This window comes from Mesorhizobium sp. LNJC394B00, assembly GCF_000502555.1.
Taxonomy (GTDB): domain Bacteria; phylum Pseudomonadota; class Alphaproteobacteria; order Rhizobiales; family Rhizobiaceae; genus Mesorhizobium.
Map to the genome: position 1 here is coordinate 1 of NZ_AYWH01000002.1, position 55,294 is coordinate 55,294.

The following is a 55,294-nucleotide window of genomic DNA, read 5'->3' on the forward strand; positions in this document are numbered from 1 at the left end:
CCGGCGACCCAGGCGCCGGCAAGACATTGTTCTTCCGCGCCATTGCCGGCCTTTGGCCCTGGGGCAGCGGGCGGATCGGCTTGCCGGCCGGAGAAACGCCGATTTTCGTGCCGCGTGTTCCGTATTTTCCTGCCGGCACGTTACGCGAAGTGCTGCATCCAAATGGCTCGGCGCCGGCTGGCGATGCTGATTTTGGGGCGGTGCTGGCCGAGGTCGGCCTCGAGCGGCTGTCATCCTCGCTCGACCGTTCCGCACGTTGGGAGCGTGAACTCAACGATGACGAACAGCGGTCGCTGGCCTTCGCCAGGCTGGCCTTGCGGCAGCCGAAATGGGTGATCATCGACGAAGCGATGGACGCGTTCGATGGTCCTTCGCTGCGAAGGGTACTGTCCATGCTGGAGAAACGCCTGCCGGAAACCGCGATCCTCAACATCGGGCGCGGACTGCACAATGGTCATTTCTTTCCACGCGCATTGAACATCGTGAAGGATACGGGTGCTGCGCCACTGAAACCCGCCCGAGTCAGGACCGGCGCCATCGACCCGCCGCCGAAAGCGGCCGTGCGGCGAAAGAAGTAGAAGGGGCTTTATTTCGCCGCGATCGCGGCGAAGAATCACGGGTCGAAACGTCCGTGGTGCGGCCATGCTCGATGCGCTCAGCCTGCTTGCCTGCCTTGCCTGCACCACGCCCGTGGCTGCCCCGGCCGTTGCCGTGGATGTCGAACTGGTGCTGGCGGTCGACATCTCACAGTCGATGGACGAGAGGGAGTTCGCGCTGCAGCGCGCGGGCTATGTCGAGGCGCTCAGGCATCCCGATTTCATCAAGGCCGTGCGCTCGGGAACCACCGGGCGCATCGCGCTTGCCTATTTCGAATGGGCGGGCGTCGTGCGCGAGGATGGCGTCATCGCCTGGCAGGTGATCGACAGCGCAGAGAGCGCCAACGCCTTCGCCGACAGAATAGAAGCGCGGCCGTTCCGCAGCTTTCGCGGCACCTCGATTTCGGGCGCGCTTGCCTTCGGCGCCGGGCTGTTCGAGGGCACGGGGTTCGATGCGCCACGCAGCGTCATCGACATTTCCGGCGACGGTCCCAACAACACCGGGCTGCCCGTCGCCACGACACGCGATGCGGCGGTGGCCAAGGGCATCGTCATCAACGGCCTGCCGATCCTGATCAGCCCGTCGCCGACCTTCAGCCATCTCGACCAGTATTATGACGACTGCGTCACCGGTGGGCCCGGCTCCTTCGTGTTGCCGATCTATGCGGCCTCGGAATTCGCCACCGCCATACGCCGCAAGTTGATCCTGGAGGTGAGCGGCATCGCCGATGCGACCGTGGTCCCGATCGATGCCGCCGCACCCATGGACTGCCTGCAGGGCGAACGCGACCGGCGGCTATATTCCGACCCATATCTGCCGGAACTCGACAAATGAGGTTTGAGGCAGTTCGGAGGGGAAAGCCGCTGCGCGGCTTGTCGGCAAACTTCAGGCCGGCCGTGCACCGTATTTGTCGCGAAATTCGGCATAGAGATCGCGGCGCCAGCGCCGGCCGCCGACATAGCCACGCAACAGCTGCGGCAGCGAATAGCCAAGCGCCTTCGACGACCGGTTGGCCATATAGCCGGAGAACGCCTGCGAAACCCTGCCCTTGAGTGCATCGGCGATGAGCTGCCGGGCGATCATGTAAGGCGGAATGTAGGGGTAGCGGTCGGCGATATAGGGGTGCTTGTCGATCAAGCTCGCATAGGCTTCGACATAGCCGTCCCGGCGACCGGAGATCGAATTCTCCGAGTTGTACTTTTTCCAGTCGATCACTTCGGACAGCTGCGCGCCGCTGCGACGGGCAAAGCGCAGCAACAATTCGCGATCCTGCATGCGCGTGACGTCACTATCGTAGCCGCCGATGGCCAGCAGCGACTCGCGCCGGGCGGTGATTGCCGACCCGGCAATGAAGATGGTCTGCGCGACAAGGGCCCGCTCCAGCGAGTCGCGGCTCAGCAGCGCCTCGCGGTTGACGCAGTTGGTGCGGCGATTGCCCTTCAGCGACACGAAGGAACTGATCAGCACTTCGAGCGAGGGATTGTTGTCGAACTGCTCCAGCGTCCGCGCCAGGCGATCCGGCAAATAGACGTCGTCGGAATCGAGGAATGTCACCACCGGCGCCTGCGCCCGCTCGATGCCGGCATTGCGGGCGGCATTGGCGCCGCGCCATTTTGAGCCAACATAGATCAGCCGTGGATCGCGGATTTCGGCAAGTGCGGCTGCCGTACCGTCGGTCGAGCCGTCATCGACGACAATGTGTTCGAACCGGGGAAAATTCTGCGCCAGCACGCTCTCCACGGCGCGCACGACCTTGCTGCGGCGATTGTGCGTCGGTGTGATCACCGAGATCAGCGGAGCGAGGTCGGTTGCCTTGGACATGTTGCTTCGATTGTGCCCCGAAATGCCTGGAGGCCGGAGGTTTTGATGGTCGCCGTCCAAGCCTTACCCCGGGATGGCATTCGATTCGACGCTACAAAAAACCAGCGGCAATGTCATCACAAACTGTTGAGCCAGGACGCCGGTAAGCCGGCCGATTACCCCAGACGTAATCGACCGATGGCCATCATGTCTGCAGATTGCGCCAACGAAGCCGGTCGTCGGGCTTCGATCTCACAGGGAGTTCAGCCATGGCCGCCTACGCCGTCGCCCATATGCGTCAAGTCACAATGGGCCCGCAGATTGTCGAGTATCTGCAGAGGATCGACGCCACATTGGAGCCGTTCGGCGGCCGCTTCCTTGTCCACGGCGGCGACATGGACGTGGTCGAAAACGAATGGCCCGGGCATCTGATCGTCATCGAGTTTCCGGACAGGGCGCATGCGTGGGGCTGGTACGATTCATCAGCCTATCGCGAGATTCTGGCCTTGCGCACCGACAACTCCCACGCCGATGTGATCATCGCCGATGGCGTTCAGCACCCGCACAAGGCGACGGACGTGCTGGAATAGGGGCAAACTACCGCTTCAGCAAGAACACCGCTTGCTGGCCGAAGAAATTCCAGAACCACCATGGCATCGACAGGCCGATCTTCTGGCCGTTGCCGTCGAGCGCGGTGGCTTTCTCGACCGAAGCGCCGAGTTCCTCGACCAGATTGACGAAGTCGCGGATGGTGCAGAAATGGATGTTGGGCGTGTCGTACCAGGAATAGGGCAGGTCCGCGGTCACCGGCATCCGGCCATTGACGAACAGCGACAGCCGCACCCGCCAGTGGCCGAAATTGGGGAAGGAGACGATGGCGCGGTTGCCGATTCGCAGCAGCTCGTCGAGCACCAGCTTCGGGTTGCGGGTCGCCTGCAGCGTCTGAGACAGGACGACGAAGTCAAAACCCTTGTCCGGATAGAATTCGAGGTCGGTGTCGGCATCGCCCTGGATGACCGAGAGGCCGCGCGAAACGCATTCATTGACGCCGCGCTGTGACAGCTCCAGCCCGCGGCCGTCGACCTGCTTGGTCTCCTGCAGGAGTTCGAGCAGCAGGCCGTCGCCGGAGCCGACATCGAGCACCCGCGACTGCGGGGGTATCAGGTTGGCCACGACTTCGAGGTCGACGCGCTGGCTGCCATTGACGCTCATGAGGCGAGCCCCCTTGCGCGGGCCGCCGAGCCGATGAAGCCCTTGATGGCGGCAAACAGTTCGGGTTCGTCGAGCAGGAAGGCATCATGGCCGCGGTCGGTGTCGATCTCGACGAAGGAGACCGATGCGCCGGCGGCGTTGAGCGCATGCACGATCGAGCGGCTCTCCTCGGTCGGGAACAGCCAGTCCGAGGTGAAGGACACCAGGCAGAAGCGGGTCTTGGTCCCGGCAAAGGCATCTGCCAACCGGCCGCCATGATCGGCGGCGAGGTCGAAATAATCCATCGAACGGGTCATGTAGAGGTAGGAGTTGGCGTCGAAGCGGTCGACGAATGTCATGCCCTGGTGGCGCAGATAGCTTTCGATCTGGAAATCTGCGTCGAAACCGAAGGTCAGCGCTTCGCGGTCCTGCAGATTGCGGCCGAATTTCCGATGCAGGGCGGCTTCCGACAGATAGGTGATGTGGGCGGCCATGCGCGCCACGGCGAGCCCCTTTTCCGGGCGCTTGCCGTGCTCGAAATATTTGCCGCCATGCCAGTCCGGATCAGCCATGACAGCCTGGCGGCCGACCTCGTGGAAGGCGATGTTCTGCGAGGAATGGCGTGCGCCTGTGGCGATCGGCAGGGCCGAGAAGACGCGCTCGGAATAGCATGACGCCCATTCCAGCACCTGCATGCCGCCCATCGAGCCGCCGAGCACGCAAAACAGCTTTTCGATGCCGAAATGGTCGACCAGCATCAGTTGCGCCCGCACCATGTCGCGGATGGTGATGATTGGCAGGTCGAGGCCGTAGGGCTTGCCGGTGGCGGGATTGGTCGAGGCCGGACCGGTGGAGCCGAGGCAGCCGCCGATGACGTTGGAGCAAATGACGAAGAAGCGGTTGGTGTCGATGATCTTGCCGGGACCGATCAGCACTTCCCACCAGCCGGGCTTGCCGGTCACCGGATTGGTGCTGGCGACATGCTGGTCGCCGGTCAGCGCGTGGCAGACCAGGATGGCGTTGGTGCGGGCATCGTTGAGGGCGCCATATGTCTGGTAGGCGATCTGGAACGGCGACAAAAGCGTGCCGGCGTCGAGCTTCAGCGGCTTGTCAGGGCCAAAACGCAACACAGGGCTCGACGGGTTGTCGGCCTCGTTGTTGGTTTTTGTAGCGCGGAGCGCGGCCATGTGACTCTCCTTGCCCGCCGTCAGGCAATAAAAAACCGGCAATGCGATCGCAAAGCCGGTTACGTCACGCAAACGGCCCTTTAGCGAGTTGTTTAACGTGGCTGCAAGCCGACCGGCCAAATCACCACGGAACTGTTGCGTTCTTCTAGAACTCGTGCGGCCCGGCGTCAACGGCCAGCTATTGCCCGCCTCTCGACATTCGCGGCTACGGCTTGTATTTCCGCTGCGGCCTCCGGACGGAGGCATTCTCGATGGATTTGCGACATGGACAAGACAGCGGACAAGGCACGACCGACGCCCCGCGCGGGCATCATGGACATCGACGCCTATGTGCCGGGCAAGAGCACAGCACCGGCCGGCGTCGCCAAGGTCCATAAACTATCGTCGAACGAGAACCCGCTCGGCCCGTCGCCGAAGGCGATCGAGGCCGCGCGTGAAGTGGCTGCCAAGCTCGATGTCTATCCCGATGGCACCGCCCGCCGGCTGCGCGAGGCGATCGCCGAGGTGCATGGCCTCAACCCGGCAAACATCATCTGCTCCAACGGTTCTGACGAGATACTTGGCCTGCTGGCGCAGACCTATCTTGCGCCAGGCGATGAGGCGATTTTTACCGAACATGCCTTCATGGTCTACAAGATCTACATTCAGTCGGCGGGGGCCAAGCCGGTTGCTGTGAAGGAAACCGAGGAGCGCGCCGACGTCGACGCGATCCTGGCCGCGGTGACGCCGCGGACCAAAATCATCTTCCTCGCCAATCCCAACAATCCGACCGGAACCTATCTGCCGTTCCAGGAGGTCCGCCGCCTGCATTCCGCTCTCCCGGGCAACGTGCTTCTGGTGCTCGACGCGGCCTATGCCGAATATGTCAGGCGCAATGACTATGAGGCCGGCATCGAGCTGGCGGGCAGCGCACAGAATGTGGTCATGACCCGCACCTTCTCCAAGCTCGGCCTTGGCGGCGCGCGCATCGGCTGGATGTATGGCCCACTGCACATCGTCGATGCCATCAACCGCATCCGCGGCCCTTTCAACGTTAACGCAACAGCGATCGAGGCCGGCATTGCCGCCATCCGCGACCGCGCCCATGTCGAGCGCAGTTCGTTGCACAACGAGACCTGGCTTACCTGGCTGAATGAAGAGCTGACGAAGCTTGGGCTGCGCGTGACGCCCAGCGTCGGCAATTTCGTCCTCATCCACTTTCCCGACGACAAGAGGCATTCGGCTGAGGCGGCGGACGACTACCTCACCCAGCGCGGCTATATATTGCGGCGCGTTACCGGCTATGGCTTTCCCAATGCGCTTCGCATGAGCGTCGGCACCGAAGAAGCCAATCGGGGCGTCATCGATGCCCTCACGACATTCCTGAAAAGCTGAAACAATGACAGCACCGATGTTTGAAAAGATCGCGCTGGTCGGCATCGGCCTGATCGGCTCGTCGCTGGCCCGCATCATCCGCCGCGAGGGCCTGGCCCGCCATGTCGCCATCGCGACGCGCAGCCCGACCACGCTGGCACGGGCGAAGGAGCTCGGTCTTGGCGAGAGCTACACCACCGACGCCAGGGAAGCGGTCCGCGACGCCGACCTGATCATCGTCTCGGTGCCGGTGGGATCGTCGGGCGAGGTGGCGCAAGAGATCGCAGCGGCGCTGAAAAAAGGCGCCATCCTCACCGATGTCGGTTCGACCAAGGCCTCCGTCATTGCGCAAATGCAGCCCTATGTGCCGGACGGCGTGCACTTCATTCCGGGACACCCGCTGGCGGGTACGGAGAAATCGGGCCCGGATGCGGGTTTCGCCGAGCTGTTCGAAAACCGCTGGTGCATCTTCACGCCGCTGCCGGGAACCGATCCGGCCGCGCTGGAAAAGCTGTCGGAATTCTGGCGGCGCTGCGGCTCCAACATCGACACGATGGACCCGCAGCATCATGACATGACGCTGGCCATCGTTTCGCATCTTCCGCACATCATTGCCTACAACATCGTCGGCACGGCCGACGATCTGGAATCGGTGACCAAGTCGGAAGTGATCAAATATTCGGCTTCCGGTTTCCGCGACTTCACCCGTCTGGCCGCCTCCGACCCGACCATGTGGCGCGACGTGTGCCTGCACAACAAGGATGCCATCCTGGAAATGCTGGCGCGCTTTTCGGAGGACCTCGCCTCGCTGCAGCGGGCGATCCGCTGGGGCGACGGCGACAAGCTGTTCGACCTGTTCACCCGCACCCGGGCCGTTCGCCGTTCGATCATCGAGGCCGGCCAGGATATCGACGTGCCGGATTTCGGCCGGCAGGCGGTCGAGCACCCGGTGAAAAGTTAAATCTGTTTCAGACGGGCCAGGTCGCCGCGACCATGGCCATTGTCTCGGCCCGGTCCGGCGCGCCCAGCCGGCCGCCGAAGCGCTGGCATTTGAGCGCGGCCGCCGCGCTGGCAAAGCGCAAGGCCTGCTCGATAGGCATGGCTTCGGCAAGCCCGACGGCAAAGGCACCGTGAAACACGTCGCCGGCGGCAAGCGTGTCGACCGCCTTGATCTTCGGCGCCGCGATGTGGCGCACGCATCCGGCGGACCGGTCATGCCACCAGCTTCCCACGGCGCCGCCGGTAACCGCGACAAAGGCGTCTGTGCGGCTGGCGAGGTCGGCGCAGGCGGTTTCGGGATTCAGCGCGTGGCCGCAGACAATGCGTGCAGCCGTCTCCGAAGCGACGATGTGCGACGCCAGCGGCAACAGACGCTCCAGCACCTCCAGCGGCGCCGTGTCGGCGTCGAGGATTGCCGGGCAACCGGCGTCGCGCGCGGCGGTCAAGGCAAGAGCAGCGGCGCCCGGCCAGCGCACATCGACCAGCACGGCATCGAAGCCGGAAAGATCGGCGACAGGCACCGCCTCGGGGTCGGCCTGCGCCTTTGGGTCGTAGAAGGGCACGATGATGCGCTCGCCATGAGCGTCGACCAGGATCGCGGCCAGCGCCGAGCGGGCGCCTTCGACGCGGCGGACAAAGTCGCAATCGACGCCCTCGGCCTCGATGCCGGCCAGCAATTGGTCGCCGACGGCATCGTCACCTGCACTTGCCCACAGGAACACCTCGGCGCCGAGACGGCGGGCGGCGCAGGCAGCACTTGTCGCCATGCCCGAGGCGATCTGGATGCCGTCCGAGGCGATGAACTTGCCCTGATGCGTGGGCAGGGTTTCGACGCGCAGGATGGTATCCAGCGTCAGCGCGCCAACGCTCAGCAGTTTCACCGGTCGGTTCATGCGTCGGCTTGCTCGAGCATGATCTCTCCCCAAAAGCCGTTGCCGCTCTTTGCGATCATGCTCTGTCTCTTTGTTTTAACGCAATTCCGGACGGAAAACTGCTCACACTTTTCCTGGAATTGCTCTAATCGAGCGGCTTGATCTTGCCCAGCGGAATGAAGCCGAGCGAGACCTTGCCCTTCACCACCTTGAGCGGCATCGACGGTTCGTTGCCGAGCAGCGCCAGACCGGCAAAGCCTTGCTCGATCTGGCTCTTCTGCTCGGGGATTGCGGTGGCGAGGATTGCCGCCACGGCTTTGGGATCCTGCAGCTTGATCGTCAGGTCGGCATTGACCTGGCCGTTGGCGTCGACCGACACCGGGCCGGAGACGGTGATGCGCGCGGTTCCCGACGACAGATCGAGCTTGTGGATGCCGACCGCCTGGCCGCGCAGGCTCCTGGCCTGCGTCTTCATCAGCGCGACGCCGTTCTTCAGCGTCGCGTCGCCGCTGCCGTCGAGCGGCGGCAGCACGCGCCCGCCGATCGCGTCGGCGTCGATCTCAAGATCGGTGAAGCTTCCGGTATAGCCAAGGTCCTGACCGTCCGGCCGCAACTCGCCCGCCGCCGTTCCGGCGCTGAACAGTGAAACCGGGTCGGTGTCGTCGGCCGGATCGGTCTGGCCGGACAAGCTCTCGGCCTGCAGCGAAATGCTGCGTGGCAAGGGCCAGGAGAGCTTGGCATTGGCCTGCAGATTGTCCCAATCGATCCATAGCGGCGCCATCCCCGGCACCGAGGTGCGCAGCGGCCCACGCAACTCGGCGGCAGGCGACAAAGGCCGGATGAGCTCTGCAACGAAGTTGAAGCTGCCTGCCGAGGCGGCAACGTTCCTGGCGTCGTCCTCGTAAGCCAGATTGTCACAGGAGATGGCAAAACTCAGGGGGTAGCCGCTGACGGTGAGGTTGGCGCAGCCGGCCTCGATGCCTTTGTCCTTGAGCGAGGCCACCGCTTTGTCGGCTTCGCTGCTGACGCGACCGGCGACATAGAACCAGACCGCGCTGTAGACGCCGAACAGCATAACGACCAAGGCAGCGAGCCACATCAGCCGGCGGCGAAACTTCGACGGACGCTCGTCACTTGACGTCATGCTGCGGCTTTCATTAACGCGGGCGTGTTGCGGGTGGACTGTGGCTTACGCAACAAGCAAAAAGAACAGAAGAGCACCGATTCCGATGCGGCGGCGTCACTCTCGTGCAATCAGGCTTGGCGATATGGGCGATTTTTGGGTTTTTGGCTACGGCTCGCTGATCTGGCGACCGGGATTCGCCCATGTCGAGACACGGCGCGCGCGGCTTTACGGCTACCGCCGGTCGCTGTGCGTCTATTCCTTCGTGCATCGCGGCACGCGCCAGCGGCCGGGCCTGGTGCTAGGCCTCGACCGTGGCGGCTCCTGCATCGGGCTGGCCTTTCGCGTGCCCGGCGAGCTGCGCGATGAGGTGCTGACCTATCTGCGCGAGCGCGAATTGGTGACCAGCGTCTACCTCGAGCGTGTGCTCGATATCAGCCTCGACGGGAATGGGGCGGCCGCGGGAGAGAGAGTGAAAGCGGTCGCCTATATCGTCGACCGCCAGCATGAGCAGTATGCCGGCGGGCTCGACCCCGCGCATGCGGCAGGTGTTATCCGTGGCGCCGTCGGCCAGTCCGGAAACAACGAGGACTATGTGCTCAACACGCTGCAGCATCTCGCGGCGCTGGGTATCAGCGACCACTGGCTGGAAGAGGTGGCGAAGCGGATCGCCTCGTGAGCCAGTAGACCACGGCGAGCCTGCAGGCGAAGCTCTCGCGCCTTTGTGAAGCGCTGGCCCGCTGGAAAAATTGGCTGAGGCCTTTGACCTCGGCGCGGCGAGACCTAGCTTAGCTGCGGCCCGAAGCATTCGGGTCGCCCGCCGCCAGCCCCACGGAGCCCCGTCTTGCAAAAACGCCGTCTCGGTCAAACCGACCTTTCCATCGCGCCGCTGGTCCTGGGCGGCAATGTCTTCGGCTGGACCGCGGACGAGAAGACCTCCTTCGACCTGCTCGACCGGTTCGGCGACGCCGGCCTCAACGCTATCGATACCGCCGATGCCTATTCGCGCTGGGTGCCCGGCCACGCGGGCGGCGAGTCCGAGACCATCATCGGCAAATGGATGAAAAGCCGCGGCAACCGTGACAAGATCATCGTCATCACCAAAGTCGGCTCGGATATGGGACAAGGCAAGAAGGATCTGTCCGCTGCCCATATCGAAAGGGCAGTCGAGGCGTCGCTCAAGCGACTGCAGACCGATGTGATCGACCTTTATCTCTCGCATTGGCCGGACCCGACAACCCCTTATGAGGAGACGCTCGGCGCCTACCAGAAGCTGCTCGCTGCCGGCAAGGTCCGCCATATCGGCGCCTCGAATCTTGACGCCGGCCAGCTGCGCGCCGCGCTCGATGTTGCCAGCCTGCGCGGGCTGCCGCGCTACAGCGTGCTGCAGCCGGAATACAATCTCTACGACCGCTCATCCTTCGACGGGCCGCTGCATGATCTGTGCGTGGCCGAGGATATCGGCGTCATCACCTATTTCAGTCTCGCCAAGGGGTTTTTGAGCGGCAAATACCGTAGCGAGGCCGATCTCGGCAAAAGTGAACGCGGCGGCGGCGTGAAGGCTTATCTCAATGCGCGCGGCATGCGCATTCTGGCCGCACTCGACACTGTGGCGGCGCGCCATTCGGCCAAGCAGGCGGAAGTAGCACTCGCCTGGGTGATGGCGCAGCCCGGCATCACCGCGCCGATCGCCAGCGCCACGACGCTGGATCAGGTCGACAGCCTGGTGCGCGCCGCATCGCTGAAGCTCAGCGCGGAGGATCTCGTGGCGCTGGACAAGGCCAGCGCCTAGCCGCGCAGGTTCGGCACGATCGTTCAAGACGACGGCTGTCCGCCTTGCCACACTGTTCTCCATTATTGTGGAGAAGAGGCAGCATGGCCGCAGACATTCTTTCGCAGGCGCAGCCCTGGCAGCAATTGCTGGCGCTGGTGCTGGCGGCAACCGTCGTCATGGGCAGTCCTGGCCCGGCGACGATCAGCGTCACGGCGATAGGGGCCGCCTTCGGCCTGCGCAATTCGCTTCACTACACATCGGGGATGATTTTAGGCACGGTCGCGGTGCTGCTGGTAGTGGCCACCGGCATCAAGGCTATCCTCACCTCGATGCCGGGCGTAGCGCCAGTGCTGGCGGTCGCTTCCGCCGCCTATATTCTCTACCTCGCCTACAGAATAGCGACAGCGCCGCCGCTGGCCGCGCGTGACAGCAGCGCGGTTCTGCCGACCTTCCTCGGCGGCTTACTGCTCGCCGTTGCCAACCCGAAAGCCTATGTGGCGATTGCTGCGGTCCTTGCTGGCTCCGCGACCGCAGCCGGCGCCGATGCTCTCGGCATCCCGGCCAGGCTGGCGGTTCTCACCCTGATGATCGTAGCCATCCATGTGCTGTGGCTGCTGGCCGGCGCGGCCTTCGCCCGCACCCTGCGCCAGCCGCTGGCGTCGCGGATCATCAATCTGGCCTTCGCGGCGACGCTGGTGCTGACCACGGCGCTGGCGGCGTGGCCTTGAGCCGGCCCGCAGAAGAGATCAAGCTTTGGTCTTTTTTGTTTTGGCGCAATTCAGGACGGAAAAAACCGCTCACACTTTTCCTGGGATTGCTTTGGCGGCCGCGGCGAGTTCGGCCAGCCGCTTGACCGCCGTCGGCGGCATTTGCGGCGGGTTAGGAGCCTGCGATGCCTCGATCAGCAGCTGGTCGCAGGCGGCTTCCGTATCGCCGATCAGCCGGTCCATGAATTCGTCCTTGCCGAGCCCGGGCGGAATCGGCGGCAGGAAGCGGGCCTTGATGGTGCCGGGAAAGCGCAAGAATTTGCGGCGAGGCCAGTAGAGGCCGGCGACATGGGCGACCGGCACCACCGGGACGCCAAGCTGCGTATAGAGCTCGACAATGCCGTATTTGTAAGCCGGCTCGTCGCCCGGCGCTCGGCGCGTGCCTTCGGGGTAGATAATCAACTGGCGCGGATTGCGCCCCATCTCCTGCTTTGTCGAGGCAACGACCTGCTTCAGCGCCTTGGAGCGGCTGCCGCGGTGAACCGGGATCATGCGCATCTTGAGGATGTACCAGCCGAAGAAGGGGATCCAGGTCAGCTCGCGCTTGAGGATGTAAAGCGGGTCGTGGAGGAACGGAAAGAACGCGATCGCGTCCCAAAACGACTGGTGTTTCGGCGCCAGGATGAAAGAGCCCTCCGGCAGGTTCTCGACGCCGGTGATGTCGCTCCTGGTGCCGGCGATCTTGTCGTAGAGCCACAGGCTGGTGCGCGACCAGAATTTCGGCACGAACCAGGCGCGATGGCGTGGCGAGAGGAAGTAGTAAGGGGTCCAGAGGACCATCTGGACGATCAGATTGACATAGAAGACGAAGTTGAACGCCAGCGAGCGGATATAGAGCATGCGGGGAAGGGCCCGTTGAGGAGGTGTGCGTTGGTTACACCAAGCGCGGGCAAAAAGGAAACGCCGCATGGCCTGACATAGGCCGGCTCGCCACTGACTCAAGCCAGTCTCAACTCACCACGTCGCCTGCAATAGCCGCTGCTTCAGCCGCGGAGGGGCGAAATCGAGGAACGCCCTGAGTTTCACCGCCAGCAGGCCTTGGCCGGCATGGACGAGGCTCACCGGCCACGGCTGCGGCTCGAAGGGTCGCAAGACCGGGACGAGCACGCCGGAACGTACTGCGTCCGCGATCTGGTAGGAGAGCACCCGCGTCATCCCGGCGCCTGCAATCGCGGCATCGATTGCAGCTTCCGCCGTGTTGACGCGCAGCCGTGAGTGGATCGGCACGATCAGTTCGCCCTTGTCGCCGGCAAAGCTCCAGCTGGCGAGCGCTGCAGGCCCTTCGAAACTGATGCATTCATGCGCGGCCAGATCGTCCGGCGTCCGCGGCATGCCATGCGCGGCGATATAGGCGGGGCTGGCGCACACGACGCGACGGATCGCGCCGACGCGGATGGCAATGAGGCTCGAAGGCGCAAGCTCGCCGATGCGGATGGCAAGGTCGAGATGTTCCTCCGCCAGTTGGGTTATCCGGTCAGCCAGCGTCAGGCGAATGTTGACTTGAGGATAAGCCGCCAGGAATTCGGTGACGACAGGCAGCACGTGCAGGCGACCAAAGACGACCGGCGCGGTGATAAACAGGTCGCCGGTCGGCGTGCTGTATTCGCCGGCAGCGGTGCGTTCGGCTTCGCCGACCTCGCCGAGGATGCGGCGGCAGGCGGCGAGATAGGCCTGGCCGGCATCGGTCAGCGTGAGCTGCCGGGTCGAACGGTTCAGCAGGCGCGCCTGAAGGTGCTTTTCGAGGTCGGAAACCTTGCGGCTGACCGTTGCCAGTGGAATGCCGAAATGGCGGCCGGCAGCGGAAAGGCTTCCCGCTTCCACCGCGGCGACGAATAGCGACATGGCTTCGAGACGATCCATACTTTCTTCCGGAAATTGGAAGGATAGCTTGCAACTATGCCATCTACATCCAAAACATGGAAGGATCTACCTCTTCGCGTACAATGGCCGTGTTTCGGCCTCGCGGAGGCTTCCATGAATGCTCATACTTTCACCAGCGATGTCGCCTTCACGCCGACTGTCAAGGCGATCCAGACCCGCAAAGGTTCGCGCAAGGGCTATGCCAGCGCCGAGGAGCGCGGCGGATGGCGCGCCCATATCACGCCCGACCTCGCCGACTTCATCGCGGGGCAGACCAGCGTCTTCCTGTCGACGGCAAATGGCGAGGGTCAGCCCTATATCCAGCATCGCGGCGGGCCAGCCGGCTTCCTCAAGGTTCTGGACGAGAAGACCATCGGCTTTGCCGATTTCTCCGGGAACAGGCAGTTCATCACGCAGGGGAATCTCGCCGACAACAACCAGGCATTCCTGTTCCTGATCGACTATGCGCATCGCCAGCGCGTCAAGATCTGGGGCACGGCGCGCGTCGTCGAGGACGATGCCGAGCTTCTGGCAAGGCTGATGCCGCAGGACTACAAGGCGCGCCCCGAGCAGGTCATCTTGTTCACCGTCTCGGCCTGGGATGCCAATTGCCCGCAACACATTCCGCAGCGATTCGAGGCCGCCGATGTCGCGGCCGCACTCGCCGAACGCGACAAGCGGATTGAAAGCCTCGAACAGGAGATTGCGCGGCTGCGTGGCGCGGAAGACGGCACGGCCAAGGGGTAATCGAGCGCCGTCAGAGTCGTCTGTTTGGACGCAATTCCCAAGGGAAAGCGTACGTGCTTTTCCCGGGAAAACCGCTACACACTTTTCCTGGAATTGCTTTAGTCCTTGGCGGTCGAAACCTCGGCCAGTGCGACGCTGTCGGCAGTCTGGCGGACCGAGACGACGCCACGCGCAAGCGCCAGCAGGTATTTGCTGTATTCGGTCAGAAGCACGCGTAACGCTTCCGGCTTGGTCAGCCAGTCGCCATTGTCCAGATTGGTGTTGACCACCGGATAGGGTTCAAGCCTGGCGCCATGCAGCAGGCGGCCCATCTCGAGCAGGCTGCGCGGCATGTGGTAATTGTTGGTGACGAGGATGACGCTGCCATAGGCGTGGCTCTCCACCCATTTAGCGCTTTCCTCGGCATTGCCGATCGTGTCGAGCGCGGCGCGGTCGATGTCGACACAGCAGGAAAACAGCGCCTTGTCGCCGCCGGTAGCAGCCTGCAATTGGCGGCGGCTGGCAGAGGGATGCACGCCTGATATCAGCAGCCGCTCGCCCTTGCCGGAGGCAAGCAGATCGAGTGCTGCGTCGAGGCGGGCCTGACCGCCGGTCAAGACGATGATCGCATCGGCCTTGGCCGGGTTGGTCGGGGTCGTCATGTGGCTGACCTTGCTGGCGAACCAGCCGAAGCCACCGGCAAACAGGGCCACCAGCAGCAGTAGACAGAGGGAGGCGAGACGCAGGGCGGTGCGCAAACGGCCCAGCCCGGTACGCACACGCGAACGCACCACTGGCATCTGTCCAGCCGTTCCGGTCGACTCCCGCGCGTTCATCATCCTATGGTTAATCCTGAAATGCCTTTTTGGTAAGGAAAAAAGCGCACATTGCGTTACGTCGGTTTTCGATCCGTGATCGTCCCTTCCATTCCTGTCCTTGCCCCCGAACTGTTTTCGCTTCTGCCCTCACGGTTCACCCCGCATCCGGCTGGCGGACATCGATGTCGCTGAGGTAGGCGACGACGGTGGCGTGCGAGGTCGCCGCCGTCAGTCCGCCGATCACCAGCACCATCAGGCCGACGCCGAGATAGCCTGCCGATCCGATGGCGAAATTGCCGAACAAAGCGGTGGCCTGGTCGGCCTGCGGCGTTGCCATGTTGCGCGACGACCACCAGGAAAAGACGATGAAAACCAGGATCGCGGCTGCGCCGCCGGCGGCCGCACCCTTCATCCCGGTGACCAGGAAATGCCAGCGGAATTCGCGCGCGATGAAGCGCGCCTCGGCGCCGACGAAATGCAGCACTTCGATGATATGGCCGTTACCCGCCATAGCGCCGCGCGTCGCAAACACTACGGTCAGCACCGTCGCCGACAGCATCAGGACCAGCACGGCGATGCCGATGGTGACCGTGGTGCGGGCCATGGCGACCAGCCGGTCGACCCATGTACGGTGATCGTCGAGCGAAGCACTCGGCAGCTTGGGCGTGAGCGCCGCACGGATGGCGCTAAAGTCGGGCGGACTGGTCTCGTCGATGGTGACGATGATCAGGCGCGGCACCGGCAATTCGTCGATATTCAGGCCCGAGCCCAGCCATGGCTCCAACAGACGCGCGGTGGCGTCGCGATCGATGATCCGGGTTTCCTTCACGCCGGGGAATTCGCCGACGATCTGCGAGGCCTGGGCAAGGGCTGCCTCCATGTCGAGGCCGTCGACCGGTTTGATCTGAATCGTCGCCTCGCGCGAGATCTGGTTTTCCCAGACCGAGGCAGTGTCGCGCACCAGCGTGACGGCGCCGAAAGTCAGGCAGGACAGGAAGGTCATGATGGCGATGACCAGCACCAAGGCGCGGCCGGCAATATTCTGCGCCGGCACGATCGGCGCCATGCGGCGCTGGACGCGCTGCGTCGTCGTCGCGGGCTCGGCGGCGTCTTCATGCAGCTGTTCGGCCGATACTTCAGTCATAAATATCCAGCCTTCCGCCGGCCAGGATCATGCGGCGCGCGTCGACCTGTTCCATCAGGCCGAGATCGTGAGTGGCGATCACCACCGCGGTGCCGAGCCGGTTGAGCTCGATGAACAGCCTTAGCAGCCGGCGTGCCAGTGGCGGGTCGACATTGCCGGTCGGCTCGTCGGCAAGCAGGATTTCGGGCTGTTCGATCAAGGCCCGGGCGATTGCCGCGCGCTGCTTTTCGCCACCCGAAAGGACCGGCGGCAGCACATGCATGCGCTCGCCCAGGCCAACCCATTTCAAAAGTTCGGTGACGTCGGTGCGGTAGCTCGCTTCCTCGCGGCCGCGCACGCGCAGCGGCAGAGCGACATTCTCATAGGTGGTCATGTGGTCGAGCAGGCGGAAATCCTGGAACACCACGCCGATGCGGCGCCTGAGATGCGGCAGTTCAGCGCGCGAGATGCGCGAGCGGTCCTTGCCGAAGATGGTGATCAGCCCGCGTGTCGGCTTCAGCGACATGAACAGAAGGCGCAGCAGCGTCGTCTTGCCGGCGCCGGAGGGCCCGCTCAGGAACTGGAAGGAGCTCTCCGGAATGTGCAGGGAGATGTCGCGGAGGATTTCCGGACCCATGCCATAGCGGAGGCCGACATTTTCGAAGCGGATCACGTGCGACGACCTGAGGGCGGCGGCGTGCCAGCCCTTTCTGTCCAACGACCATCGGCCGCCATGGTTAACCGTCGGTTAATTTTCGCTGTTCTTGAGTGCGTCACAAGGGTTCCGGTGGGAAGCGTTAACCATTTCCATTTACGCAAAAGAAACGAAGAGGCAACAGCGGGGCCATGATGGCTGAGCAACGAACCGCGCGCCCGGTTTCCGGCGAAATCATGACCGGGACAAGTGTCGCACCGGAATCGCGTCCTGTGGCGACCGACATCGTCGATGCGGATTATGAGGTGCTGCCGCAGCCGATCCCAAGGGTAGAAGCCATGCCGACGCCGGCGCGCGACATCGCGACGCCGTCGATGGAAGGCATGGAGATGCTGCGCAAATCAGATGCGTCAGCCGGGCGGCCGGCATCGCGTGGCGGGCCGATCTTCTGGATTGCCGGCATCGGTGCGGCGCTTGCCGCCTTCTGGGTCTCGGGTGGCCACGCGCTGGTGCGCCAGACGCCGTTCTGGTCAGTCGAACAGCCGGAGGGCGCCGTACTCAGCATTGCCGGCGTCACGTCGCGTGTCGACGCCTCAGGAACCACCCCGGTGCTGTTCGTGGACGGCGAGGCCGTCAATGACGGTTTGAAGGCGGGACAATTGCCGCCGCTGGAGATACGTGTCACCGGCAATGACAGCCGCATCACCCGCTATACTCTGGGGACATCCAACCGTTCTCTGGCGCCCGGCGAAAGATTCGGCTTTTCCAGCCGCCTCGATGTGCCTAGAAACGGCGTCAAGGCCGTGGCGGTCACCTTCGCCGGCTAGTCGGTTTCTCTGGAAAGGTTGTTGATGCCAGTTGTGCGCGGCAAGGACATCGAGGTCCTCTTTTCGGCGTCCGCGATCGCGCGGCGCAATCTCGAACTCGCCAAGGAGATCGCCGAGCACGACTATCACGACCTGCTGGTGATTTCGGTGCTGAAGGGCTCGTTCATCTTCGCCGCCGATTTGATCCGCGCCATGCACGATGTCGGGCTGTCGCCGGAGGTCGAGTTCATCTTCATTTCCAGCTATGGCGCCGGCACCACCAGCGGCGAGGTGAGGGTGCTGCGCGACATCGACAATGAGGTCGCGGGCCGCGACGTGCTGCTGATCGATGATATCCTGGAATCCGGCAAGACGCTGTCCTTCACCCGCAACCTGATGCTGTCGCGGGGCGCCAAAAGCTGCGCCATCGCCGTGCTGTTGGACAAGCGCATGCGCCGGCAGACGGAGCTGAACGCCGACTATGTCGGCTTCGACTGTCCCGATTACTTCGTGGTCGGCTACGGCATGGACGTCGCTCACGCTTTTCGCGAACTGCCGTTTGTCGGTGTCGTCAAAGGCGATGCCTGAGAAAAGGCCCCCGACGCTTCAAATTTTCAGAAAAAGTCAACTTTTGCCCGCCAAATTCCGGCCCATGGCAAAGCTTCTGATCGTCGAGGACGATGAGTCCGTCCGCACCCTCGCCGCCCGCGCGCTCGAACGCGCCGGGCACTCGATCGATATCGCCGCCGACGGCGCGCAGGGGCTGGCGATGGTCAGTGCTGCAGGCGGCGGTTACGACCTCGTCGTCTCCGATATCCGCATGCCGGAAATGGACGGCATCGAGATGGCGATCGCCGCAGCCAGGCTTTTTCCTGACATGAAGATCCTGCTGATGACCGGCTATGCCGACCAGCGCGAGCGCGCCGAGGAATTGAACGGCATCATTATCGACGTCGTGCAAAAGCCTTTCACGCTGGCCGAAATCCGCTCGCGGGTCGACCAGGCGCTCGCCTGCTTCGCCTGACACGCTTCAGGCGGCATCCTGAGACGCGGCGAGGACAGGCGCAGCGCTCCGGCGCCGTTCGGTGTTGAGCGCCAGCAGACCGGCGCCGATGATCAGCGCCGCACCGATGGCGGTGGTCGAGCGCGGCACCTCGTCGAAGAACAGGAAGCCCCACAGCGGCGACCAGATAATCCCGGTGTATTCGAAGGTGGCGACGCGGTTGGCGGGCGCCAGCCTGTAGGCCTGCGACAGCAGGATCATGCCGGCCGAAGCGACGAAGCCGCAGGCCGCCATCTTGAGGAAATCCGGTGTCGTCGGCCAGACCCACGGCCGCACCAGGAATTCGAGGCTGGGGTGGACAGCATGGGTTATGCCGGCAAGCCAGAATGTGCCGGCAACCGCAGCGGCGCCGACCAGATAGGCGCCGTTCTGGTAGAAGGCCATGACGGTGGAGGATTCGGTGTCGCCGATCTTGCGCGCCATCAGCTGTGAAAAGCCGTAGAGCAAAGCCGAGCCCAACGAAAGCAGCGCCGCCCANGTCGCCGATCTTGCGCGCCATCAGCTGTGAAAAGCCGTAGAGCAAAGCCGAGCCCAACGAAAGCAGCGCCGCCCAGTCGAACAGGCCGGCGCCCGGGCGCAGCATCACGACCACGCCCAGCATGCCGATCAGCACGGTGGCGAGAGCCTGCCAGGATACCCGCTCGCCGAGATAGGGCCCGGCTATCGCCATGATGAACAGGGGCGCCATGAAATAGAGCGCCACCGCGTCGGCGAGCGGCAAGGCAGCGATCGCCAGATAGTAGACCGTATAGGAGGAGAACTGGATGAAGGCGCGTATCGTCAGCAGGCCGAACCGCTTCGAGACAATGGCCCGCAGGCCGACATCGGCGCGAACGAGAACGACCAGGATCGGCAAAGCGACGATCGAGCGGATCCACATCACCTCGGTCACGGGATAGCCGGCCGACACCGCCTTGACCAGCGGGTCCTGGAGCGAGAACACCAGCACGCCAAGGCACAGGCTGATGATGCCGAGAACGATCCGGTTGCGCATGTTGTTCTGCCGGCCCTTGCCTTAACTGCCCGCAGCCGCCCGGCCATGGGGTAAAAAGAACCCGCCACCGTTTCGGGCAGCGGGTATGAGTGAGGACTCTTTGATTGGTCCGCAGCCGATTTCGCGGCGGCATATCCAATGGGTGAGCGGACTATGCTGCGGCGTTTGACATGTTGCAAACGAATTGGAATGATACCAGAGATCAAATTTGCTTATGACGGATTCGATGCGGCCAACCCTCGACAGCGATCTCCTGCGCACCTTCGTCGCCATTGCCGAAGCGGGCAATTTCACCCGGGCGGCGGAGCAGGCCGGGCGCACCCAGTCGGCGGTGTCGATGCAGATGAAGAAGCTCGAGGAGCTGGTCGGCGACAGCCTGTTCGAACGCGGCTCGCGCGGCGTGGCGCTGACGCGCCGTGGCGGCGAGCTGATCGTCAATGCCCGCCGCATCGTCTCTCTGCTCGACGAGACGGCGGCATCGATGGCGGCGGCACCGCTTGGCGGGCCTGTGCGCATCGGCATTCCCGAGGAATATGGTCACGCCATCCTGTCGCGCGCGCTCGGCGCCTTCTCGAAGCGTCACACCAAGGTCGAGGTCACCGTGCGCTATGCACATTCGGGCGCCCAGCTGGCAGCGTTGGCGGCCGGTGAACTCGACCTCGCCGTGGTGTTCGAATGGCAGGATCCTTCCGGCGGCGAGGTGCTGATGCACGATCCGACCGTGTGGGTGACATCGAGCCTGCATCACATGCATGAGGAGCGGCCGGTGCCGATCGCGCTCTACAACCGGGCCGGCTGGTGCAAGGACTTTGCCATCAAATCGCTTGAGCAGCGTGGGCTGGCCTACCGTGTCGCCTATACCAGCGACACCACCGGCGGCCTGAAGCTCGCCGTCACCTCTGGCCTGGCGATCGCGCCGATCTCGCACAGCAATATTCCGGATGGCTGTCGTGAACTCACCGCCGCTGACGGGTTCGGCCATATCGATTCCTCGAATGTGGTGATGCACCGCAGCCCAAATGCCTCAGGCGAAGCTATCGACGGCATGCAGGAGGCGATCCGCGAGGCATTCGTCAACCGGCCGGCTTAGTCTGTTGCATCCTCGTAGAAATGCAGGCGATTGCCGAAGGGGTCGCCGACTGACATTTCACGGGTCTGCCACGACGTGGTTTCGAGGCCCGGCCGGGCGTAGCGGTATCTCTTGCCGATCAGTTCGCGGTGCAATGCCGCGATGTCCTCGACCTTGATGCGCATGGCTATACCCGGCGCGCCGTCGCCATGATGTTCGCTCAGATGCAGGACACAGCCGTCGCGGATTACACCCATGTAGAGCGGCGCATTGTCGTCGAAGCGGTGCTCGAACTCGACCTTGAAGCCGAGAAAGTCGACATAGAATTCGCGTGCCTTGGCGATGTCGAAGATGCGCAGGATGGGCGTGACGGCACCGAGTTTCGGCATGGCGCTGATACCATTCAGTTCGACGGATGTTGCCTTGAGGCTACTTCAGCTCCAGCAGCCGCTCGAGGTAGCTGCGCTCGATGTCGGGGCTGAGCGCGTTGCCGAGCCGCTTGCGAATCGCTTCGAGAATCTGGCGGGCGCGCTGCACGTCGATCTCGTCGGGCACCTTCACCGAATCGCCGAAATCGGGTCCGCGGCTGGCGCGCGGCCGGCCCAGCGGATCGCGGCCGGCGTCCTGTTGGCGGCCACCTTCCTGGCTGCCGCCCTGGTCGCCCTGCATCGCCTGCAGCTGCTTCATCATCTCCTTGGCGCCCTTGCGCAGCGCTTCCAGCGCGCGACCCTGGTGGCCGACTGCCTGGTCGCCTTCGCCTTCGCCAAGCGACTTTTCGGCGTTGCCCATGGATTTGCCAGCGTCGCCAAACCCCTCATTGGGCTGCATGCCCATGCCTTCCAGGCCCTTCTTCAGCTTGTCGAGTTCGCTCTGCAACTGGCCCTGGCCTTCCTGCAGCTGCTTCATCGCATCGGCGAATTCCTGCGGTGTCATCGACTTCGGCCGGGCGAGAGGATCGCGATCCTTGCCGACGCCCGGCTGGTCCGGATCGTCGCCATTGCCTTCGCCGGGCTGCTGATTATCTCCGCGCTGCATCTGGTCCATGCGATAAGTGTCGTTCATCATCTCCTGCTGGCGGCGCATGATCTCGCCCAGCTTGTCCATCTGCTGGCGCATCTCGCTGTCCTGCTCGCCGCCCTGCTGCTGACGGCCGGCCTGCAGGTTGTTCATCATGTTTTCCAGCTGCGACAGCAGCTCCTGCGCCTTGTCGCGGTCGCCCGACTTCGCCAGGTTCTCGATCTGGTCCATCATGCGGTCGATATCGCTCTGGCGCAGCTCGCGTCCGTTCTGCTGCATCTGCGGCGCGTTCGGGTTCTGCTTGGCGCGCTCGGCGAATTCCTGCAGGAATTCGTTCATCGCCTCGCGCAGTTCCTTCATCGCCTTTTCGATCTCTTCGTCGCTGGCGCCGCGCTTGATGGCGTCCTGCAGCGCCTGCTGGGCCTGGCGGAGCCGCTTTTCGGCGGACGAGAGATTGCCTTCCTCGATGCCGAGCGCGATTTCCCAGAGATAGGCAATCTCGTTGCGCAACTGATCGTCGCTGTCCGACATCTTCAGCCGGCTGCGGGCGCTCATGATGGCGAGGTAATGCGACATGTTGTCGAACGTGTCCTCGGGCCGCAGGGTGATGGCGTCCATCAGGTCGAGCACGCGCGGCTTGGCATTGGCGTCGAGCGCCAGCAGGCGGCGCTGCTCGACCACCGCCCGCACCAGCGGGTTGGCGAAGGGCCGCTCCGGCATCACAATAGTCTTGGTTTCGCTGGTCGCGGTGTGTCCGGCATCGTCGGTGGCGACAAGCGACAGCTTGATGCTGGCGCCGGCCCAGACGTGCTCGGTGAGGTCCTTGGTGGTCTTGGCGGCGTTCGCCTTGCCGCCGCGGCGCGGCAGCGCCAGCGGCAGGTCAGGCGGACCGTAGAGCGGATGCGCATCGGGCGCCGCCGGATCGGCCAGCGCGAAAACCGCCTTTGCGGTGGCCGCGCCATAGTCGTCGTCGATCTGGTAGTTGAGCTCGAAGGCGCCGTTGACGGCGCGCTTGGGCTCGCCGACGAAGCGGATCGTCGGCGGCTTGTCGGGGATCACCGCGAAGGCCCAGCGACCGAGATCGGCTTCGCCCGACTTCAGCGTCAGCGTGCCGTCGGCGGTCAGCTTGCCGGTGAACTGGCGCAGCTTGGGGGTCGCCGGGTTGACCGCCGCTGCCTTGACGGCCGCCACCTGTGGTCCCGACGGGTCGATGGCGCGAGCATTGCCGCCCTTGTCGGCAAAGCTTAGCGTTTCCTCGCCGGAGCCGCCGGTCACGCGCAGCGAGACGTCGCTGCCTTGCGGCACGGTGAAGGTGGCAACCGCCTGCTTGGCGTTGCCATCGATGACTGGCGCGGTCAAGAAGATGGGCGGCTTGCCGGTATAGGCCGGCGGGGTCACCCAGGCATCGATGCGGGGCGGTACGATGTCGCGCGCCGCATGGGCACTGAAACCATCGGACAGCCTGCCGCCGGACGGCCCGAAGGAGAAGGCAAAAGCGGTGACCAACAGCAGCGCCGCCAGGGCACGCAATGCCCACGGATCGCGCTCCGGCACGCGCGTGCGCGGCAGGTCGGCGCCAAGGCTGCCGAGCTTGTCGGCCATGCGCTTTTGGTGTTCGCGCCACAACGCCTGGGAAAAGATGCTTTCCTTGCCGCTGGGACGGTCGGTCTGCACCAGCACCGGGCTGTGCTGCAACTGGTTGGCGGCCTCGATACGGCGGTCGATTTCAGCGGCGGATGGAAGGTTGAAGAAACGCAGCGGATAGAGCGCCGCCAGCGTGGCAATGCCGAACGCCGTGACCAGGGTAATACGCGCAATGTCAGGCAGCCTGGGGAAAAGGCCGAGCCAGGAGAGGCTGAGAAACAGGCTGGCGACGATGAGCAGCGGCAGAAGCAGCGGCCAACCGCGCTCGACCGTCATCGAGACCCGTGTCGCCAGCCGGCTCAGGGCAAGCCGCCCGGCCAGGCTGCGATCGCCACTGGAAATGGGGCGTTCCGTCATCGGCCCTTCCTGCCCGGGCGGGATAGCCCGGACTCAACAAGCAGAAGTTTACCAGCAAACACGGCAAAGGCGAGGCGGTTCCGGAAAACTTGAAAAGCTTTGGCGGGTTTGCGTCCCACTTCAGTCGAAGCAAGGTTAGAATTTCGCCGGATCGGTATTCGAGCCGCAGACAAGGACGGCGATCCGCTCGCCCGGCGCCGGTGTGTAGCGGCCGGACAAGAGAGCCGCAAAGGCTGCGGCGCCACCCGGCTCGGCGATGATCCGCACCCGCTCCCACAGCGCCTTCTGCGCGGCAATGATGGCGTCGTCGGTGACCAGGATGGAGCGTTCGACGAAGGCCTCGGCGATCGGGAACATCATCTCGCCGACGCGTTTGGGCGCCAGCGAATCGGCGGCGACGCCTTCGGCCGGCGCATCGACGGGGTGGCCGGCCTCGAAGGCGCGATGCAGCGTCGGCGCGCCTTCGGGCTCGATGGCGATGATCCTGATGCGGCCGGCAAACCAGGCGGCGATGCCGCCGATCAGGCCGCCGCCGCCGACAGCGACCAGCAGCGTGTCGATGTCTGGCAGATCGGTTTCGATTTCGAGGCCGAGCGTGCCCTGGCCGACCAATGTTTCCTCCTGGTTGAAGGCATGGATCTGCAGCGCGCCGGTCTTTTCGGCAAAAGCCTCGCTGGCGGCCAGCGCCTCGGCATAGCGGGCGCCGCCGACCATCAGTTCGGCGCCGTAGCCGCGGATGCGCTGCAGCTTGGCCGGTGGGCTGACTTCGGGAACGAAGATCGTCGCCTTGTGGCCAAGCCGCATGGCGGCATAGGCGACCGCGGCGCCATGATTGCCGCCCGAAGCCGCAACCACGCCGGCCGCAGGCACCGGCCGTTCGAGCAGATTGGTGAAGGCGCCGCGCGCTTTGAACGAACCGGAATGCTGCAGGCATTCGAGCTTGAGGTCGACCGCCAGCGGCGGCCGGTCGAAATCGGCCATGTCGACGCGCAGCACCGGCGTGTGCCTGATATAGCGGCGGATGCGCGGTTCCATCGCGGCAATGCGTTCGCGCGTGACGGTGTTGCCGTTCGTCATGACCATCTCCTTGGGATTGACAGCAATTAGTAACTTGGCAAAATGGCTAAATGCAAGAGGTTGATGTCTTCAAGGCGATCGCCAATGAACGCAGGCTGCAGATCCTCGACTGGCTGAAGGATCCGCAGGCGCATTTCCCGGCCCAGGCAGACGGCGATCTGGTCGAGGACGGCGTTTGCGCGCTGCTGATCGCGGAGAAGCTCGGCATTACGCAGGCGACGCTCTCCGAACATATGCGCGTGCTTACCCAGGCCGGTCTGCTGCGGCCCAAGCGCATCAAGCAATGGACGTTCTACCGCCGCGACGAGGACAGGATCGCCGACACAAGGATGCTCATCCAAAACCGGCTGTAGCGCAGCCGCCGTGGCGGCTCCTATGCAAGCCAGTCGGGCACCGAATCCAGGCCGATAAGCTCGTCATAGGTCTGGCGCCGGCGTACGACATGGAAACGGTCGCCGTCGACCAGAACCTCAGGCACAAGTAGGCGGGTGTTGTAGGTGCCGGATTGCACCGCGCCATAGGCGCCGGCGGTGGTGACGGCAATGAGGTCGCCAGACTTGAGCCGGGGCAGGTCACGGTCGAGGCCGAGATAGTCGCCGGTCTCGCAGACCGGGCCGACGACGTCGACCCCCATGCGCGGCGTGTCGGCCGGCGGCTGCACCACCGGCTTGATGTCGTGGAAGGCATCGTAGAGCGTCGGCCGGATCAGATCGTTCATGGCGGCGTCGACGACGAGGAAGTTCTTGGCGTCGCCTTCCTTCACGAAGATCACTTCCGAGACCAGGATGCCGGCATTGCCAACGATCAGCCGGCCCGGCTCGAACATCACCTTCACTCCAAGCTTTGTCAGATGCTTCCTGACGATCTCGGCATAGGCATCGGGCAGAGGCGGCGGGCTGTTGTCGGTGCGGTAGGGGATGCCGAGGCCGCCGCCGAGATCGACATGCTCGACGGGGTGGCCATCGGCGCGCAGCGCGCCGACCAGTTCCGCCAGAAGCGCGAAAGCATCGTCAAAGGGCTGCAACTCGGTGATCTGGCTGCCGATATGGGTATCGATGCCGATGGGCTTGGTGCCCGGCAGCCCGGCCGCGCGGGCATAGACCTGGCGCGCCCGTTGCCAGGGAATGCCGAACTTGTTCTCGGCCTTGCCGGTGGAGATCTTCCTGTGCGTCCTGGCGTCGACATCCGGGTTGATGCGCAGCGACACCGGCGCCACCTTGCCGAGCGCGGTGGCGCGGGCCGACAGCAATTCAAGCTCCGGCTCGGATTCGACATTGAAGCAGAGAATGCCGGCCTCGAGCGCGAAATCCATCTCGCGCGCGGTCTTGCCGACACCGGAAAACACGATCTTGTTGGCCGGGATTCCGGCGGCGAGCGCGCGGCGCATTTCGCCTTCCGAGACGGTATCGGCGCCGGCGCCGAGCTTTGCCAGCGTCCGCAGCACCGCCTGGTTGGAATTCGCCTTCAAGGCGTAACAGACCAGCGTGTCGAGCCCGGCAAAGGCCCCGGCGAACACCCGGTAGTGTCTGGTCAAGGTTGCCGTCGAATAACAATAGAACGGCGTGCCGACGCTTGCGGCGATGTCTGGTATCGCCACGTCCTCGGCATGGAGCACGCCGTCGCGGTAATCGAAATGGTTCACGAGAGTGTTTCCGGAAGTTGGAGCACGAGACCTGGTTAGCACGAGACCTGGCCAGAAAGACCAAGCCGGTCTCATCGGCTCTAGATCAGCGGGTCGAGGATGAACTTCTTGTCCACGACCGGTTTTTCCGGCTCCGGCGGCACCGGCTGTTTGGCGCGCTCGGCGTCCTTGCGGGCCTGGACGGCCGCTTCATAGGGCGTGTCGAGACCGGCCTTACGGCCGCAAGCGGTCACGGCAGCTATCGCCGTAAGCAGCGTCAGCGTCACCAAAATCCTGCTTGCGGTCATCGATCCATCCGTCCGAAACATTATGTGCTGCGCTTTTAACCGAGTTTTAGGCGCATTGCACCCCGGCATCATGCCTTGGCGATGCGCTTTTTCCAGCTGCGGATCTGCTTCCTGACCTCCGACGGCGCCGTGCCGCCGAAACTGGTGCGGCTCTTCACCGAATTCTGCACCGCCAGAACCGAGAAGATGTCTGCCGTGATGCCGGGGTTGATCGACTGCAGATCTTCCAGCGACAGCTTTTCAAGGCTCACCTTCTTCTCTTCGGCCACCGCCACCGCGCGACCGGTGACATGGTGTGCCTCACGGAAGGGCAGGCCCAGCGTGCGCACCAGCCAGTCGGCGAGGTCGGTCGCGGTCGCGTGGCCCGAGCCGGCGGCCTTCTTCATGGCGGCGGCATTGACCGTCATGTCGCGCACCATGCCGGTCATCGCCGCCAGCATCAGATCGAGCGTCTCGGCGGCGTCGAAGACCGATTCCTTGTCTTCCTGCATGTCCTTGCCGTAGGTCAGCGGCATGCCCTTCATCACGGTCAGCAGCCCGACGAGATGGCCGGTGACGCGGCCGGTCTTGCCGCGCACCAGTTCGGCGGCGTCCGGGTTCTTCTTCTGCGGCATGATCGAGGAGCCGGTGGAGAAACTGTCCGACAGTCTGACAAAGCCGAATTGCGGCGTCGACCAGATGATGATTTCTTCGGCGAGCCGCGACAGATGCGTGGCGGAGATCGCCACCAGGCTCAAAAACTCCAGCGCGAAATCGCGGTCGGAGACGCTGTCCAACGAATTGCGCATCGGCTCGCGGAAGCCGAGCGCCTTGGCGGTCTTGTGGCGATCGATCGGAAAACTGGTGCCGGCAAGCGCTGCCGCGCCGAGCGGGCTTTCATCCATCCGCTCGATGGCGTCGCGGACGCGCGACAGGTCGCGCGAAAACATCTCGACATAGGCCATGCAATGGTGGCCGAAGGTCACCGGCTGCGCCGCCTGCATGTGGGTGAAGCCGGGCATCACGGTCGCCGCATGCTCCTCGGCGCGATCGAGCAAGGCTGAGATCAGCCCCTTCAGCGCCTCGGCGACGCGAAAGCACTCGTCCTTGACCCAGAGCCGGAGATCCACCGCCACCTGGTCGTTGCGTGACCGCGCCGTGTGCAGGCGGCCGGCGGCCGGGCCGATCAGATCGGCAAGGCGGGCCTCGATGTTCATGTGAATGTCTTCCAGCCGGGTCGAGAACTCGAACGTGCCGGCCTCGATCTCTTTCAGGATCGTGTTCAGCCCGTGAGCGATTTTTTCTTGATCGGCCGCCGAAATAATGCCCGTTTCAGCCAACATCTCGCTGTGGGCGATCGAACCTCTTATGTCTTGGGCATAGAGTTTGCGGTCGAACGAAATCGACGCGTTGATCGCTTCCATGATCGCGGCCGGACCCGAGGCAAAACGTCCGCCCCACATCTGGTTGCTGGCCTTCTTGTCGCTCATCGCTATAACCCGTGCTCCGGAGCAGTCTTAGAAAATGGCAGACGGTAACAGATACTTCCCGGCCCCGCGCCTGATCCTCGCCGCTTTGCTGGCGGGCGTGCTGGCCGGCGCGGTCGCGGTATATGTCAGCGAGAGCGGGTCTGGCAACAACGCAGCCACCGGCAGCGCACCTGCGGCCGGCGCGGGCAACAGCAAGAACGATGTCGCCTGCGCCGCCAAGAGCGACCGCGCCAAAAAGGTTGCCGCCGCGGCCACCGGCCAGGTGGCGGCATTGCTGCCCGCCGATCCGCCGCAATCGCTGAAAAGTCTCGCCTTCAACGGTCCCGACGGCAAGCCGATGACGATCGCCGATCATGCCGGCAAGACCGTGCTGCTCAATTTGTGGGCAACGTGGTGCGCGCCCTGCCGCGCCGAAATGCCGGCGCTCGACGCCTTGCAGAAGGAAAAGGGCAGCGATGCCTTCGAAGTGGTCGCGGTCAATGTCGATGCCGGCGACGATGTGAAGCCGAAGAAGTTCCTCGCCGATATCGGCATCGGGTCGCTCGGCTACTACCGCGATTCGACGCTGGCGCTGTTCAACGACGTCAAGACGCGCGGCTTGGCGCTAGGCCTCCCCGTCACCATGCTGATCGATGGCGAAGGCTGCCTGGTCGCGCATATGAACGGACCGGCGGAATGGTCGGGACCGGATGCCAAGCGCCTGGTCGAGGCCGCACTCGCCCCTTAGGATGAGCGCAGGGCCGCCGCCGGCGGCAGCATCAAGATGCTGCCGCCGCGTTGTTTGACGCTGGCGTCCTCTTGTGCCGCCGGCGCCGCGACGCCGGTCAGTTCGCTGAACGCCTCGATCGGGCTCGGCCGGCCTAGATAGTAGCCCTGGCCGATCTCGCAGGCCTCGGCGTCGAGGAATTTCAGCTCGCCCAGCGTCTCGACGCCCTCGGCCAAAACCGGCAGGCCGAGACCGCGGCCAAGCCCCAGAACGGCGCGCACGATGGCTGCCACCTGGCCGTTGCTGTCGACTGATTTGATGAATGAGCCGTCGATCTTGATCTTGTCGAAGGGGAAGGCGCGGAGATTGGACAGCGAGGAGTAGCCGGTTCCGAAATCGTCCATCGCCACACGCACGCCAAGCGCCTTCACCTGGCGCAAGGTCGCCAGCGCGCGCGGCATGTCCTTGACCAGCGCCGTTTCGGTGATCTCGAGTTCGAGCCTGCCGGGCGTCAGGCCGGAGCCGAGCAGGACTTCATGCACCTTGCGGCTGAAATTCGGATTGTGGAGCTGCACCGCCGAGACATTGACCGCGACGGTGAGAGGGTTCTTCCAGCGCGCAGCCTCGGCGCAGGCCGTCGCCAGCACCCATTCGCCGATCTGGATGATGACGCCGCTGTCTTCGGCCACCGGGATGAAGGTCGCCGGCGACACGTCGCCGCGCTGCGGATGGCGCCAGCGGATCAGCGCTTCGAACCCGACCATCCGCCCGCTGCTGATCTCCTTTTGTGGCTGGTAGACGAGGCGAAACTCATCGCGCGCCATGGCCTGGCGCAGTTCGTGCTCCATCACGCGCCGGTCTCGCGCCTCGGCGCCCATCGAGGCCTCGAAGTAACGGTAGGTGTCCTTGCCCTCGGCCTTGGCGCGGTAGAGCGCGGTGTCGGCGTGGCTGACCAGGAGTGTCGGCTCATCGGCGTCGAGCGGATAAAGTGCAATGCCGATGCTGGCCGACACCAGCCCGCCACCGACCGACAGCCGGTTTTCCTCGCGCATGGCCGCCAGCACCGCCTCGGCGATGCGGCCGGCCGCCTGCGGATCGGGAAGGTTCGGAGCGATGATGGCGAACTCGTCGCCGCCGAGACGCGCCAGCATCTGTCCGTGGCGGAGCACGGCGGAGGCGCATAGCGCCACCTTCTGCAGCATGGCATCGCCGGCGCCGTGCCCGAACAGGTCGTTCACTTCCTTGAAGCGGTCGAGGTCTAGCAGCAGCAGCGCAAGATGCCCGCCCTTGCCGCCGCGGTCCATTGCGGCAATTTCGGCCTCGAGCCGGCCGGAGAAACTGCGGCGGTTGGGGAGCCCGGTCAGCGGGTCGAAATGGGCGAGGCGCAGTATCTCCTGCTCGGCCTTCCGGCGTTCGCGGATGTCGCGCACGGCGACCACGCTGTGCCGCTTGCCGCAATAGTCGATGCTCCTGGCGATAAGTTCGACGGGGATGGTGGCGCCGTCATGGGCTCTGAGCTCCGCTTCCTGTGCCTGTCCGCTGCAGTCGGACATGCCGGCCGCGGTGCGTTCGCCGAAGAGATCGCCAAGCAGCATCGCGTTCAGCACTTCCGGCGCCATGCCGGTTAGCGCGGCGATGCTGTCATTGGCGCTGACGATGCGGGCGCCGTCGCAGACGATCAGCCCCTCGACGGCGGCGTTGGCGAGGCCGTGCATGCGCTCTGCCTCGAGCTTGTGACGCCGGAAACGCAGGTCGATCCACAATGCTGCGGCTGAAAGCACCAGGATAGCCATGCTGACTGCAGCGGCGGCGAAGGCCTGCGACACCGGTTCAACCGTGAACTGCGATATCTGGATGGAGGAGTCCGGGAAGATCGACACCGCGCCCATGGCGATGAAGTGCAGGCTGCAGATCGCCAGCGTCAACAGGATGGCGGCGGCGATTGTGGCCTGCATGGACGGCCGTCGCAACACGACCAGCAGCGCCAGCGCGGCGAGGGTGACGCCTGTCAGCACCGAGACGCCGACCAGCAGCGGGTTCCAGACGATGCGCCCTTCGACCTCGAAGGCGGCCATGCCGATATAGTGCATGGCGGCGATACCAGCGCCGAGGACCGCGCCGCCGACCAGAGGGTAGTCGATGCCCCGGCGCAAGGTGGCGATCCACATGCCCGCGGCGGTCAGGGCGACGGAACCGGCGAGCGAAAGCGCCGACATTTCCGCATTGTAGGCGTTGGGGATTCCGGGAGAAAAGGCAAGCATTGCGATGAAATGCGTCGCCCAGATGCCGAAGCCGGTGGAAGTGGCTGCTATCATCAGCCAGGTATAGCGGTTGCGCTCGCTCGAGCGGTCGACATGGCGAAGCAGGTTGACCGCCGAGAAGGAAGAAATACCGCAAATGAGCGCTGCCAGTGCGACCAGTCTCAGATCGTGCTCATGCACGATACAATTATAGACCGTCAGCATCTCGCCCCACCTGCTCTCCCACAGCAATCAAGCCGTCCACTTGATTAGTATGTCGCGCTTGACGAAGAATCGGTTATGCGAACTACAACTACAGCGGGTTTTTCGGGTTGTACCTTGCGGCGATCCTGTCTCATTCCAGACAGGGTCACAGCAGCGCTTGGCGCGATGCCGCTCTACCGATCTCGATCTGGCCGAGCGCCGGTATGGCGGCCGCATGGTACAGGTGCGTGGCGCTGTCACGGGGGCCCTTCATGCATCGCCGGCGGTCGGCGATCGTCGCAGGCCCACCGCGCCCATGTATCGCTGAGCCGGCTTGGCATTTCTCTCTGTCCTCGTTGCAGAGCGAGGGGGCGCGAAGTTAGCCGGGTATGAAATTCACGAAACAGCAACAAATCCGTTGTCCGATTGTCATCAGCGACACATATTGCCTTTGCGGGAGTGCCCCTTTCGCCAATGACAAACGGGAGATGAAACATGAAGTTGTTCGGCTTTGCGGCCGGTGTTGCCGCCACCTTGACCCTGCTTTCCACCACCTCCGCCTTCGCCGCCACCCAGATCAGTTGGTGGCATGCCATGACCGGCGCGAATGCCGAGGTGGTCGACAAGATCGCCAAGGATTTCAATGCCAGCCAGAGCGACTATGAAATTCTCCCTGTTTTCAAGGGCACCTATCCCGAAACGCTGAATGCCGGCATCGCTGCCTATCGTGCGGGGCAAGCGCCCGACATCATCCAGGTGTTCGACGTGGGTACCGGCGTCATGATGGCAGCCGAAGGTGCGATCAAACCGGTGGCCGATGTGCTAACCAGCGCCGGCGTGACCTTCGACAAGAGCCAGTATTTGCCCGGCATCGTCGGTTACTATTCGAAGCCGGACGGGACCATGCTGTCCTTCCCCTATAATTCCTCGTCGCCCATCCTCTACTACAACAAGGATATTTTCCAGAAGGCCGGGCTTGATGTGAACAACCCGCCAAAGACCTGGAACGAGGTGTGGGAAGCCGCCAAGAAGATCAAGGCGAGCGGCGCCGCTTCCTGTGGCTATACCTCGACCTGGTTGACCTGGATCCACCTTGAGGCCTTCGCGGCCTGGAACGACGTTTCCTATGGCACCAACCAGAACGGACTTGCCGGAACCGACGTCGAGCTCAAGATCAATGCGCCGATCTTCGTCAATCATTTCCAGGCGCTCGCCGATCTGGCCAAGGACGGCACCTTCAAATATGGCGGCCGTACATCCGAAGCCAAGCAGATCTTTCTTGCCGGAGAATGCGGCATCTTCACCGAATCGTCGGGGGGGCTCGGTGACATCGTCAAGTCGGGCATGAACTACGGCATCGGCCAGCTTCCCTATGATAGTGACGCCAAGGGCGCGCCCCAGAACACCACGCCGGGCGGCGCCAGCCTGTGGGTGTTCGGCAACAAATCGGACGAGGAATACAAGGGCGTCGCGGCGTTCTTCTCCTATCTCTCCAAGACCGAAGTGCAGGAGTATCTGCACCAGAAGTCGGGTTATCTGCCGGTGACGCTCGCTGCCTATGAGGCGACCAAGAAGTCCGGCTTCTATGACAAGAACCCGGGCCGTGAGACGCCGATCCTGCAGATGCTGGGCAAGGCGCCGACCGAGAACTCGAAGGGCGTGCGCCTCGTCAACCTGCCGCAGGTGCGCGACATCGAGAATGAGGAGTTCGAGAAGATGCTGGCCGGCCAGCAGACTGCGCAGCAGGCGCTCGACAATGCGGTCGCACGCGGCAACAAGGCGATTCAGGAAGCGATCGGAAACTGAAGCGGTTTGTCAGTCGAACCTCGTCCACGCGGACCCGCGTGGACGACTTCCTGAACAGCGAGGGAACCACACTGTCTCCACGCGTCGTCTTTCCCAACAAGACCCTGCCTTACCTGCTGGTGGCGCCGCAACTCGCCATTACGCTGATCTTTTTCTACTGGCCGACGGGGCAGGCGCTCTACCAGTCGATGCTTAGGGAAGACCCGTTCGGGCTGAAGAGCAAGTTCGTCGGGCTCGCCAATTTTCGCAAGGTGCTGGCCGACCCGGCCTACCTCAACTCGATCAAAGTTACGCTGGTGTTCTCTCTGGCGACCGCGATCGTCGCCATGGGTGTGGCCCTGTTGCTTGCCGTCATGGCCGAGAAGGTGGTGCGAGGCAAAGGCCTCTATCGCACGCTGCTGATCTGGCCGTATGCGGTGGCGCCCGCGATTGCCGGCATGTTGTGGCTGTTTCTGTTCAATCCCTCGATCGGTTCGCTGGCCTACGCCTTGAGAGGTCTCGGCATCGCCTGGGATCCCTTGCTTAACGGAAACCAAGCCATGATCCTGCTGGTATCTGCGGCTGCCTGGAAGCAGATCAGCTACAATTTCCTGTTCTTCGTCGCCGGGCTGCAGGCAGTGCCGAAGACGTTGATAGAGGCGGCGGCCATGGACGGCGCCGGGGAGACGAAGCGCTTCTGGACCATCGTTTTCCCGCTGCTCGCGCCGACGACCTTCTTCCTGCTGGTCGTCAACACGGTCTATGCGCTGTTCGACACTTTCGGTATCGTCCATGCGGTCACCGGCGGCGGGCCGGGCAAGGCCACCGAGACGCTGGTCTACAAGGTCTACAATGACGGTTTCGTCAATTTGATCCTCGGCGATTCGGCCGCGCAGTCGGTCATCCTGATGGTCATCGTCATCTCACTCACGGCCATCCAGTTCCGCTATGTGGAACGCAAAGTCCACTACGGTTGAGCGCGAGCGATGATTGGTCAGTCCCCGCTTCGCGCCCTCATCGCCCACGCCGTGCTCATCCTGGGCATCCTGATCGTCGCTTTCCCGATCTACTACACCTTCGTTGCCTCCACGCAGACGCTGCAGACCATCCTCAAGCCGCCATTGCCTCTTTTGCCCGGCGACCAGGTCTGGAACAATTACAGCGAGGCGCTGTTCGGCGGTGTCGGCCGCATCGGCGGCGTCAGTGTCGGCCGATTGCTGCTCAACACCACGATCATGGCGCTCGGCATCGCGGTGGGGAAGATTTTCATCTCGATCCTTTCGGCCTATGCGATCGTGTTCTTCCGTTTTCCGCTTCGGATGGTCTTCTTCTGGCTGATCTTCATCACCCTGATGCTTCCCGTCGAGGTGCGCATCCTGCCGACCTACAAGGTGATGGTCGATCTCGGCATGATCGACACCTATGCCGGCCTGATCATTCCGCTGATCGCCTCGGCCACCGCCACGCTTCTGTTTCGCCAGTTCTTCATGACCATTCCAGGTGAGTTGGTGGAAGCGGCGCGTGTCGACGGCGCCGGGCCATGGCGCTTTTTTTTCGACATCCTGTTGCCGCTGTCGCGCACCAACATCGCAGCACTGTTCGTCATCCTCTTCATCTATGGCTGGACGCAGTACCTGTGGCCGCTGCTCGTCACCAACAGCAACGACATGAACACCATCGTCATCGCACTTAGAAAGATGGTTTCCTTCGCCGATGCCGATACCCAATGGCATCTGGTCATGGTCACCGCGATGCTGGCCATACTGCCGCCGATCCTGATCGTGGTGCTGATGCAACGCTGGTTCGTGCGCGGACTGGTCGATACCGAAAAGTGAGAAGCTGATGGCGACCGTCGATCTGAAGGATGTGAAGAAAGTCTATCCCGGCGGCGTCGAGGCGGTGAGGGGTGTCTCGATCGCCATTCCCGACAAGGAGCTTTGCGTTCTGGTTGGGCCGTCCGGCTGCGGCAAGTCCACGCTGCTGCGGATGATCGCCGGGCTTGAGACCATTTCTTCCGGCATCGTCGCCATCGACGGCAAGATCGTCAACACGATCGGTCCGACCGAGCGCGACATCGCCATGGTGTTCCAGAACTATGCGCTCTATCCGCATATGAAGGTCTACGACAACATGGCCTATGGATTGCGCAACCGGGGTACTCCCAAGGACGAGATCGACAGCAGGGTTCGCTCGACCGCCAAGGTGCTGGAACTCACGGCGCTGCTCGACCGGCGCCCACGCGAGCTTTCCGGCGGCCAGCGCCAGCGCGTGGCCATGGGTCGCGCAATCGTGCGCAATCCGAAAGTCTTCCTGTTCGACGAACCGCTTTCCAACCTGGACGCCAAACTGCGCGGCCAGATGCGGGTCGAAATCAAGAATTTGCAGCGCTCGCTCGGTGTCACCTCGGTCTACGTCACCCATGACCAGCTTGAGGCGATGACGCTGGCCGATATTCTCGTCGTCATGAATGGCGGATTGGTCGAGCAGACGGGTGCGCCGCTCGACATCTACGAGAAGCCGGCGTCGACCTTCGTCGCCTCCTTCATCGGAGCGCCGCCGATGAACCTTCTGCCTCTTTCGCAAGGACCGGCTGGTCCGGCGCTGACCGACGGCAAGACGGTTGACTTCGCGCCTACGAACGCCGCCACGCTTGGCTTCCGCCCTGAGGATGCCGACGTCACCTTCAGTGCCGAGGCATCATCCGGCGCGCTTATTCTGCCTGCGGCGGTCGAGGCGGTCGAACCTGTGGGAGCCGAAAGCTTTCTTCACTGTGCCGCCGGCGGCAACCGCATCGTCGTGCGTGTGGCCGGCCGCGCCACGGCCAAACCCGGCGATCAACTGCGCGTCGTGGCCAGGGCCGAGAAGCTGCATTGGTTCGACAATGCTGGGAAACGAGTCGATTGACGCAGCCGCTCGCGCCAATCCGACGCATCGGCAGTTCAGGCGAAGACATGCGCCTTGCCGGAAACTGTCAGACGCACGATCTCGCCGACGGCAGGTGCGTCGATTCCCGGCTTGCGTAAGGTCAGCGGTGTGCTGCCGATCGCCGCGGCGTCCGGCGGATCGGGGTTGTTCAACAGCCGCACGGCAATGGTGCACATCGAGCCTGCGAATTCCGAGTCCGTCACCTCGGCGAATATCGTGCCCGCAGGACCCGACATGCCTTCGCGCGACGTGCGCTTTACCTGCACCTGCTCCGGTCGCAGCATGATGCGGGCGATGTCGCGCCGCTCCTTCGAGTCGACGGCTATGCGACCAAGCGAGGAGGTGGCGAAGCCGCCTGAAATCTTTGCCGGCAAGATGATGGCGTCGCCAAGAAACTCGGCAACCATGCGGTCTTTCGGCTGCAGATAGAGTTCTCGCGGTGTGCCGATCTGAGAGAACTTTCCGTCGCGCATGACCGCCACCTGGCTGGCGAAGGACAGCGCCTCGGCCTGGTCGTGGGTGACCAGGATGGTGGTGATGCCGGCGGCTTCGAGTAGTTCGGCCACCGCCTTGCGCATCGAGGCGCGCAGACCGGTGTCGAGCGCCGAGAACGGTTCGTCGAGAAGCATCAGCCTGGGCTTCATCGCCATGGCGCGGGCCAGCGCCACGCGCTGCTGCTGGCCGCCGGAGAGCTGGTGCGGGCGGCGCTTGAGGATCGCCTTGTCCAGCCCGACGGTATAGGCGAGCTCGGCGATGCGCTCGGCGCGCTGGTCCTCGCCGCGGGCCATGCCAAAGCCGATATTGTCGCCGATGCTGAGATGCGGGAACAGGGCGCCATCCTGCGCCACCAGGCCGATGCCGCGGCGGTGCGCCGGCACCGCATGGCCGCCATTGGCCAGCACTTCGCCGTCGAGCACGACGCGGCCCTGGTCGGGCGCCTCGAAGCCGGCGATCAGCCGCAGCAAGGTGGTCTTGCCGCAGCCGGACGGGCCGACGATGGCGGTGCGACTGCCGCTGGCGGCGCTGAGGTCGACCCCGGCAAGGGCTGCGACCGGGCCGTAGTGCTTGGTGAGGCCACTGATTTCGAGAAAGCTCATCGCCCGGCCATCCGTTTCGACTGGACATAGAGCAGCCAGGTCAGCGGCAGTGACATCGCCACCATGATGAAGGCGTAAGGCGCTGCCGAGGCATAGTCGATCTCGCCGCTATAGGACCAGAACGCCATGGCCAGCGTGCGCGTGCCGTTGGGCGCCAGCATCTGGGTGGCGGTCAGTTCGTTCATGATGCCGAGCGCCACCAGCGCCATGCCGGCGGCGGCGCCAGGCGCCGACAGGCGGATCGTCGTCGACCACAGCGCTTTCAGCGGCGGCCGGCCAAGGCTGGCGGCGGCGCGTTCGAGCTCGACCGGCGCCTGCGCGATCGAGGCTCTGAGGCTGATCAGCGCGCGCGGCAGGAACATCAGCGCATAGGCGACCAGGATGGTGAACAGCGTCTGGTAGAGCGGCATGGCGATGCGCACGGTAATGGTGACCAAGGCCAGCGCGATGACCACGCCGGGCAGCGAACCGACAATGTAGTTGCAGCCTTCGAGCAGCCGCTGCAGCGGTCCCGGCGCGCGGATCGAGATCCAGGCCATCGGCATGGCGGCGATGGTCGCAAGCAAGGCGCCGGCCAGCGCCAGGAACAGCGTGTGGCCAAGCGCCAGGCCGATCTCGTCCAAACGCCAGACATCGGCGCCGCCGGCGACCAGCCAGCGGCCGATGGTGACGAAGGGCACGCCGATGGCGAGAAGCGTGGCGATGGCAGGCAGAGCCAGGCAGGGCAGGGTGGCGCGACCGAGCCTGGTGCGCTGCTGGCGGCGCGCGGCACCCGAGCCTACGCGGGCATAGCGTTCCTCGCCGCGCACCAGCACCTCCAGCGCGAGCAGCACGAAGCAGCAAGTCACCAGGACGCCGGCCAGCATGTTGGCGGCGGGACCGTTGAAGGTCGACTGGAACTGGTCGACGATCGCCGTGGTGAAAGTGTCGAAGCGGATGAAGACGTAGAGGCCGTATTCGGCCAGCAGATGCAGGCCGACCAGCAGCGCGCCGCCGCAAATGGCCAGTCTCAGCTGCGGCAGCACGACACGCCAAAACACCCGCCATGGTCCAAGGCCGAGTGCTGCGGCTGCGTCCTCCAAAGCAGGATCGAGCCGGCGCAGAGCCGCCGCCAGCGGCAGATAGAGGAACGGGAAATAGGCGAGAACCGAGACCAGCACGCCGGCCCACAGGCCGTGCAAGGTCGGCACCATGGTGATCCAGGCGTAGGAATGCACGAAGGCGGGGATGGCGAGCGGCGCCACCGACAGCCAAGCCCACAGGCGGGCGCCGGGCAGGTCGCTGCGCTCGGTCAGCCATGCCAGCGTCACCGACAGCACGGTGGCGATCGGCACGGTGAGCGCCACCAGAAGCACGGTGTTGACCAGAAGTTCGCCGACGCGCGGCCGGAAGACCAGGGCCGAAGCAGTGTCCCAGCCGATCTGCACACCGATCCAGATGATGAACGCCAGCGGCAGCAGCGACAGCAGCGAGACAATTATGGCGGCAAGCGCGATCCAGGACATGGGCTTCCGGCGGGACCGCCCGACTGTCTGGCCTGAACGTGCGAGATCGACCGCAGTTTGCATCAGCTCGACCGCGCCACTGCCGCCGGGGCGGGGGCGCCGCAGGCGCGGCCGGAAACGCAATGTGTTGTCATGGACAATGCCATCTCGAAAACAGAGCGCTCCTGCGGAAAGTCCGGCAGGAGCGCAATCGTTGCCCTTTTAGGACGAACCCAGCCTAAAGCAAGCCGGCTGCCGTCATCAGGTCCGTCACCTTTTTGGAGTTCAGTGTCGCCGGATCGACCTTCGGCGCCTGCAGGTCGGCCAGCGGCACCAGCCTGGGATTGGACTGCGCGTCCTTGCCGATAGCGTATTCGAAGGACGTGCCGGTCTTCAGCACGTCCTGGCCGCCTTTCCCGGTCACCCATTTGAGGAACGCCTGGGCTTCCTTCGGGTGTTTGCTCGAGGCGAGCACGCCGCCGCCGGAGATCGAGACGAAAGCGCCGGGATCCTGGTTCTTGAAATAATGCAGTTCGACGTTCTTGCTGTTTTCGCCGGTCTTTGCCTGATCGCCGAAATAGTAATAGTGGTAGATGATTCCGCCTTCGATCTCGCCGGCATTGACCGCCTTCATCACCGTGCCGTTGCCCTTGTAGGCGGTGAAATTCTCCTTCATGGCCTTCAGCCAGTCGGCGGTTGCGGCTTCGCCCTTGAGCTCGAGCAACGCGCTGACGATGGCCTGAAAATCGGCGCCGGAAGGCGAGGCTGCCCAGCGGCCTTTCCAGGCGGTATCGGCGAGATCGAGCATCGATTTGGGCAGCTTTTCGGCCGTGAGCTTGGTTTTGTTGTAGGCAAAGACGGTGCTGCGCGCCGCGACACCCACCCATCTGCCGCTGCTCGGCTGGAATTCGGCCGGGACTTGCGCCAGCGTGTCGGCGTCGACCGGCGCGAAAAGGCCCGCCGCTTCGACCAGGGTCATCGCCGGCGAGTTTTCGGTCAGGAACACGTCGGCCGGCGAAGAAGCGCCCTCGGCGACGATCTGGTTGGAGAAATCGCTGTCGCCGCCATTGCGCAGCGTGACCTTGATGCCGGTTTCCTTGGTGAAACCTTCGACCCATTCCTTGGCCAGGCTCTCATGCTGGGCGTTGTAGACGATGATGCCGGCATCCGCGGCCATCGCCGGCCCGGCGATCATGCTCACGGCCAGCGCTGTGGCCCCCGCTAGGGTGGAGAGCGTGTATCTCATGGCGTCATCCTCAATCTCGGTGGTTCTGGTTTCGCAGGCTGCACCTATCGATACCTGACAGCAGTAGTCAACATTGCTCGGCTGCTTCAATCGGTCGCCGCTCCCGCAAACTTTCGTGATTTTGCGGCACTTTGGCTTGGACATCATTTCGCCGGACACGTAACAAATCGGTGCCGAGGCGCGAAGATCGGGGAGTGAACTCTTGTGAGCGGCAAGGATGAGGCCGAGCTTTCCCGGCTGATGCGGGCCGCGATCGCGGGAGATGAAAGGGCCTACGCCGACTTTTTGCACCGGATCGCCGCGCTGGTTCGCGGCTTTGCGAGGCGCAAGATCGTACAGGGCGGGGTCGATCCCGAGGATGTCGTGCAGGAAACCTTGCTGGCCATTCATGTGAAACGGCATACCTGGCGCCAGGACGCGCCGGTGTTGCCATGGATCTATGCGATAGCCCGCTTCAAGCTGATCGATGCTTTCCGGCGGCGCGGACGGCGCATCGAAATCGAGATCGACGAGATCGCCGAGACCTTTGCCGAGCCGGAAACCGAGACCGTCAGCGAACGCGACATCAACCGGGCGCTGGACGGACTGCCGGCTGCGCAGCGTTCCGTCGTTTCTTCGATCTCGGTCGACGGCCGCTCCATCGGCGAGACGGCGGCCAGGCTCGGCGTCAGCGAGACGGCGGTGCGGGTGTCGCTGCATCGCGGGCTTGCCGCGATCGCCAAGCGATTTGGGCAGGGGCGCTTCGGGCGGCAGTGACATGAGGACGGAGGATCTCATCAAGGCACTCGACGCCGACACAAGCAGCAAGGCGATGCCGCTGCGCTCGGCCTGGTGGATGGCGGCGGCAGCCGCGGCGGTGATCGCGGCTCTGGTCTTCTTTCTCACCATCGGCCCGCGTCCCGACATCATGACCGCCATGCACACGATGCGGTTCCTGGCGAAGTTCGTGTTCACCATCGTGCTCGCCGTCACCGCCTTTGGCCTGGTCCGGGCGTTGTCGACGCCGGGCGCTTCGACGGCAAGAGCCGCGGCCTGGATGCTGGCGGCGCCGCTGCTGGTGGCCGTGGCGGTGGCTCTCGAACTGTTCATGGTGCCGGAGCCGATGTGGAGCACGCGCATGGTCGGCTCCAACATGATGATCTGCATGGGCTTCATCCCGCTGANATCGGCCCGCTTGCCGTCTTCCTGTGGATGCTGCGCTATGGCGCGCCGACGCGGCCGGTGTTGGCCGGGGCGGCCGCGGGACTGCTCGCCGGCGGCCTGGCGGCGACCTTCTACGCCGCGCACTGCTTCGACGATTCGCCGCTTTTCGTCGCCACCTGGTACACGCTCGCCATCGCCGTCCTCGCCGGTCTGGGCGCGCTCGGGGGACGGTTCTTCGTGCGCTGGTGACCGGGCGGTCCAAGATCGCCCAATAATCACCGATCCTTAATCATGCCGGCAATTGTTTGCGGGTTCACCGTGTTGCCGGTGGCTCCGGCGCAACCTTTCCTTAAAATCGATCATCCAGTGTTTTTTGCAGAAATGTGTTGCGCATGGGGTGGCATGCACAGTGATGCGACGAGAGCGAAAAAGCCTGCGGGCTGACAGTCACGTGGCTTTGGTGCTTGCGGCCGGAGGGCTTTGCGCTGCCGTGGTCGCGCTCCTGCTGTCGCGGCTCGATCTCAGCGCCGAAGTGCTGAAGCTATGCCTGCAGATATCGGTGCCGGTCGCCGCCGTGGCGCTGATACTCGCCGCCCTGTTCATTTACCGGATACTGGACGATCGCCGGCAGATCGCCGAAAGCGAGCAGCGTTTCCGCCGCGCCATGGAGGATTCGGCGATCGGCATCGCCATTGTCGGCCTCGACGGCCGCATCCACGAAACCAACCCGGCCTTCGCCGCCATGCTCGGCTACAGCAAGCAGGAGATCGAGGCGCTGACCTTCTTTCAGATCACCCATCCCGACGATGTGCAGATCGGCCGTGAGACGATGGACGGCATGCGGGCGGGCACCGTCAACGCTTTCCACTTCGAAAAGCGCTACCTCAGGAAGGACGGCACGCCGGTATGGGCCCATCTTGCGGGCTCCGTCATTCGTGACGAGAAGAGCGGCCGCCCGCTCTACCTGGTCTCGCAGATCGAGGATATCGACGCGCGCAAGCAATCCGAGGCGCGCATAGCCGAGGCCGAAACGCGCTGGAATTTTGCCTTGGCCAGCGCCGGACAAGGCGTCTGGGACCTCGACATGCGCAAGGGTGGCACCACCTACTCCGCCACCTGGGTGAAGATGCTGGGCTATGCCGATGGCGAGCTGGACGGCGACCCCGACCGCTGGCTGGCGATGATCCACCCCGACGATCGCGAAAACGTGGCCGAAGCCGATCGTGCCCATCTGGAGGGCAGGACACCGTTCTTCGAAGCCGAGTTCCGGATGCGCCACAAGGATGGCCACTGGGTCTGGATCCTTGATCGCGGCAAGACGCTCGAACGCGACAAGGACGGAAGGTTGGTCAGGGCCATCGGCAGCCTGACCGACATCACCCAGCGCAAGCAAACCGAGGAAAGCCTCATCGTATCGGCGGCAATGCTGGCCGACGAGAAGGAGCGGCTGAGGGTGACGCTGCAGTCGATCGGCGACGCCGTCATCTGCACCGATGCCGCAAACCGCATCACCTTCATGAACCCTGTCGCCGAAAAGCTCACCGGCGTTGTTGGCGCAGAGGCGCTCGGCAAGACGCTTGGCCATGTCTACTGGGCGGTGGACGAAGAAACCGGGCAAAGGATCGGCATGACGCGGCCGGCGCTCGGCAGCGCCAGCCCTGCCGACCAGAACAGTCGCGCCGTCCTCATCCGTCGCGACGACACGCGCTGCAGCATCCGCCAGGTGGTGTCGCCGATCATGAACGACCGCCAGGAGTTCTGCGGCCTGGTCATCGTCTTCCAGGACTTCACAGATGCGCGCGCCTTGCAGCGCCAACTCGCCTATGCCGCCGCGCATGATGCGCTGACCGGCCTTGCCAACCGTTCGAGCTTTATCCGCACCATGGAGGAACTGGTCGACCGGAGCCGCAAGGCCGGCACGGCCAGGCCGGCGGGCGAGCATCATTTCATGTTCATCGATCTCGATCATTTCAAGCTGGTCAACGACACTGGCGGCCACGCCGCCGGCGACGCCTTGCTGAAGCGGGTTGCCGAGGCCATTCGCGGTGCGCTTGGGCCGGAGGATATCGTGGCCCGCCTCGGCGGCGACGAATTCGCGGTCGTCCTGAAAGCCGGCTCGAGCGCCGGCGCCAGGATTGCCGCGCGCTCGGTCATCGACGCCATCCGCGGCCTGCAGTTCAGCTGGGACGGCCGGCCGCATGCGATCGATGCCAGCATCGGGCTGGCGCCAATCCACAGCAACAGCGGTGAAGTCGACGAGATCATCGCCCGGGCCGATGCTGCCTGCTATGCGGCCAAGGCCGCCGGCCGCGGCTGTGTTTCCGTGGCGCCTGACGATACCGGGTCAAGAGGCCAAGCAGAGCCGCCGCTTGCAGCGGCGTCCTGAGGGAGCACGGAACTTTCGTTCTGGTGGTTAGCGCGTCGGAACCGGATGCTCGCCGCGATAGTCGTAGAAGCCGCGCCCGGTCTTGCGGCCGAGCCAGCCGGCCTCGACATATTTCACCAGCAGCGGGCAGGGGCGATATTTCGAATCCGACAGGCCGTCATGCAGCACCTGCATAATCGACAGGCAGGTGTCGAGGCCGATGAAATCGGCGAGCTGCAGCGGTCCCATCGGATGGTTGGCGCCGAGCCGCATGGCGGTGTCGATGGCATCGACCGAGCCGACCCCCTCATAGAGCGTGTAGATCGCCTCGTTGATCATCGGCAACAGAATGCGGTTGACGATGAAGGCCGGAAAATCTTCAGAGACGGTGATGGTCTTGTCGAGCTGTTTCACATAGGCCTTGGCCGCCTCGAAGGTCTGATCCTCGGTAGCGATGCCGCGCACCAGTTCGACCAGCTTCATCAGCGGCACGGGGTTCATGAAATGTATGCCGATGAAACGCTCAGGACGGTCGGTCTGCGCGGCAAGCCGGGTGATCGAAATCGACGAGGTGTTGGTCGCCAGAATGGCTTCCGGGTTGAGCTGGGGACAGAGCTGCGCGTAAATCTTGCGCTTGACCGTCTCGTCCTCGGTCGCCGCCTCGATAACCAGATCGGCACCGGCGAGATCAGCCATGGTGGGGGCTGCGGAAATGCGCGCCATCGCTTCGTTACGCAGCTTTTCCTCAAGCTTGCCGGAGCCGACCTGGCGGGCCATGTTGCCGCTGACCGTGGCAATGCCCTTCTCGATACGGTCGGGCGAGACGTCGTAGATCAGCACCTTGAAACCCGAAAGTGCTGATACATGCGCGATGCCGCCGCCCATCTGGCCGGCGCCGATGATGCCGATCGTCTCGATCTTGGCCATTTGCAGCGATCCCGTCGAAAAGGCCTTTGCGGCCTGCTTTTTGTGCAGTGCAAACTAAAAGGGTGGGGCAGCTTCGTCTACCCCACCCTTTCACAATTTAATACGCTTTGGCAGAAAGCGTCAAAGCGCCTTTTGCAGTTCCGGCAGGATGACGAACAGGTCGCCGACCAGGCCATAATCGGCAACCTGGAAGATCGGCGCCTCTTCGTCCTTGTTGATGGCGACGATGACCTTCGAATCCTTCATGCCGGCAAGGTGCTGGATGGCGCCGGAAATGCCGACGGCAATATAGAGGTCAGGCGCCACGACCTTGCCGGTCTGGCCGACCTGCCAGTCATTCGGGGCGTAGCCGGCGTCGACGGCAGCGCGCGAGGCGCCGACGGCTGCACCGAGCTTGTCGGCGACCGGCAGGATGACTTCCTGGAACTTTTCCGAGGAACCGAGCGCGCGGCCGCCCGAAATGATGATCTTGGCCGAGGTCAGCTCCGGACGGTCGGTTTCCGAGAGTTTGTTCTCGACGAAAGTGGAGAGGCCGGGATTGGCCGCGGCCTTGACCGTCTCGACAGCTGCCGAGCCGCCCTCCGGGGCAGCCTGGAAGGAGGCGGTGCGCACAGTGATGACCTTCTTGGCGTCGCTCGACTGCACCGTCTGGATGGCGTTGCCGGCATAGATCGGCCGTTTGAACGTGTCTGGTGAAACCACTTCGATGATCTCGGAGACTTGCGCGACATCGAGCAGGGCCGCCACGCGCGGCGCGACATTCTTGCCCGACGAGGTCGCCGGCGCGATTATGGTGTCGTAGGCGCCGGCCAGCGAGACAACGAGTGCGGCGAGCGGTTCGGCGAGGCGCTCGGCCAGTTCGTCGGCCTCGGCCAGCAGCACCTTGCTCACGCCCTCGAGCTTGGCAGCGGCGTCGGCCGCGCCCTTGGCGCCTTTGCCGGCGACCAGCACATGCACGTCCGAACCGATCTGCAGCGCCGCCGAGAGCGCCTTCGCGGTCTGGTCGGAAAGGCTGGCGTTGTCGTGTTCTGCGATGAGGAGAATGGTCATTTTATCTGTTCCTTCCAGTCTCAGAGCACGCCGGCTTCGTTCTTGAGCTTGTCGACCAGTTCGGCGACACTGTTGACCTTCACGCCTGCCTTGCGGCCGCTGGGCTCCTCGGTCTTGAGCACCTTCAGGCGCGGCCTGACGTCGGCGCCGTAATCGGCCGGGCTCTTTTCGTCGAGCGGCTTCTTCTTGGCCTTCATGATGTTGGGCAGCGAGGCATAGCGCGGCTGGTTGAGGCGAAGATCGGCGGTGATGATCGCCGGCATCTTCAGTTCCACCGTCTGCAGGCCGCCGTCGACTTCGCGCGTCACCTTGGCCTTGTCGCCGTCGAGCACGACCTTGGAGGCGAAAGTGCCCTGTGCCCAGCCGAGCAGGGCGGCCAGCATCTGGCCGGTCTGGTTCGAGTCATCATCGATCGCCTGCTTGCCGAGGATCACGAGACCGGGCTGTTCGGCGTCAACGACGCCCTTCAGCACCTTGGCGACGCCGAGCGGCTCGGTCTGCTCGTCGGTCTTGACCAGGATGGCGCGGTCGGCGCCCATGGCGAGCGCGGTGCGGAGCGTTTCCTGCGCCTGCTGCGGGCCGACCGAAACGACGATGATCTCTTCGGCCTTGCCGGCTTCCTTCAGCCGGAGCGCCTCTTCCACCGCGATCTCGTCGAACGGGTTCATCGCCATCTTGACGTTGGCGAGTTCCACCGCCGAACCATCGGCCTTGACGCGAACCTTGACGTTCGCATCCACAACCCGCTTCACGGGCACAAGGATCTTCATTGTCTGTCACCTCTCCTGAGATATCCGGGCGCGCTATAGCAGCGTGCGCCTCCGCAGAGTTGTCGAAAGCCGACATTCCTGACTGAATTCCGGCCAAACGGAATTCTGGCCGGACGGAATTCTTGTCTTCTGCCGCCTAGCGGTGGCGCTCTCCGTAGTTGTGGCGACGCAACACGTCAATATGCCACGGCAGCGGCCAAACCACCCAAATCGGTTCACTTGTGACCGGAAGCGCCACCCCGGCCCCAACGCGTCTCAGGTTGCACGGGAGCGGGACCGGCTGGCGCCGGCCCAGTAGAAGCGGCTGGCTGATCGGCGGGTTGCGGCTCGCCGTCGCCACCGGCGAGCAGCGGCACGCCGCGGCTGCGCATGATGAGCACCAGCACGCCACCGGCAATGATGCCGCCAATATGGCAGGCCCAGGATATCTGGTTTTCGCCGCCGGCGGCAAACATCACCACCTGGAAGCCGATCCACAGGATCAGCGGGATGAAGGCCGGGATACGCAGCGGAATCCGGGCAAAGACCAGCACCCACACTTTCACCCGGGGGTAGAGGACCAGATAGGCGGCGACGACGCCGGCAATGGCGCCGGAGGCGCCGATCAGCGGAACCTCCGAACTCCAGGCGACGAGCCCCTGCAAGAAGGCGCCGGCGATGGCGCAAAGCAGGTAGAAGATGAGGTAGCGGATGTGGCCGAGTGCGTCCTCGACATTATCGCCGAACACCCACAGGAACAGCATGTTGCCGCCGAGATGAAAGATATCGGCATGCAGGAAGGCATAGGTGAGGTAACTCAGGCTCTCCGGAATGACGACGAATTGGGGCGAGAGTTCTGCCGTATCGTGGACAACGGAAGGAATAAAGCCGAGGCCGAGCACGGCGGCATTGTTGAAATTTTCGCCGCCGATCGTGGTGATGAGAAAGACCAACGCGTTGGCCGCGATCAGGCCGATCGTCACATATTGCAGCCGGATGTGGCGCAACCTGTTGGAGTCGTAAAGCGGGATGAACATGCCCCAAGCCCTTTCCCGCCTTCGAGAAAATTCAGCGGTTCTTGCCGGGCACCCATAACACGTCGGCATTTCCGTTGTCATTGACCGCACGGGCGGCGACGAACAGAAAGTCGGAGACGCGGTTTATGTATTTCAGCCCCTCGCGATTGACATGTTCGGCCGGGTCCTGCGCCAGCGCCACCATGATCCGCTCGGCCCGTCGCGCCACGGTGCGGGCAAGATGAAGTGCTGCCGCCGCCGGCGTGCCGCCATTGAGCACGAAGGATTTGAGCGGCTGCAGATCCTTGTTGAGAAGGTCGATATCCTTTTCGACGCGGTCGGTCTGCGAGGCGATGATGCGCAGCGGCTCGTAGCCGAGCGGCTTGCCGTCGTCGGGCACGGCGAGATCGGCGCCGAGGTCGAACAGATCGTTCTGGATGCGGGACAGCATGGCGTCGATGGCGGGATAACTTGCCGCTGTGTGCAGGCGGGCGATGCCGATGCAGGCATTGGCTTCATCGACGGTGCCGTAGGCATCGACGCGCAGGTCGGATTTCAGCCTGCGTTCACCGGTGCCGAGGCCAGTGGTGCCGTCATCGCCGGTGCGGGTGTAGATCTTGTTGAGCTTGACCACGTCGCCTCCCGAACGGCCGTCACTTGCGGGTGAAATACACCACCAGCAGGATCAGTGCCAACGCCAGCGCCTGCAGCAGCACGCGTGCCTGCATCAGCTTGTTCGAGCTCACACCGGAGCCGCCGCGCATCATGTTGATGAGGCCGCGGACAAGCACGATCACCACGGCGACCATGACGAGGACGAGGAGGACTTTGATGACGGTTGCCATGATCTGTTCCCAGTTCTGTTGCGATCAGGCGCGTCCGGCCAGAACGCGGTAGAGCATCGATGCCGGCAGGATGCGCTTGAGCATCACGCCAATCCTGGCCGGCACTGTTACCACATAGTGCGGGCGCGGGCGCCGCGACAGAAGTGCATGGCGCAAGGCCGCATAGACCACCTCCGGCCCCTTTTTCAGCCGTGATGAGCTGCCGCCGGCCCGAAGCCGCGCCAGCTGCGCGGCATAGGCGACGTGGTGGACGGAATTCTCGTGGTCGATGTTTTTCAGGAACCAGAACAGCCCGTTGCTGGCGATTTTCGAGGTCACCGGCCCCGGTTCGATCAGCGAGACATGGATGCCGCTGCCCCTGAGTTCCTGCTGCATGCACAGCATCAGGCCTTCGAGCGCGTGCTTGGAGGCTGAGTAGGCGCCGCGAAAAGGCACCGGCGCTAGCCCAAGGATCGAGGAACAATGAACGAGGCGGCCATGTCCCTGGCGACGCATTACCGGTACGATGCGTCGTGTGAGGTCGTGCCAGCCGAAGAAATTGGCCTCGAACTGCTCGCGCAATGCCGCAACCGGCAGGTCTTCCACGGCGCCGGGCTGTGCATGGGCGCCGTTGTTGAACAGGGCGTCGAGGCGTCCGCCTGTCCGCTCCAGCACCGATGCCGCAAGTGCTGCGATGGAATCCGGCTCACGGTAGTCGAGATAAAAGGCCTCGATGCCGTCGGCTTCAAGTGCGGCTATGTCATCCGGCTTGCGCGCCGTTGCAAACACGCGCCAGCCATCCGCCTTCAGCGCACGGGCGCAGTGGGCGCCTATCCCGGACGAGGCGCCGGTGACGATGATGGTGCGCAACTCTTTGGCAGGCGGCATCGTGGTTTGAGCAAGGGTTGCCATTTGCCACAATCCCTTCCCATATTCGCGGCGTCGAGACAATCGAAGGGAACGCGGCTCTTGATGCGGAATATCGTCGTGCTGCGCCGCGTGCTCTATGACGCGCTTGGCCATTTCAACACCGATGACGGCTGGGCCATGGCCAGCCATCTGGCGATCACTTCGCTCATGGCGCTGTTCCCGTTCCTGATCTTCGCCACCACGCTGGCGAGCTTCCTCGGTGCGCAGGCGTTCGCCGATACTGCCGTGCACCTGGTCTTCGACACCTGGCCCGAACAGATCGCCAAGCCTATCGCGCGCGAGGTGCTCAACGTGCTGACCGTGCGGCGCACCGATCTTTTGACCTACGGCGTGCTTCTGGCGGCCTATTTCGCCTCCAACGGCATCGAGGCGCTGCGCACCTCGCTCAACCGCGCCTACCGCGTCGCCGAAACGCGCGGCATCATCTACCGCCGGGTGCAGAGCATTTTCTTCGTGCTGATCGCGACGGCCGGTTTCCTGGCGATCAGCGTGCTCCTGGTCTTTGCGCCTTTGCTGGCGCGGCTGGCGGAAGCTCATTTCGAGTGGATCAAACCCTATACGGGCACGATCACGCTGTGGCGCTACGTCATCGCCTCAACCGTCATCATTGGTGGCTTGTTTGCCGTCCACTACTGGCTGCCGGCGGGCAAGCGCCGCTTTGTCTCGCTGGTGCCTGGCATCATCTTCACTCTGGCTGCGTGGCTTGTCGGCTCGACGATGTTCGCGACCTACCTCGACCATTTCTCGTCCTATGTGACGACCTATGCCGGCCTCGCCTCGATCATGATCGCCGTGGTTTTCCTCTATATGCTGTCGGCGATCTTCATCCTCGGCGGCGAACTCAATGCGGCGATCAGCCGCTTTCTCGAAGCGCGCGCGCGTGTCGGCAGCTAGGTTTTGGCTGGCCGAGCCGTGGCCAGCCCGACGCCGAGCGTCGCGATTGCCATGCCGACGATCTGCACGAGGCTGAGCCGTTCGCCGAACAGCGCCCAGGCGATGACAGCGGTGACGGCCGGCACCAGGTAGAACAGCGACGCGACCTTCGACATCTCGCCGTCGCGGATCATCACCATCAGCAAGAAGATGGCGCCGATCGACAGCACCAGGACCAGCCAGGCCATGGCGAAGATCAGTTCGCCGTTGATGATCACCGTGTGGGTCTCAAGGGCCAGCGAAGCCAGGATCATCAGCGAGCCGCCGCCGATATATTGCCACATCGTCGCCGCCACCAGGTCGCCACCCGAGGCATAGCGCTTCTGCCAGATGGTCCCGGCGCTCATGCCCAGCACCGAGACCAGCGACGCCGCCAGGGTTTCGGGCGTAACGCCGCCGCCGAGAGCGCCGAGCTTTGGCCACAGCACGATGATCACCCCCACAAGGCCGACGGCAAGGCCGGCCCAGTGGCGCGGCAGGATGGCCTCGCCGAGGAACCGGCCGGCAAGCACGGCGGTGATCAGCGGTTGCAGGCCGACGATCAGCGCCGAAAGCCCGGCGGGCATGCCCCTGTGGATCGCCCAGAACACGGCGCCGAGATAGATGCCATGCATGAGGATGCCAGAGACCGTGGCGTGAAGCGCTTCTGCCCTTGTGGCTCGCTTCGAGCCAAGCACGAGCATCAGGCCGGCGAGCAGCAAGGCGGCGATGACAAAGCGGGCCGCCAAAAAGGTGAAGGGCTCGGCCCAGGGCATGGCGTAGCGCGCGCCGATGAAACCTGTCGCCCATAGGACGACAAACGAGGCGGGGATGAACCGCTTGAGACTGTGCATTTTCGGGGAAGCCGTTTCCGGTGGAGAGGTCCGATTCGGTGAAGAGACAAATACGGCAATTGCTCTAATGCGGTTCAATCCGGCAAGCAAAGCGAAACAATTGGTACATAAGCTCATCCTGATGTAGGAGGTGGCCGAATTCAAAGGGCGGCGTCAGGGCAATCGACTTCTGTCGATGGATCCGGCGACATGGCGTTTTGGCTTCGACAGGGAGCGCGCATGCTGTTGCATCTCGACACAAGCTGGCTTTTGATGACGGTGGCCAGTGTGGCCGTGTTTGGCTTCTTCTTCGGTTCAGCGCTCGACGCCATCATGCAGGAGGACGGTTTTGGGTCGACCGGCAACACATTGCTGTTCACGCTCGGCTTTTTCGCCGCGGTCATGGCCGCGAACGAACATGGCATCGTCCTGAGAGATCTGAAGCTCGCGGTTGCCTGGGGACTGGGCGGCGCCTTCGCGTTTATAGGCGCGTTGGCGCTGCTCAAGGCGGGGCTGGCCCGGCTTTAGTCAGAGCCCGACCAGCCGCCTGACATCGTCCGGCAACATCCCTGCCGGCCTCAGCGCGGCAAGGCCGGTATCAGCAAAACTCTTCGACAGTTTGCGCCCATCCGGTCCGAGTATGAGACGGTGGTGGAAATACTGCGGCTGGCCGAGGCCGAGCAGTTCCTGCAGCAGGCGCTGGATGCCGGTCGCGGAATAAAGGTCGCGGCCACGCACGACATGGCTGACGCCTTGCAGAGCGTCGTCAACGACGACGGCCAAGTGATAGCTGGTCGGGATGTCGCGGCGCGCCAGAATGACGTCGCCCCAGTCCTGCGGACGCGCCTCGACTCGCTGCGTCGCCGAAAGCGTCTCGTTGGTGAATTCGCGCCAGGACAAATCCGTGCCGACGCGCGCCAGCGCTGCATCAATGTCGAGGCGCCAGGCGAAGGGCGCATTTTCGGCGATGCGGCGGTTGCGTTCGCTGACCGGCAGCGCCTTGTCGGCGGCGGGATAAAGCGGCACGCCGTCCGGGTCGCGCGGCCAGCCGCGGCCGCGCTTTTCGCTGTCGGCGATGAAGGCCCTGATCTCGCCACGGCTCATAAAGGCAGGGTAGACGAGTTCTTCGCGGACCAGCCGGTCGAGCACGGCCTGATAGTCGGAGAAATGCTCGGCCTGGCGCCGCACCGGCTGTTCCCATTCGAGACCTAACCATTCGAGGTCGCGAAAGATGCCGGCCTCGAATTCAGGCGTGCAGCGGATCGTGTCGATGTCCTCGATGCGCAGCAGCAGGCGGCCGCCGGCCGCACGCGCCAGTTGCTGGTTGAGCAGTGCCGAATAGGCATGGCCGAGATGCAGTTCGCCATTCGGGCTCGGCGCGAAGCGGAATGTCAGGAGCGTCATCTCACAAGCGGCAATCGGGTTGTGCAGCGGTTTTGCCAATTGCTACCGTGAGGTCGGTTCAGGAACAAGAAAACATGCAGCGCATCGCGACACTGGACGATATTGCGCGCGGGCTGGATGCGCTTTGCGCAATCGATCCGCGCCTGGAAAAGGTGCGCGGCATGGCCGGCGAGGTGCCGCTGCGGCTGTCGGAGCCCGGCTTTCGAAGCCTGGCCTCCATTATCGTTTCGCAACAAGTATCCCGTGCGAGCGCCGATGCCATTTTCGGCCGGCTGGTGAAACTGGTCGATCCGCTAACGCCGCAGGCGATCCTTGCCGCCGGCGAGGACATGTTTCGTGAGGCTGGGCTGTCGCGGCCGAAGCAGCGCGGTCTGATCGCGGTTGCGCAGGCCGTGGTTGAGGGGCTCGACCTGCATCACCTCTGTTCGCTCGACGCCGAAGAGGCGATCGCGGCTATGATCGCGGTGCCGGGCATCGGCCCGTGGACGGCGGAAGTCTATCTCCTGTTTGCCGCCGGCCACCCCGATATTTTCCCCGCGCGCGACGTCGCGCTGCAGAGCGCGGTTGGCCACGCGCTCGGCATCGAGCCGCGTCCGCCGGAGAAAACGCTGATCGCCCTGGCCGAATCATGGAGCCCGTGGCGAGGTGTCGCATCGCGGCTTTTCTGGTCATATTATCGCGAAACCAGGGGCCGGGACGCAGCACCTCCGGCCTGAAACCGTAAAAAAGCATGAAAATCCTGCATTTTTGCCGCTTTTGGCTGATGACAATCCGCTTCACATCCCTGTCATGTCGGGCTTACAGTATCCGCGCCGATCGGTTCTAGAACGAGGAGGTCAACAAGTGACGGTTGCCGTATCTCCGGATGGGCTTCCTGCGCTGGTGCTGAATGCGGATTACCGTCCGCTCAGCTATTACCCCTTGTCGCTCTGGTCCTGGCAGGACGCCATCAAGGCGGTGTTCCTCGACCGGGTCAACATCGTCGCCGAATACGAGCATGCGGTGTCTTCGCCGACCTTTTCGATGAAGCTGCCCAGCGTCGTCAGCCTGAAGGCCTATGTGAAGCCGTCGAGGCACCCGGCATTCACCCGCTTCAACGTGTTCCTGCGCGACCGCTTCCAGTGCCAGTATTGCGGCACGCCCGAGGATCTGACCTTCGACCACGTCATCCCGCGCCATCGCGGCGGGGCGACGACGTGGGAGAATGTCGTGGCCGCCTGTTCACCCTGCAATCTGAGGAAGGGTGGCATGATGCCGGCGCACGCCAAGATGTGGCCGCTGCAGAAGCCCTACCAGCCGACCGTGCACGACCTGCACAACAATGGCCGGCTGTTCCCGCCCAACCATCTGCATGAAAGCTGGATGGATTATCTCTACTGGGATGTGGAGTTGGAGCCGTAGGGATTGGCCCGATCGGCCTTGCCAGGGCAATCGCCGATGTCAGGTGCTGCCCCTCATCCGGCTGCCGCCACCTTCACCCCGTATTGTGACGGGGAGAAGGGAATTGGCTGCAAATCTGGCGCCCTTTTTTCAGCGTTCGGGATTGGCGAAACCATCGATGACTGCGTCTTTCTCCCCGTCACTACACGGGGAGAAATGCCCGGCAGGGCAATGAGGGGCGGTGCCAACATTTAGAGACTGGCCGCATGGCGCGACCTCGCACTTGATTAGTCGCGCGCCAGCGCGCCGCGGAAGGCGATGGCGGCGAGGATGAAGCTGGCGATGGCGTTCCAGCCGGCCAGCGACAGGCCGAGGATACGAAGGGCTGCCTTGTCGCAGGATGGCGGCACGAATTTGTCGAGCGCGTCGAGCACGCCCTTGCCGCCGGTGTCGACCGGGCCGGCGCCGGCCGTGCAATCGGCCGGGCCCTGCCACCAGGCCCATTCGACGCCCGAATGATAGACGCCGAGATAGAGCCCATAGAGCATCAGCAGGCCGCCGACGGCAAGCAGGCTGCGCGTCAGCCATGCGGGCGCGCTAAGCATCGAGGTAATCACCGCCAGCAGCATCAGCGGGGCGCCGATATAATAGGGCGTGCGCTGCTCCAGGCACAGATGGCAGGGGATGTAGCCGCCTATGTGCTGGAAGGCGAGCGCGGAGCCGACCGTGGCGGCCATGGCCACGGCGAGAAACAAAGCGGTGCGCGTCCGCTGGCGTCCGGTATCGGCTGTCATCGTGGCTGTCATGTTTCGTCCGTTGAATTCGCCGTCCGCCGGCATAGTCCTGACCCACCGCCCGCCTTGGACGGTCAGAAGGCGTATTTGACGACGATATAGAGCAAAATCAGGGCAGCGGCGCCGGCGCCGACGATCAATCCCAAACGCTTCTCGATCAATTCCTTGATCTCTTCGCCATAGCGGCGCAGCAGCCAGGCAAGAAGCAGGAAACGAGCGCCACGCGCCAGGATGGCGGAGACGATGAAGACGAAAAGATTGACGTGGAGGGCGCCTGCCAGAATGGTGACCACCTTGATCGGCGGCAAGTGGGCGGCACCCGATGTGACAAGCAGCACCAGCATCAGCCCGGTGCCGGCCGACTGCCACCTCTCGAACGCGTCAAGGCCGCCAAAGTGCTCCAGCATCGGCCGTGCTATCGTGTCGTAGGCATAGTAACCGATCAGCCAGCCGGCAATGCCGCCAAGCACGGACGCGAAAGTGGCGGTCAGCGCGTAGCGATAGGCGCGTTCGGGCCGCGCCAACGCCATGGGCAGGTACAAGACGTCGGCCGGTATGAAAAACACCGAGCTTTCGACGAAAGCGATGAAAGCCAGCCACCATTCGGCGGATTTGCGGGCCGCCAGCGACAAGGTCCAGCCGTAAAGTCCGCGAAGCATCGGCTCTCCTGGATGCAGGTTGCCCAGACGCAACGCGCTTTGATGTGCGTCTGTCTAGAAAGATTTTCCGCGCCGCACAATGGCAGGAGCGTCATGAAACAGAAAGGCGGGCTTTTGCCGCAAGCAGGGCACGGCGGCGCATTTGGCCAGTTGACGAACAGGCCTCCGACCGTATAGTCCGCGCCCATCCAGGCCTCCTGGCCTGAGCCCCTATGGCGGAATTGGTAGACGCGCTCGACTCAAAATCGAGTTCCGCAAGGAGTGCTGGTTCGATTCCGGCTAGGGGCACCACTGACCACCGGCAAGCCCAGTAATTGCAAGGCTTTCAAGGGCTTAGACGTCCCCCGAGGT

The 55,294-nt window shown here is 63.8% G+C and carries 55 protein-coding genes, 1 tRNA gene, 3 pseudogenes and 1 riboswitch; of the genes and pseudogenes, 27 read left to right on the forward strand and 32 right to left on the reverse strand.

Annotated features, from left to right (window positions below; genetic code table 11):
* Both X751_RS0132725 and X751_RS159035 read left to right on the forward strand, forming a co-directional pair.
* Positions 1-578, forward strand: a pseudogene (locus tag X751_RS0132725) (ATP-binding cassette domain-containing protein); the annotation flags it as partial.
* A 64-nt stretch (positions 579-642) separates the two neighbouring features.
* Positions 643-1,431: a DUF1194 domain-containing protein gene (locus tag X751_RS159035; RefSeq protein ID WP_023714977.1), complete on the forward strand. Its 789-nt coding sequence runs from the start codon at positions 643-645 to the stop codon at positions 1,429-1,431.
* A 51-nt stretch (positions 1,432-1,482) separates the two neighbouring features.
* On the opposite strand, the gene X751_RS159030 is transcribed toward X751_RS159035, so the two are convergent.
* Entirely contained in the window at positions 1,483-2,418 is a 936-nt protein-coding gene (locus tag X751_RS159030; protein WP_023673297.1) for a glycosyltransferase family 2 protein, read from the reverse strand.
* 248 nt (positions 2,419-2,666) lie between these two features.
* Here X751_RS159030 and X751_RS159025 point away from each other — a divergent pair, with 248 nt between their 5' ends.
* Positions 2,667-2,987 (forward strand): DUF1330 domain-containing protein, encoded by a 321-nt coding sequence (locus tag X751_RS159025; RefSeq protein ID WP_023694041.1) that lies wholly within the window; start codon positions 2,667-2,669, stop codon positions 2,985-2,987.
* Positions 2,988-2,994: 7 nt separating this feature from the next.
* Here the strand turns inward: X751_RS159025 and metW are convergent, their stop codons facing one another.
* Both metW and X751_RS159015 read right to left on the reverse strand, forming a co-directional pair.
* Positions 2,995-3,609 (reverse strand): methionine biosynthesis protein MetW, encoded by a 615-nt coding sequence (gene metW / locus X751_RS159020; RefSeq protein WP_023704331.1) that lies wholly within the window; start codon positions 3,607-3,609, stop codon positions 2,995-2,997.
* Entirely contained in the window at positions 3,606-4,775 is a 1,170-nt protein-coding gene (locus X751_RS159015; RefSeq protein WP_023685352.1) for a homoserine O-acetyltransferase, read from the reverse strand. Before X751_RS159015 ends, metW begins: the two co-directional genes overlap by 4 nt.
* Before the next feature lie 60 nt (positions 4,776-4,835).
* Positions 4,836-4,913: riboswitch (SAM riboswitch) on the reverse strand.
* 126 nt (positions 4,914-5,039) lie between these two features.
* On the opposite strand from X751_RS159015, the gene hisC reads away from it, so the two are divergent.
* Positions 5,040-6,149 (forward strand): histidinol-phosphate transaminase, encoded by a 1,110-nt coding sequence (hisC, locus tag X751_RS159010; protein WP_023704330.1) that lies wholly within the window; start codon positions 5,040-5,042, stop codon positions 6,147-6,149.
* 4 nt (positions 6,150-6,153) lie between these two features.
* Positions 6,154-7,089 carry a prephenate/arogenate dehydrogenase family protein gene (locus X751_RS159005; protein WP_023743986.1) on the forward strand — a complete coding sequence of 312 codons (936 nt, stop codon included), beginning with the start codon at positions 6,154-6,156 and terminating at the stop codon, positions 7,087-7,089.
* Between the two features lie 7 nt (positions 7,090-7,096).
* Here X751_RS159005 and X751_RS159000 read toward each other — a convergent pair whose 3' ends face one another.
* Both X751_RS159000 and X751_RS158995 read right to left on the reverse strand, forming a co-directional pair.
* On the reverse strand, positions 7,097-8,020 hold the full coding sequence (locus X751_RS159000; protein WP_023743987.1) for a sugar kinase: 924 nt from the start codon (positions 8,018-8,020) through the stop codon (positions 7,097-7,099).
* Between the two features lie 124 nt (positions 8,021-8,144).
* Complete coding sequence (locus X751_RS158995; RefSeq protein ID WP_023735194.1) at positions 8,145-9,143, reverse strand: DUF2125 domain-containing protein; 999 nt, start codon at positions 9,141-9,143, stop codon at positions 8,145-8,147.
* A gap of 124 nt (positions 9,144-9,267) precedes the next feature.
* Here X751_RS158995 and X751_RS158990 point away from each other — a divergent pair, with 124 nt between their 5' ends.
* The 3 genes from X751_RS158990 (at position 9,268) to X751_RS158980 (ending at position 11,624) form a co-directional block, all read left to right on the forward strand.
* Positions 9,268-9,801, forward strand: coding sequence for a gamma-glutamylcyclotransferase (locus X751_RS158990; protein ID WP_023673305.1), 534 nt, complete (start codon positions 9,268-9,270; stop codon positions 9,799-9,801).
* Positions 9,802-9,966: 165 nt separating this feature from the next.
* The gene (locus X751_RS158985) at positions 9,967-10,914 is read left to right on the forward strand and encodes an aldo/keto reductase (RefSeq protein WP_023673306.1); all 948 of its coding nucleotides are present in this window, start codon (positions 9,967-9,969) and stop codon (positions 10,912-10,914) included.
* A gap of 83 nt (positions 10,915-10,997) precedes the next feature.
* Positions 10,998-11,624: a LysE family translocator gene (locus tag X751_RS158980; RefSeq protein ID WP_023673307.1), complete on the forward strand. Its 627-nt coding sequence runs from the start codon at positions 10,998-11,000 to the stop codon at positions 11,622-11,624.
* 69 nt (positions 11,625-11,693) lie between these two features.
* On the opposite strand, the gene X751_RS158975 is transcribed toward X751_RS158980, so the two are convergent.
* Positions 11,694-12,503: a 1-acyl-sn-glycerol-3-phosphate acyltransferase gene (locus X751_RS158975; protein WP_023673308.1), complete on the reverse strand. Its 810-nt coding sequence runs from the start codon at positions 12,501-12,503 to the stop codon at positions 11,694-11,696.
* 114 nt (positions 12,504-12,617) lie between these two features.
* Complete coding sequence (locus tag X751_RS158970) at positions 12,618-13,523, reverse strand: LysR family transcriptional regulator (RefSeq protein ID WP_023743988.1); 906 nt, start codon at positions 13,521-13,523, stop codon at positions 12,618-12,620.
* A 114-nt stretch (positions 13,524-13,637) separates the two neighbouring features.
* On the opposite strand from X751_RS158970, the gene X751_RS158965 reads away from it, so the two are divergent.
* Positions 13,638-14,270 (forward strand): pyridoxamine 5'-phosphate oxidase family protein, encoded by a 633-nt coding sequence (locus X751_RS158965; protein ID WP_023743989.1) that lies wholly within the window; start codon positions 13,638-13,640, stop codon positions 14,268-14,270.
* A 98-nt stretch (positions 14,271-14,368) separates the two neighbouring features.
* Here X751_RS158965 and X751_RS158960 read toward each other — a convergent pair whose 3' ends face one another.
* The 3 genes from X751_RS158960 to ftsE form a co-directional block, all read right to left on the reverse strand.
* Entirely contained in the window at positions 14,369-15,049 is a 681-nt protein-coding gene (locus X751_RS158960; RefSeq protein ID WP_245265763.1) for a YdcF family protein, read from the reverse strand.
* Between the two features lie 172 nt (positions 15,050-15,221).
* Complete coding sequence (locus X751_RS158955) at positions 15,222-16,211, reverse strand: ABC transporter permease (protein WP_023701396.1); 990 nt, start codon at positions 16,209-16,211, stop codon at positions 15,222-15,224.
* The gene (ftsE, locus tag X751_RS158950; RefSeq protein ID WP_023685344.1) at positions 16,204-16,863 is read right to left on the reverse strand and encodes a cell division ATP-binding protein FtsE; all 660 of its coding nucleotides are present in this window, start codon (positions 16,861-16,863) and stop codon (positions 16,204-16,206) included. Before ftsE ends, X751_RS158955 begins: the two co-directional genes overlap by 8 nt.
* Before the next feature lie 173 nt (positions 16,864-17,036).
* On the opposite strand from ftsE, the gene X751_RS158945 reads away from it, so the two are divergent.
* From X751_RS158945 to X751_RS158935, 3 genes are all read left to right on the forward strand, one after another.
* Positions 17,037-17,672 (forward strand): hypothetical protein, encoded by a 636-nt coding sequence (locus X751_RS158945; protein WP_023743991.1) that lies wholly within the window; start codon positions 17,037-17,039, stop codon positions 17,670-17,672.
* 24 nt (positions 17,673-17,696) lie between these two features.
* Positions 17,697-18,239 carry a hypoxanthine phosphoribosyltransferase gene (gene hpt, locus X751_RS158940; protein ID WP_023673315.1) on the forward strand — a complete coding sequence of 181 codons (543 nt, stop codon included), beginning with the start codon at positions 17,697-17,699 and terminating at the stop codon, positions 18,237-18,239.
* Positions 18,240-18,303: 64 nt separating this feature from the next.
* Positions 18,304-18,675, forward strand: coding sequence for a response regulator (locus X751_RS158935; RefSeq protein ID WP_023673316.1), 372 nt, complete (start codon positions 18,304-18,306; stop codon positions 18,673-18,675).
* Positions 18,676-18,681: 6 nt separating this feature from the next.
* Here X751_RS158935 and X751_RS01000000163535 read toward each other — a convergent pair.
* Positions 18,682-19,708: pseudogene (locus X751_RS01000000163535) on the reverse strand (DMT family transporter).
* 226 nt (positions 19,709-19,934) lie between these two features.
* Here X751_RS01000000163535 and X751_RS158930 point away from each other — a divergent pair.
* A complete protein-coding gene (locus tag X751_RS158930; RefSeq protein ID WP_023701399.1) occupies positions 19,935-20,798 on the forward strand; it encodes a LysR substrate-binding domain-containing protein in 864 nt (287 codons plus the stop codon).
* Here X751_RS158930 and X751_RS158925 read toward each other — a convergent pair.
* The 3 genes from X751_RS158925 to X751_RS158915 form a co-directional block, all read right to left on the reverse strand.
* On the reverse strand, positions 20,795-21,166 hold the full coding sequence (locus X751_RS158925) for a glyoxalase superfamily protein (RefSeq protein ID WP_023743992.1): 372 nt from the start codon (positions 21,164-21,166) through the stop codon (positions 20,795-20,797). The two genes, X751_RS158930 and X751_RS158925, sit on opposite strands and share 4 nt — an antisense overlap.
* Before the next feature lie 40 nt (positions 21,167-21,206).
* Positions 21,207-23,795, reverse strand: a complete 2,589-nt coding sequence (locus tag X751_RS158920) for a TIGR02302 family protein (protein WP_023743993.1) — start codon at positions 23,793-23,795, stop codon at positions 21,207-21,209.
* Between the two features lie 135 nt (positions 23,796-23,930).
* Positions 23,931-24,872: a threonine/serine dehydratase gene (locus tag X751_RS158915; protein ID WP_023743994.1), complete on the reverse strand. Its 942-nt coding sequence runs from the start codon at positions 24,870-24,872 to the stop codon at positions 23,931-23,933.
* A gap of 50 nt (positions 24,873-24,922) precedes the next feature.
* On the opposite strand from X751_RS158915, the gene X751_RS158910 reads away from it, so the two are divergent.
* Positions 24,923-25,225, forward strand: coding sequence for a metalloregulator ArsR/SmtB family transcription factor (locus X751_RS158910; RefSeq protein ID WP_023694025.1), 303 nt, complete (start codon positions 24,923-24,925; stop codon positions 25,223-25,225).
* 20 nt (positions 25,226-25,245) lie between these two features.
* On the opposite strand, the gene lysA is transcribed toward X751_RS158910, so the two are convergent.
* The 3 genes from lysA to argH all read right to left on the reverse strand — a co-directional run bounded on the left by lysA (position 25,246) and on the right by argH (position 28,270).
* Positions 25,246-26,514 carry a diaminopimelate decarboxylase gene (lysA, locus tag X751_RS158905; protein ID WP_023743995.1) on the reverse strand — a complete coding sequence of 423 codons (1,269 nt, stop codon included), beginning with the start codon at positions 26,512-26,514 and terminating at the stop codon, positions 25,246-25,248.
* A gap of 80 nt (positions 26,515-26,594) precedes the next feature.
* On the reverse strand, positions 26,595-26,801 hold the full coding sequence (locus X751_RS158900; RefSeq protein ID WP_023743996.1) for a hypothetical protein: 207 nt from the start codon (positions 26,799-26,801) through the stop codon (positions 26,595-26,597).
* A 68-nt stretch (positions 26,802-26,869) separates the two neighbouring features.
* Complete coding sequence (gene argH, locus X751_RS158895) at positions 26,870-28,270, reverse strand: argininosuccinate lyase (protein ID WP_023743997.1); 1,401 nt, start codon at positions 28,268-28,270, stop codon at positions 26,870-26,872.
* Between the two features lie 34 nt (positions 28,271-28,304).
* Here argH and X751_RS158890 point away from each other — a divergent pair, with 34 nt between their 5' ends.
* On the forward strand, positions 28,305-28,997 hold the full coding sequence (locus X751_RS158890) for a TlpA disulfide reductase family protein (protein WP_023743998.1): 693 nt from the start codon (positions 28,305-28,307) through the stop codon (positions 28,995-28,997).
* On the opposite strand, the gene X751_RS158885 is transcribed toward X751_RS158890, so the two are convergent.
* Entirely contained in the window at positions 28,994-31,441 is a 2,448-nt protein-coding gene (locus tag X751_RS158885; RefSeq protein WP_023737452.1) for an EAL domain-containing protein, read from the reverse strand. The genes X751_RS158890 and X751_RS158885 overlap by 4 nt on opposite strands.
* A gap of 474 nt (positions 31,442-31,915) precedes the next feature.
* Between X751_RS158885 and ugpB the strand changes: the two genes are divergently transcribed.
* The 4 genes from ugpB to X751_RS158865 all read left to right on the forward strand — a co-directional run bounded on the left by ugpB (position 31,916) and on the right by X751_RS158865 (position 36,109).
* Positions 31,916-33,226: a sn-glycerol-3-phosphate ABC transporter substrate-binding protein UgpB gene (ugpB, locus tag X751_RS158880; protein WP_023743999.1), complete on the forward strand. Its 1,311-nt coding sequence runs from the start codon at positions 31,916-31,918 to the stop codon at positions 33,224-33,226.
* A 71-nt stretch (positions 33,227-33,297) separates the two neighbouring features.
* Entirely contained in the window at positions 33,298-34,182 is an 885-nt protein-coding gene (gene ugpA, locus X751_RS158875) for a sn-glycerol-3-phosphate ABC transporter permease UgpA (protein ID WP_023731064.1), read from the forward strand.
* Positions 34,183-34,191: 9 nt separating this feature from the next.
* Entirely contained in the window at positions 34,192-35,040 is an 849-nt protein-coding gene (ugpE, locus tag X751_RS158870; protein WP_023694018.1) for a sn-glycerol-3-phosphate ABC transporter permease UgpE, read from the forward strand.
* 7 nt (positions 35,041-35,047) lie between these two features.
* Complete coding sequence (locus X751_RS158865) at positions 35,048-36,109, forward strand: sn-glycerol-3-phosphate import ATP-binding protein UgpC (RefSeq protein ID WP_023744000.1); 1,062 nt, start codon at positions 35,048-35,050, stop codon at positions 36,107-36,109.
* A gap of 35 nt (positions 36,110-36,144) precedes the next feature.
* Here X751_RS158865 and X751_RS158860 read toward each other — a convergent pair whose 3' ends face one another.
* From X751_RS158860 to X751_RS158850, 3 genes are all read right to left on the reverse strand, one after another.
* Positions 36,145-37,227: an ABC transporter ATP-binding protein gene (locus tag X751_RS158860; RefSeq protein WP_023744001.1), complete on the reverse strand. Its 1,083-nt coding sequence runs from the start codon at positions 37,225-37,227 to the stop codon at positions 36,145-36,147.
* Positions 37,224-38,795, reverse strand: a complete 1,572-nt coding sequence (locus tag X751_RS158855) for an iron ABC transporter permease (RefSeq protein WP_023744002.1) — start codon at positions 38,793-38,795, stop codon at positions 37,224-37,226. The genes X751_RS158860 and X751_RS158855 overlap by 4 nt, the downstream gene beginning before the upstream one ends.
* Before the next feature lie 154 nt (positions 38,796-38,949).
* The gene (locus X751_RS158850) at positions 38,950-39,957 is read right to left on the reverse strand and encodes an iron ABC transporter substrate-binding protein (RefSeq protein WP_023744003.1); all 1,008 of its coding nucleotides are present in this window, start codon (positions 39,955-39,957) and stop codon (positions 38,950-38,952) included.
* A gap of 204 nt (positions 39,958-40,161) precedes the next feature.
* Here X751_RS158850 and X751_RS158845 point away from each other — a divergent pair, with 204 nt between their 5' ends.
* The 3 genes and pseudogenes from X751_RS158845 (at position 40,162) to X751_RS158840 (ending at position 43,486) form a co-directional block, all read left to right on the forward strand.
* Positions 40,162-40,713: a sigma-70 family RNA polymerase sigma factor gene (locus X751_RS158845; protein ID WP_023671665.1), complete on the forward strand. Its 552-nt coding sequence runs from the start codon at positions 40,162-40,164 to the stop codon at positions 40,711-40,713.
* A 1-nt stretch (position 40,714) separates the two neighbouring features.
* Positions 40,715-41,349 (forward strand): annotated as a pseudogene (locus X751_RS01000000163540) (NrsF family protein).
* A 202-nt stretch (positions 41,350-41,551) separates the two neighbouring features.
* A complete protein-coding gene (locus X751_RS158840; protein WP_050592347.1) occupies positions 41,552-43,486 on the forward strand; it encodes a PAS domain S-box protein in 1,935 nt (644 codons plus the stop codon).
* A gap of 27 nt (positions 43,487-43,513) precedes the next feature.
* Here the strand turns inward: X751_RS158840 and X751_RS158835 are convergent, their stop codons facing one another.
* The 7 genes from X751_RS158835 to X751_RS158805 form a co-directional block, all read right to left on the reverse strand.
* Positions 43,514-44,392 (reverse strand): 3-hydroxybutyryl-CoA dehydrogenase, encoded by an 879-nt coding sequence (locus X751_RS158835; protein ID WP_023671668.1) that lies wholly within the window; start codon positions 44,390-44,392, stop codon positions 43,514-43,516.
* 120 nt (positions 44,393-44,512) lie between these two features.
* A complete protein-coding gene (locus tag X751_RS158830) occupies positions 44,513-45,442 on the reverse strand; it encodes an electron transfer flavoprotein subunit alpha/FixB family protein (RefSeq protein WP_023685323.1) in 930 nt (309 codons plus the stop codon).
* 20 nt (positions 45,443-45,462) lie between these two features.
* Complete coding sequence (locus tag X751_RS158825; protein ID WP_023694013.1) at positions 45,463-46,212, reverse strand: electron transfer flavoprotein subunit beta/FixA family protein; 750 nt, start codon at positions 46,210-46,212, stop codon at positions 45,463-45,465.
* A gap of 215 nt (positions 46,213-46,427) precedes the next feature.
* A complete protein-coding gene (locus X751_RS158820; protein WP_023694012.1) occupies positions 46,428-47,228 on the reverse strand; it encodes a rhomboid family intramembrane serine protease in 801 nt (266 codons plus the stop codon).
* A 31-nt stretch (positions 47,229-47,259) separates the two neighbouring features.
* Positions 47,260-47,841, reverse strand: a complete 582-nt coding sequence (locus X751_RS158815; RefSeq protein WP_023671672.1) for a cob(I)yrinic acid a,c-diamide adenosyltransferase — start codon at positions 47,839-47,841, stop codon at positions 47,260-47,262.
* A gap of 19 nt (positions 47,842-47,860) precedes the next feature.
* Positions 47,861-48,052, reverse strand: a complete 192-nt coding sequence (locus X751_RS158810) for a twin transmembrane helix small protein (protein WP_023671673.1) — start codon at positions 48,050-48,052, stop codon at positions 47,861-47,863.
* 24 nt (positions 48,053-48,076) lie between these two features.
* Complete coding sequence (locus X751_RS158805; RefSeq protein ID WP_081732471.1) at positions 48,077-48,943, reverse strand: SDR family oxidoreductase; 867 nt, start codon at positions 48,941-48,943, stop codon at positions 48,077-48,079.
* A gap of 60 nt (positions 48,944-49,003) precedes the next feature.
* Here X751_RS158805 and X751_RS0132740 point away from each other — a divergent pair, with 60 nt between their 5' ends.
* Positions 49,004-49,855: a YihY/virulence factor BrkB family protein gene (locus X751_RS0132740; RefSeq protein WP_023671675.1), complete on the forward strand. Its 852-nt coding sequence runs from the start codon at positions 49,004-49,006 to the stop codon at positions 49,853-49,855.
* Here the strand turns inward: X751_RS0132740 and X751_RS0132745 are convergent.
* The gene (locus X751_RS0132745) at positions 49,852-50,727 is read right to left on the reverse strand and encodes a DMT family transporter (protein ID WP_023671676.1); all 876 of its coding nucleotides are present in this window, start codon (positions 50,725-50,727) and stop codon (positions 49,852-49,854) included. The genes X751_RS0132740 and X751_RS0132745 overlap by 4 nt on opposite strands.
* A gap of 219 nt (positions 50,728-50,946) precedes the next feature.
* On the opposite strand from X751_RS0132745, the gene X751_RS158800 reads away from it, so the two are divergent.
* Entirely contained in the window at positions 50,947-51,234 is a 288-nt protein-coding gene (locus tag X751_RS158800; protein ID WP_023671677.1) for a hypothetical protein, read from the forward strand.
* Here X751_RS158800 and gluQRS read toward each other — a convergent pair whose 3' ends face one another.
* The gene (gene gluQRS, locus X751_RS158795) at positions 51,235-52,110 is read right to left on the reverse strand and encodes a tRNA glutamyl-Q(34) synthetase GluQRS (RefSeq protein WP_023686689.1); all 876 of its coding nucleotides are present in this window, start codon (positions 52,108-52,110) and stop codon (positions 51,235-51,237) included.
* A 74-nt stretch (positions 52,111-52,184) separates the two neighbouring features.
* On the opposite strand from gluQRS, the gene X751_RS158790 reads away from it, so the two are divergent.
* Both X751_RS158790 and X751_RS158785 read left to right on the forward strand, forming a co-directional pair.
* On the forward strand, positions 52,185-52,826 hold the full coding sequence (locus X751_RS158790; RefSeq protein ID WP_023685318.1) for a DNA-3-methyladenine glycosylase: 642 nt from the start codon (positions 52,185-52,187) through the stop codon (positions 52,824-52,826).
* A gap of 127 nt (positions 52,827-52,953) precedes the next feature.
* Positions 52,954-53,511, forward strand: a complete 558-nt coding sequence (locus X751_RS158785) for an HNH endonuclease (protein WP_008874122.1) — start codon at positions 52,954-52,956, stop codon at positions 53,509-53,511.
* Between the two features lie 266 nt (positions 53,512-53,777).
* On the opposite strand, the gene X751_RS158780 is transcribed toward X751_RS158785, so the two are convergent.
* Both X751_RS158780 and X751_RS158775 read right to left on the reverse strand, forming a co-directional pair.
* Positions 53,778-54,296, reverse strand: a complete 519-nt coding sequence (locus tag X751_RS158780; protein WP_023744005.1) for a disulfide bond formation protein B — start codon at positions 54,294-54,296, stop codon at positions 53,778-53,780.
* A gap of 62 nt (positions 54,297-54,358) precedes the next feature.
* Positions 54,359-54,943, reverse strand: coding sequence for a YqaA family protein (locus X751_RS158775; RefSeq protein WP_023744006.1), 585 nt, complete (start codon positions 54,941-54,943; stop codon positions 54,359-54,361).
* Between the two features lie 206 nt (positions 54,944-55,149).
* Between X751_RS158775 and X751_RS158770 the strand changes: the two genes are divergently transcribed.
* Positions 55,150-55,234, forward strand: a tRNA-Leu gene (locus X751_RS158770).
* Positions 55,235-55,294: the final 60 nt, after the last annotated feature.

Excerpts from the sequence above, each read along its gene's own strand:
- X751_RS158915 (WP_023743994.1), bottom strand. The coding sequence starts at position 24,872 with ATGACGAACGGCAACACCGTCACGCGCGAACGCATTGCCGCGATGGAA.
- gluQRS (WP_023686689.1), bottom strand. The coding sequence starts at position 52,110 with ATGACGCTCCTGACATTCCGCTTCGCGCCGAGCCCGAATGGCGAACTG.
- X751_RS158935 (WP_023673316.1), top strand. The coding sequence starts at position 18,304 with ATGGCAAAGCTTCTGATCGTCGAGGACGATGAGTCCGTCCGCACCCTC.
- X751_RS158850 (WP_023744003.1), bottom strand. The coding sequence starts at position 39,957 with ATGAGATACACGCTCTCCACCCTAGCGGGGGCCACAGCGCTGGCCGTG.
- X751_RS158775 (WP_023744006.1), bottom strand. The coding sequence starts at position 54,943 with ATGCTTCGCGGACTTTACGGCTGGACCTTGTCGCTGGCGGCCCGCAAA.
- X751_RS158910 (WP_023694025.1), top strand. The coding sequence starts at position 24,923 with ATGCAAGAGGTTGATGTCTTCAAGGCGATCGCCAATGAACGCAGGCTG.
- X751_RS158790 (WP_023685318.1), top strand. The coding sequence starts at position 52,185 with ATGCAGCGCATCGCGACACTGGACGATATTGCGCGCGGGCTGGATGCG.
- X751_RS159025 (WP_023694041.1), top strand. The coding sequence starts at position 2,667 with ATGGCCGCCTACGCCGTCGCCCATATGCGTCAAGTCACAATGGGCCCG.
- X751_RS159005 (WP_023743986.1), top strand. The coding sequence starts at position 6,154 with ATGACAGCACCGATGTTTGAAAAGATCGCGCTGGTCGGCATCGGCCTG.
- X751_RS158960 (WP_245265763.1), bottom strand. The coding sequence starts at position 15,049 with ATGCCAGTGGTGCGTTCGCGTGTGCGTACCGGGCTGGGCCGTTTGCGC.
- X751_RS158860 (WP_023744001.1), bottom strand. The coding sequence starts at position 37,227 with ATGAGCTTTCTCGAAATCAGTGGCCTCACCAAGCACTACGGCCCGGTC.
- X751_RS0132740 (WP_023671675.1), top strand. The coding sequence starts at position 49,004 with ATGCGGAATATCGTCGTGCTGCGCCGCGTGCTCTATGACGCGCTTGGC.
- X751_RS158965 (WP_023743989.1), top strand. The coding sequence starts at position 13,638 with ATGAATGCTCATACTTTCACCAGCGATGTCGCCTTCACGCCGACTGTC.
- X751_RS159035 (WP_023714977.1), top strand. The coding sequence starts at position 643 with ATGCTCGATGCGCTCAGCCTGCTTGCCTGCCTTGCCTGCACCACGCCC.
- X751_RS158890 (WP_023743998.1), top strand. The coding sequence starts at position 28,305 with ATGGCAGACGGTAACAGATACTTCCCGGCCCCGCGCCTGATCCTCGCC.
- ugpE (WP_023694018.1), top strand. The coding sequence starts at position 34,192 with ATGATTGGTCAGTCCCCGCTTCGCGCCCTCATCGCCCACGCCGTGCTC.
- X751_RS158955 (WP_023701396.1), bottom strand. The coding sequence starts at position 16,211 with ATGACTGAAGTATCGGCCGAACAGCTGCATGAAGACGCCGCCGAGCCC.
- X751_RS158970 (WP_023743988.1), bottom strand. The coding sequence starts at position 13,523 with ATGGATCGTCTCGAAGCCATGTCGCTATTCGTCGCCGCGGTGGAAGCG.
- X751_RS159000 (WP_023743987.1), bottom strand. The coding sequence starts at position 8,020 with ATGAACCGACCGGTGAAACTGCTGAGCGTTGGCGCGCTGACGCTGGAT.
- X751_RS158820 (WP_023694012.1), bottom strand. The coding sequence starts at position 47,228 with ATGTTCATCCCGCTTTACGACTCCAACAGGTTGCGCCACATCCGGCTG.
- X751_RS158995 (WP_023735194.1), bottom strand. The coding sequence starts at position 9,143 with ATGACGTCAAGTGACGAGCGTCCGTCGAAGTTTCGCCGCCGGCTGATG.
- X751_RS158835 (WP_023671668.1), bottom strand. The coding sequence starts at position 44,392 with ATGGCCAAGATCGAGACGATCGGCATCATCGGCGCCGGCCAGATGGGC.
- X751_RS158805 (WP_081732471.1), bottom strand. The coding sequence starts at position 48,943 with ATGGCAACCCTTGCTCAAACCACGATGCCGCCTGCCAAAGAGTTGCGC.
- X751_RS159015 (WP_023685352.1), bottom strand. The coding sequence starts at position 4,775 with ATGGCCGCGCTCCGCGCTACAAAAACCAACAACGAGGCCGACAACCCG.
- X751_RS158800 (WP_023671677.1), top strand. The coding sequence starts at position 50,947 with ATGCTGTTGCATCTCGACACAAGCTGGCTTTTGATGACGGTGGCCAGT.
- ugpB (WP_023743999.1), top strand. The coding sequence starts at position 31,916 with ATGAAGTTGTTCGGCTTTGCGGCCGGTGTTGCCGCCACCTTGACCCTG.
- X751_RS158830 (WP_023685323.1), bottom strand. The coding sequence starts at position 45,442 with ATGACCATTCTCCTCATCGCAGAACACGACAACGCCAGCCTTTCCGAC.
- X751_RS158855 (WP_023744002.1), bottom strand. The coding sequence starts at position 38,795 with ATGCAAACTGCGGTCGATCTCGCACGTTCAGGCCAGACAGTCGGGCGG.
- X751_RS158990 (WP_023673305.1), top strand. The coding sequence starts at position 9,268 with ATGGGCGATTTTTGGGTTTTTGGCTACGGCTCGCTGATCTGGCGACCG.
- X751_RS158945 (WP_023743991.1), top strand. The coding sequence starts at position 17,037 with ATGATGGCTGAGCAACGAACCGCGCGCCCGGTTTCCGGCGAAATCATG.
- X751_RS158975 (WP_023673308.1), bottom strand. The coding sequence starts at position 12,503 with ATGCTCTATATCCGCTCGCTGGCGTTCAACTTCGTCTTCTATGTCAAT.
- X751_RS158810 (WP_023671673.1), bottom strand. The coding sequence starts at position 48,052 with ATGGCAACCGTCATCAAAGTCCTCCTCGTCCTCGTCATGGTCGCCGTG.
- X751_RS158920 (WP_023743993.1), bottom strand. The coding sequence starts at position 23,795 with ATGACGGAACGCCCCATTTCCAGTGGCGATCGCAGCCTGGCCGGGCGG.
- X751_RS158825 (WP_023694013.1), bottom strand. The coding sequence starts at position 46,212 with ATGAAGATCCTTGTGCCCGTGAAGCGGGTTGTGGATGCGAACGTCAAG.
- X751_RS159030 (WP_023673297.1), bottom strand. The coding sequence starts at position 2,418 with ATGTCCAAGGCAACCGACCTCGCTCCGCTGATCTCGGTGATCACACCG.
- X751_RS158780 (WP_023744005.1), bottom strand. The coding sequence starts at position 54,296 with ATGACAGCCACGATGACAGCCGATACCGGACGCCAGCGGACGCGCACC.
- hisC (WP_023704330.1), top strand. The coding sequence starts at position 5,040 with ATGGACAAGACAGCGGACAAGGCACGACCGACGCCCCGCGCGGGCATC.
- X751_RS158925 (WP_023743992.1), bottom strand. The coding sequence starts at position 21,166 with ATGCCGAAACTCGGTGCCGTCACGCCCATCCTGCGCATCTTCGACATC.
- argH (WP_023743997.1), bottom strand. The coding sequence starts at position 28,270 with ATGAGCGACAAGAAGGCCAGCAACCAGATGTGGGGCGGACGTTTTGCC.
- X751_RS158930 (WP_023701399.1), top strand. The coding sequence starts at position 19,935 with ATGCGGCCAACCCTCGACAGCGATCTCCTGCGCACCTTCGTCGCCATT.
- metW (WP_023704331.1), bottom strand. The coding sequence starts at position 3,609 with ATGAGCGTCAATGGCAGCCAGCGCGTCGACCTCGAAGTCGTGGCCAAC.
- hpt (WP_023673315.1), top strand. The coding sequence starts at position 17,697 with ATGCCAGTTGTGCGCGGCAAGGACATCGAGGTCCTCTTTTCGGCGTCC.
- X751_RS158885 (WP_023737452.1), bottom strand. The coding sequence starts at position 31,441 with ATGCTGACGGTCTATAATTGTATCGTGCATGAGCACGATCTGAGACTG.
- X751_RS158900 (WP_023743996.1), bottom strand. The coding sequence starts at position 26,801 with ATGACCGCAAGCAGGATTTTGGTGACGCTGACGCTGCTTACGGCGATA.
- X751_RS158865 (WP_023744000.1), top strand. The coding sequence starts at position 35,048 with ATGGCGACCGTCGATCTGAAGGATGTGAAGAAAGTCTATCCCGGCGGC.
- X751_RS0132745 (WP_023671676.1), bottom strand. The coding sequence starts at position 50,727 with ATGCACAGTCTCAAGCGGTTCATCCCCGCCTCGTTTGTCGTCCTATGG.
- X751_RS158980 (WP_023673307.1), top strand. The coding sequence starts at position 10,998 with ATGGCCGCAGACATTCTTTCGCAGGCGCAGCCCTGGCAGCAATTGCTG.